The sequence below is a fragment of the Streptomyces sp. NBC_00247 genome (assembly GCF_036188265.1).
In the GTDB taxonomy this organism is placed as follows: Bacteria; Actinomycetota; Actinomycetes; order Streptomycetales; family Streptomycetaceae; genus Streptomyces.
This window is the reverse complement of the sequence record NZ_CP108093.1, coordinates 7,173,831-7,229,718: the sequence shown is the minus strand read 5'-3', so window position 1 is coordinate 7,229,718 and position 55,888 is coordinate 7,173,831. Positions and strand designations below refer to the sequence as shown.

Here is a 55,888-nt window from a genome sequence, read left to right as displayed (position 1 = left end):
TCCACCTCGCGCAGGACGAGGCCGGCGAGCGCCTTGGGTCCGCGTGCCTTCGGCCAGTGGTCGGCTCGCTGGCGGAGCTCGGCGGCGACGGCGCGGGCGGTGAACTCGACGCTACGCAGACTCATGGATGCGCTCATCAGGGAATTGACTGCTGGGCCAGCACGGCGCGACACGGGCTGTATCACCGGTGGCGGCCAGGACGGTACCGGTCGAGAACCGGTTTGAGCCCATCCTCCATGGCCCCTCGGGCAACTCCGCCCAATATCCTGCGTGCTTTGAAGAGCACGAAATGTGAGGCCCAGTCGGCGTCGAAGTACACAGCGCCCTTCAATGTGAGCTCGGCCGAAGGCTCGCTGTCGGGATAGGGCGGCAGGACGGGCGGTGCCCAAACAGGCTGTCCCGGTCGCGCTGCGTCTTCCCGGGGTGGTGCCGCCTGGGCTCGGAACGTCTCGTACGCCTCGCGACTGGTTACCAGAAGAACGAGCCGTGTCGCGGGGAGCAGCCGTGTCGCCTCGCTGAATTCCCACAGGAGTCCTGGGCCCTGTCCCACCGCCATCACCACGAGCCGCGCACGCCCCATCAAGTCCCTGACGGTGTCCTGCCAGTCGTCGATCGGCAGATACAGCCGCCGGGCACCGACCAGAGGGAGTCTCTCCCCGGGGCGGCCCACCGCGACCATCGGTGCCACCGACTTCAGTGCCTGTGCCAGTTGCTCCTCCTCGGTCAGTGAGGACAGGCTCAGGTCCGACATCACGGCGCCCGGCCCGGGGGCGGGGCGTCGGGTCTCCTCCAGCGCCGTCCGCCGGACGTCGTCCTCGAAGGACCTCAGGTAGAGCGTGAACGAGTTTCTGCGGAGTTCTCCAGGGGACTCGATTATCTCCGCAAGGTGCTGCCGTCCAAGGACGGCGAGACGACGCGCGCCGAACATCAAGGTCTGGGCGGAGACCACGACAAGGGGAACGAGTAGGTCGAAGTCCCACCAGGGCACCGGCAAGTCGTCCCCCCATCCGACGACCGCGTTGAACGCCATGATCGGCAGGAAAAGCCGCAGCCGGATGAAACCCTGCCCACCCCCAGGACGTCGCAGCACCACGGCGCGTACCGCCCCGAACGCCGTGGCACCGGCCACGATCACAGCCGCGGCAACGACCGTCGCGTACCACAAGGGGTCCCGCAGGCCGAACGCATCGGCGACCACCTCGGGCGGGAGCCCACCTGAGAGGGTCTCAGGCCGGGAGGCCTGCCAGTGGGTGACCCCTTCCACCGCCGACCAGACTCCCCCAGAGCCCATTAGTAGCGCGGCAGCCAGGAGAAGCACCCCTCGGGCACGAGACTGTCGGGGTAAGGCAGGGCTTAAGTCCCCGGTATCCGCTTCGTCCGCCGCTATCTCGGCGGTCACCACGCGGCGTTTATCTTGGTTCTTCCTCATTGCTTCCCCCCGTCCGGAGCTGCCCAAAGTCTCCCCCCGGGCTGCCGACCGTTCTCATGCCATCGTGCCGAATCGACAGGACATAGGTAATTGGATTGAGGAACCGCGACAGGACTTCGAGAGGAGACCAGGGAGGCCCCGGCGCAGCACGCGCACGCAAAGGCCCTGTGAAGGTCCCCAGGGCCGGACGAGTTCGTACGCGGATGGACGCCCGGTCCCACGCCCGGATCTGCGAGAGCAGCGCGCCGAGCGGGCCCGGGACGCGGTTCCAGGACGGGTGTCCGCGCCGTCGCCAGCTACCTGTTGCGCATCGCCGACACGACCGCAACCACACCGCGCGGGCCCGCTGCCTCCGGCGCGCAGGTACTCGGACGCCTTCGGCGGCCGGCCTTTCCCGCCCGGAAGGAGGCTCCGGTGGGCGAGTCGGCGGCGACCCCGGTGGCGGAGCGGTTCCCGTGGGCCCTGGCCGCGCCCGGCGAACGGCACTGGCCGGACCGGGAGTTCCTGGACGTGGCGCTGAGCGCGACGCGGAACGTCAAGGGTACATCGAGCGCCTGGAGGCGTTCGTGGTGGAGCACCGCGGTCGTCCGGAGGAGATGCTGCGCACGCACGGGCCGGGCAGGCATCCGGCGTCGCACGGCCGGTGCGCGCTGATCGGACAGCCCGAGACCCTGGGCGGTGAACGGCACCGTTCCGCCGACGCTCGCCCGACGGGTGCCCGTGTCCCGGCGCGGTCCGGTCCCCGTCGCACCGACGTTGGCGGCCGCGGACCGGGCGGTGTTCTTCGACCGGCTGCGGGACACGACCGAGGCAGCGACCCGCCAAGGCGAGAGCGAGGTGCTGCTGCACCGCCCGGCGCTCTACCTCGCCTCCTCGGACCAGGGACCGGAAGCGGCCGCATGGACCGCGCACGCCCTGCACCGGCGGTGCGACGTGCCGGCCAGGCGGGGCTGTGCGTGTCCCAGACGGCACGGATCAGATCAGACCGACGTGAATTCCAGCGTGCCAAGGGGAAGGTAGAGGCTGGAGACCGTCCCGAGGCCGAGGGTGCACAGGGTGATGTCGATGGACGGTCCGGTGTAGTTGACCAGGACGGTGTCCCCGGCGAACACCCCGGCGGTGACGACTCCGGTGGCGGTGACGGTGTAGACCCCACCAGCCGCGACCCTGGTGTAGTTGGTGCTCACAGTGCTGGTCTGCCCGGTGTTCCAGGTGATCGTGTACGTGAACGTACCGGGCCCGAGCAGGTCAGCGCAGCTGGTCGTCGTCGTCACGGACGCGCTGCGTGTCCCTGAGGTGATCGCCGGCTGCGACAGGGAGACACATGGGCCGTAGAGAGCGGTCGTCGAGACGGTCACGGTCTGCGGCGCGAGGGTGAGCGCGGGGCTGTAGCTGTTGAGGACGCTCGTCGGCGGAGTGCACGTCATGTCCAGCACACCCGCACTGGCCGGTGCGGTCAGGAAGGCGACCGAGCCGACCCACATGACTAATGTCGCGACGGCGAGACTCAGTACACGTTTCATGTTCGGCTCCAGTGCTCGGTCGCCTACGCCATCAGTCCCTTGCATGACGCCAGGGGGCGGCGGGTTTCTGTGATCTCATGCTTTGCTGGACGAGAGTCTGCGCAAGGGGGCGCGCCCCCAGCGTCGCGTGCATCTACCGTGCGCTTGCCGAGCAGAAGAGGCAAGAGGCGTATCCCAAGTCCGCCGGCCGAGCGCAGCCGACGTCGCCCACCGCCAACAGCGCGAGCGCAGCCCCGCTACGTGGCCAGTTCTGCCGGGCGGGTGGCGGCAGCTGTACGGACACCACTGTGACGAGTGGCTGGCTGTCCGCGTTCGCGCTGCTGGCGTCGCTTCTCTTCGACGTTGAGGAGCCGGCTGGTCGACAGCTCACACGGGAACCTTTCGACGATCGCTGTTCCTCGAGGTGTATGAAGCCGCACAGGTGCGGAACGGCCTGTGGTCGGTTCCGCAGGCGTGCCTATCGCTCTGTTCGGCAGCCTGTGGCGTGACCATCCCGGGAATGGGGGGCGCATTGAGGTGTGCGTTACTGCCTCGCGCGCCGGTTTCGAGCGCCTCCGCTTCGCCTCGTGGGTCACGACGGTGTCCGCTGTGCTCAACCATCACCAAGTGCCTTGCGATTGCGGGGGCTGCGGCGAAGAGTGTGCTTGCTCTCTTCGGGTGGCTCTGCTGCCCCCACTGGACGCTGAGCCGGCTTCGCACGGCACGCGTCACCGCCGCGGCACGCCTCAACGGAGCCGCGGCAATCAGTTACCCGCACACGCCGCCTGGACGGCGCAGAACCGACTCCGGCATGCCGCAGAGCGCTTCGGCATGGCCCGGGGCCCGCCCGGCGGGACCGGGAAAGAGTCGGGCCGCACGCCCAGGCGAGCAGCGAACGCGAGGCCCTGGGTCCCGCGCCATCACCAAGGAATCTTCATGCGCAACTTCATCCAGGGAGCGGTCGCCCTGCCGGCCCGGCCTCCTCATGTCCTGCCCCCTGAAGGAACTTTCGGGACGCCCGGACCAAACCGCCCCAGCGGCCCCGTGAGCCTGACGGTGCCATGAGTCGGTCGAGCTTTGGCTTCGGCCCGGTACCTCGAACCAGTCCTGACCACGCCGCGCGGGGCCCGCCCCGGCGCACCGCAGCGCACCGGCGGGCCCCGCTGACGCACCCGACACGTTCACCCGTCTGCGCCCACACCTGCAGGCGCGGTGACAGAACGAAAGACCCACAACCACTGGAACCGAGGAGAATCTCCATGCACAGAAACACCCGAGGCCGCTCGCCGCGAGCGCGGCTGGCCGCTTGCGCGGCGGCCGCTCTTCTGGGCCTGGCCGGTTCAGTCGCACTGCCGGCCGCCACGGCGCACGCGACCCCCGTCGACATCACCTGCCTGACGGGAACCCGGAACACCGTGTACACCCCGCCTCTCACGTACACACCCGGCCCCACATCCCTGCAGATCACGGACCACTTCAGCTGTGTGTCCCTGCTCAGCGGGGTAAGCAGCGGTTCGGGCAGCCACACGGTCAACCTGCCGTCCACGTCCTGCCTGGCGTCGGTACAGAGCCCGCTCAGCTCGAACACAGCGACTTACCACTGGAACAACGGAACGTCCAGCACCATCTTCTTCGCCAGCAGCACCGCGGTCAGGGCCGTCGACGGGACGGTCACCGTCACCAGCATCGGTGCGGTGACATCCGGCCTCGGTCTGGGGCAGACGGCCACCAGGGTCACCGTCGAGCCCAACCTCAACCTCACCGCCTGCCTCACCGGCGGCCTGAGCGAAACGAACAGTGTCCTCAACACCCTGATCATCGCGCCGGTCTGAGAACCGCGTCGCCGTCGGGCCCCACCTGCGCACCGCCCCGGTCCAGCGCAGGGGCGGTGGCGGTCGCCCAGCGTGTCCAGCACTGTGCCGAAGGGCCTCCAGACCGGGCACGACCTCCATCCACGCTCCGTCCTTCGCCTGAAGGAGGCCACCATGCAGCACCTCCTCGACACTCTCAGACCGTTGTCCCCACGCAGCCGTACGGCCACGGCCCGCGGCAAGGCCCGCAAACCCGTGATCAGCCTGCTGTTCGTCTGCGCCGCGCTGCTGGCCTCACTCGGCCTGTCGGCGCCCGTCGCCTCAGCTACCCCCGCGTCCGTGTCGGCCCTGATCGACTGCCCCGGATACGCCACCCAGCAGTTCTCACCCGGCCTCAAACTCCTCCCCCAACATGTGTCCTTCCACGCCGAAGGCCCGTTCGGCCCCTGCGTGAGCACCTCCCCCGACCACGCCTTCGCCGACTACGAAGCCGACGGCCAGGCCCTGCTGTCGTGCACGGTGAGCCTGCCCGTCACCGGCGTATCCGGCACCATCCACTGGAAGAACGCCTCGGGCACCCCCACCGGCACCTCACACTTCGAGGGCGGCATCTCGCTGACCCAGCGGCCCACCGGCCAGAACGTCGTCATCGTGCTCGCCACCATCACCTCCGGCGACTTCGCCGGAGACCAGATCCTCTACGAGATCGTCCTGCTCAACACCGACCTCCTCGCCTGCCTCACCACCGGCATCACCCAAGTCGCCGGACCCGCCAACCTCTCCGTCCTGCCCATCTGACCACCCGTCCACCTCCGCATGGGCCGGGCCCCCGCGAGTCGCCTCACGGCGAGGGCCCGGCCCACGGCCGATCGCTCCTGCCCACGGCTACCGGCTGACCCGCGTTACCCGACTTCGGCCTCAGGACGCTCCCGCCCACAACGGGGCCATCCGAGCTCCGGCAGAAGCCCCCATCCACTGGGCATGCGCCCGAGTCCACCGCCGCTCACACACGTGGAACGGGAAAGCTGCTGCCCACCGACGACGCCGCGCAGCGCCGCGTTCGTGAAGCCGGGAGCAGGCCGTGGAGCCTGACACAGCTCCGCGATCGTGCCGAAGGGTCAAGAGGCTGGGAGCTGGAGATCCGAGGAGCTATTGTCAAATCCTGTGGATGACCGGACAGCCCGATTGCCGGTCGATCAAGCAAGCGGCTTGCGGTAGCGGACGTATTCGTTCTGCCGCCGGAACCCCACGCTCTCGTAGAGGTCGTAGGACCGATGTGGATTTGCCGTGCCCGTGAACAGCCGGGCGGTCGTTGCACCCTGTTCGCGAAGGCTTTGCAGCCCGTCCAGCAGCAGGGCCCGGCCGATTCCGAGGCGTCGCTGGTCCGTCCGAATACTCAGCTCTTCCACCTCGCCCACGGTGTGGTCGTGACGGCGGATGGAGCAGAGGGCGACGCCGACCATGTCCTGCCCGTTCCAGGCAGCCCTCCAGCATGCCGGGTCGGCGGTGTCGACGAAGTCCTGGAACGGCCATCTCTGAGTGAAGCCGCTGTCCGCGTACGAATCGACGACCGTCCTCCAGGCTGCACCGTAGTGGCGTGTCCCGATCGGCCCCGTCCGTATCCCGGTCGGCAGTTCGTCGCCCGGCTCGGGCATCTGCTGCAGATCGCCCAGCTCCAGCTCGACCAGACTGAAGACACGTCGGTAGCCGGCTGCACGCAGAAGTGCCGTGGCATCCTGCTCGGAGGTCGTGGCGTTCGCGCCGATCACTGCCGTCCGCGCCGTTCCATGCTGTTTGACGAGCTGGCGGATCCGCTCTTCGGCCCAGCTCAGCATGGCTGACCCGATGCCCTGGCCGCGATGCTCGGGCAAGAGGTAGCCGCGGTGCAGGTACAGCCACGTATCGTCCCGCTCCTGCCACCACCGGATCGTCGAGTAGCCGACGACGCTCCCGTCGCACACCACCAGGATCTGGTTCTTGGACGGCTCCTCCAACTTGGCAGAAGCCTCCGCGATCTCGGCCGCTGTCGGGAGCCCTTCCACAACCGAATGGGCATCGACCCGGTCCCGTTCAGCACACCCCCGCCGCACCGCGGCCATGGCGCCGTGGTCTTCGTCGCCGCGATACGGCCGGAACCCGAAGCCGACCGGAAGGTCCTGTCCTGTGGTGCCATCCAACATGACCGGATGATCTCGAACTTCGAGGCAGGCCCGCCACCCTATTCACGCCGCGGTCGTCTGCGGCCGTTCAACGAGCAGGCCGCGTTCGAAACGGGCCCCGGCGCGGACGAGGGCAACGAGGTGGGGTGCATTCACTGCTCGCCAGCGGGCCTGGGCGGCCTCGGCCGCGCAGGGCGGGCAGCCCGCTCCGGGGCCGGACACGGTCGCCGGGCCAGCGCGGCGACACCGGCGAGGGAGCCCGCCGCCGCGCCCACGCCTCCGATCCGGGTCACCGGCACCAGGGACCCGGGCCAGAGGTGCACGATGGACGCACCGACCACGGCCGCCAGGAGCAGCAGCACCAGGACGAGGAGCCGCCTGGGGTGTAGCCGGCTTCGGCCAACGGCGTACGAGAGAGCGGCCGTACAGGGGGCTCTGAGCGGTGGCCAGGCGTGTCGGCAGGCTGAGGGACGGCGGGCCCGCATCGTGGAGGGAGCCGCCGCGACCGAGCGGCGGCACTCGAAGCGCGGAGAGCTCAATGTTGAAGCTGAGAAGCACAGTGGTTCTGGCCGCGGCCGCGGGCGCCCTGATGTTCGCCGGTGCCGGCACGGCCGGCGCGGACGCCGGAGCACAGGGCGCCGCCTTCGGCTCGCCGGGCGTGCTGTCCGGCAACGTCGTCCAGATCCCCATCCACATCCCCATCAACGCGTGCGGGAACTCCCTCAACATCATCGGCCTGCTGAACCCCACCTTCGGGAACACCTGCGTCAACGGCGGCGGCTACGACCGCGGTTACGGCGGCCACGACGAGAAGCAGAACGGCCACGAGGGCCACATGGACGACTACAGCAAGTAGGACCCCCTGGCTTCGCCGGGCCCAGGTACTCGGGGGCCCCGATCAGGTGGTGCCAGCCGTACGCACCTGCCCGGGGCCGCAGTGACCCGCACCCTCTGCCCCGAAAATCCATCCACAGCTGAGCTCGTCCGCGCCGGTGCCGACAGGATCTCTCGTCGGCACCGGCGCGGACGAGCTCAGTCTGGTTCAACGGCGTTGCGACCGGTTGGTACCTGAGCCGACGAGCGAGGTCGATGGTGGTGTTGGTCGGGCAGCCGGATGATCGATGGTGCCGGTTGGGTACCGTACAACACTCCGCCTGCCCCGGCCGAGCGAAGCAACCAGCACAGCGGCGCGCCGCCACTGCGCAACGGCAGCTGAGGCGGATCGTCTGATGAACGGCACCCGGGGTGAGCTCCTGGCTGACCGTCGGACCGGGCTCCTGGGTGAAGCCGTCACGCCGCCCACCCGGGAGCCCGTACAACCCCTTCGCAGCGGGCTGGACCGCTCCCGTCGGGATGCGCGCCACGTGTCGACGAGCGGCGGATGGGGTGCGGTGGTGACCACGGGCACCACCGCCCGTCCCTCCCGCTCTCACCTGCGCATGCCACCCTGGTGAAGGCGGCGCCACTCGGACACGTGGAGTCGGCCGCGCGGCCCGTCTGCCATGAGCGGTCGGCCTGAAAGAGCGGTGGGTGCTGCGAGGCCGGGGGCGGCCCCGCAGCACCCAGTTTTACGTCAGAGTGACAACGTGCGCTTCCTCCGTCGTCGCCTCTCGCCAAAGGCGGTCAGAGTAAAGATCGCTGCGATCGCGACGGCGAATGGCAGGGAACCGAGAGCGTCGGTGGTGGCGAGGATCTCCACGAGATAGAAGAGCATTCCCATGACCAATCCGGTACAGATTGGATGCCTTGCGGCCCATTTACGCGTGTGGACACGCGGGTCCGAGAACACTCGTCATACCTCTCCGTCAGTGAAAGTGGGGCCAGTGGTGGAAGGGACTACGGCCTCCTCGCCACCATGTGCGGACACCTCGGACAGCGGCCCTCGCACCGCGGTAGTACTTCCTGCTGTTTCCGGCGCCGTGTCCCGACGACCCGCCCCGGGCTCCGCGCCAGCAACTGCCCCAGGACTCCGGTGCACCCGTCCCGGATCTGGACGAGGAGAGTAGCGGTGTCGTGACGATATTTTAGGTGCCTCTGGTGTGAATCTACCTCTATGGCTTCGACACCGAAGGTTGCTCAGTCGCCCGTTGTCCGACAGCAGAGCGAGATCCGGGAGCGGCTCCCGTTCTCCGACGCGCAGGATTTCGAGGACGCCAGGCGGGGCCTCATCGCGCGCAAGGTGCCCGGTGCCGTCACCGACGCCTCCGGTACCGTCGTGTGGGACAACGACACGTACGCGTTTCTCCAGGGTGAGGCACCCGACACGGTGAACCCGAGCCTGTGGCGGCAGTCCCAGCTGGTCGCCGAACAGGGCCTGTTCGAGGTAGTCGAAGGCATCTATCAGGTGCGTGGTCTCGATCTGTCGAACATCACGTTCGTCGAGGGAGCCATCGGCGTCCTCGTCATCGACCCGCTGATCTCCACCGAGACCGCCGCCGCGGCTCTGGCCCTCTACCGCGAGCACCGCGGCGAGCGCCCGGTGACCGGCGTCCTGTACACGCACTCGCACGTCGACCACTTCGGCGGCGTGAAAGGCGTCACCACGCAGGAGGACGTCGACGCAGGCCGGTGCCCCGTGGTCGCGCCGGAGGGTTTCACCGAGCACGCCGTGGCGGAGAACGTGTACGCGGGCACCGCCATGGGGCGCCGGGCCGCCTACATGTACGGGGCCGCGCTCGCCCGCGGACCGCAGGGCGCCGTCGGCGCCGGGCTCGGGCAGACCACCTCCACCGGCACCGTCACCCTGATCGCGCCGACCCTGACCGTCACCCGGACGGGGCAGGAGGAGACCGTCGACGGCGTCAGGATGGTGTTCCAGATGGCGCCCAACACCGAGGCGCCCGCCGAACTGCTCATCCACTTCCCGGACTTCAGGGCGCTGTGCACGGCCGAGGACGCCACCCACACGCTGCACAACATGCTCACCCTGCGCGGCGCCGTGGTCCGGGACCCGCACGCCTGGTCCCATGCGCTGACCGCGACCATCGATCTCTTCGGCGAGACGACGGACGTCGCGTTCGCCTCCCACCACTGGCCCACCTGGGGCCAAGAACGGGTAACAGCCTTCCTGAGCGCCCAGCGCGACCTGTACGGCTACCTCCACGACCAGTCACTGCGCCTGATCAACAAGGGCTGGACGGGCATCGAGATCGCCGAACACCTCCCCCTGCCGCCGGCTCTGGAGAGTGCCTGGAGCGCCCATGGTTACTACGGTTCGGTCAGCCACAACCTCAAGGCCGTCTACCAGCGCTACATGGGCTGGTTCGACGGCAACCCCGCACACCTGTGGCAGCACCCGCCGGTCGAAGCCGGGAAACGCTACGTCCAGTTCATGGGCGGCGCCGACACCGTCGTGGACAAGGCGCGCGCGTCGTTCGACGCGGGTGACTACCGCTGGGCGGCCGAAGTCCTCAGCCACGTCGTCTTCGCCGACCCCCAGCACACCGCCGCCCGCGACCTGCTCGCCGACACCTTCGAGCAACTCGGCTACGGCGCGGAGAACGGCACCTGGCGCAACTTCTACCTGTCCGGCACCACCGAACTACGCCAAGGCCAGTTCGGCACCCCCACGGTCACCGCGTCACCCGACGTCATCGCCCACCTCACCCCGACCATGCTCTTCGATGCCATCGCCATCCAGATCAACGGCCCCAAGGCCTGGGACGAAAAGCTCACCATCGACGTCCACCTCACTGACGCCAACGAGCGCTACCGCCTGACCCTGTCCAACGGCGTCCTCAGCTACAGCAACGCCCACCACAAGACAGCCGCCGACGTCACCCTCACCAGCACCGTCAGCGCCCTGTCCCACCTGACCGTCACCGGCCTCACACCCGAAGGCCTCGACCGAGCCGGCGTCCAGATCCAAGGCGACGCCTCGGCGCTCCACCGCCTCACCGCCGTACTCGACCCCGGCGACCCGGACTTCCCCATCGTCACCCCCTGACCCACCCCACACTGGTCGAGCGCCAAACGCGACCAGAAAAGCTCACAGCTGACCGACCACTCCGGCATCCCACTGGTCACCGAGCCCGCAGCCACCATCCGCGACCACGCCCGTCAGGCCCATTTCCCGATCCGCCGCGCTCAGCGGCACCGCTGCCAAGAGTCGAGCGGCCGAACGCGCCGCGTGGGCCGCGCAGGCTCTGCACCGGCGGCGTGACGTGCCGGCCCGGCGGGGCTGGTCGCCGCACTGGGCGGAGGCCCGGTCCACCGCCGCCGCGCTCGCCCGGCTCGGGGACCCGCAGCCGCTGCTGGACTTCATCGACCGCGCCTTGGCCGACGACGACGTCGCGGGGGCCGCGAACCTGTACTACTGGGCGCTGTGGCTCGGGGCTCTGGCGTTGCCGCAGCCGGACGACGCCTTCATGCGGGATAGGGACTTGTCGGGCTGGGATCCGGTGACGCTGCTGCGGGGTTTGGTGGGCGGGCTGCACCTCGCAGCGGGCTTCATCGACCTGTACGCGCACTCGCTGTGGGCGCTGCTGACGGCCTTCCCGTGGCTGGCGCAGGCCGCCGGGCCGCTCGCTGACGTACTGCGCGAGCAGGCTGGTCAACTCCTGGACGGGGCAGCGTTGTCGGGGGGATCCCGGCGCGAGCTCGCCCACGTCCATTACGTTTTCGACCTCGACCGCTGACACCGGAGGACCGCATGGCCGACGACACCACCCTGGGGCACCGCGAGCTTCATCTCCGAGATGGGCGTGCTCAAGCGCGTCGCGCGGACCGGCTGGTGGTTCGCCGGCAACAAGCAGCCGGAGTCCGTGGCCGAGCACTCCTTCCGAGTCGGGGTGATCGGCTCGGTCCTCGCCATGATGGAAGGCGCCGACCCGGCGCGTACAGCCCGGCGACTTCATGAAACGGGCCCCGGGGGGTGTTGATCCCCCCGGGGCCCGTGGTGTGTCCGGCTCCGGGCCGGTCAGTTCTTCCCGGCCGCCGTCGCGGAGAGCCAGTCGGCGGCTTCGGCGTCGGTCATGAGCAGGACCTGTGTCGGGTGGGCGGTGTCTTCCTGGACGACGTGGGCACGGCTCGGCTGCGTGCTGCTCTTCGGGGCGGGACCGGCTATCGGGGCCAGGCGCTGCCAGGTGTCGGCCGTGAACCGGGTCAGGATCACGGTGGCGAACAGCTCGTGGGCCGCCGCTTTGAGGACGCTGGTGTGGGGTGTGCCGTCGAGGATGACGTGGACGCGGACGGTGCGTCCGGTCCACAGGGCTTCGTCGAGTGCGGTGACGGCCGGGGACGTCGTGGGGTCGTCGTGCTGGCGGAACGTCTCCCAGTACCGGGCGAGCCGGTGCGGCGTGCCGTTGGCGCTGTCGATCGCGACGATCAGCCGCGGGGCGTCGGCGAGTTCGTGGTCGGGAAGATGGTTGCGGCGCTGGAGTTCGTCGGTGAGGTGGACCAGGGCGTCGTGGATGCCGGCGGTGCTGCCGCGGTGGGTCACCGTCGACAGGCCCCTCGCCCACAGGTGGGAGATCCGCTTGAGGTCGAGGACCAGGGCGTGGGCGTCCTGGTGCAGAACTACGCGGTGAGGGAGCGCAGGACGGTGGTGCTGTCGCCGCCGGTGGCGGTGCAGACCGGGACGTGCGGGGATTCGGCGTCCAGGTCGACGGCGAGGGTCAGAAGGGTGGCCAGGACTCCAGGGCGGCGTTGGCCATGCTCTGGAGTTCGTCGCGACCGATACCGCTTGCGGCCTGCACGGCGATACCGAAGGCCAGGGTGCTGACATACCGGCCCAGGAGCCCGGCGTCGGCCGCGGGGGGCAGGTCGCCCTCGTCGACGGCCTGCTGGAACCGCTCACACAGACGGCTGCAACCGTCGTCGCGCCAAGCGGCGAGGAGGTCTCGGACGCTGCTGCCGGAGGCGCTGGTGACCAGAGCGCCCTGCACCCCCAGGCACCCGTGGGGTCGGGCCGGCCGCGTGGTGGTGCGCACGACGCCACTCAACATGGCGGTCGCGACGCCACGTGCGGTCGGTTCTTCCAAAGCCCGGGTCAGGTAGGCGCTCGGGCCCTCGGTGTAGCGCTCCAGGGCCTTGCGGAACAGTTCCTCCTTGTTGCCGAAGGCCGTGTACATGCTGGTGGTGGAGATCCCCATCGCCTTGGTCAAGCCGGTCAGACTGGCGCCCTCGTAGCCGTGCTCCCAGAAGAAAAGCATGGCCCGTTCGAGCGCTGCCTCGGTGTCGAATGCTCGGGGCCGGCCGATCGGGCCGCTCTGTTTGGTCGCCACGTCACCCACTCTACCCCTTCCGGAGTGATCGATGCGGAATCTTCCGCATCGATCACTCCGGAAGTGCTATGGTCCCGAATATCGCATCGATCGATGCGGAATTGAGCGGTCGCCCCACATGCGACAGCTCACACCGACGCCAGGCCGGGCGACGGCCGTCGCCCCACCGGAAGTTGAGGGAAGGACTATGACCGTAATCAGCATCATCGGCGCGGGCGAGGTCGGCAGCACGCTCGCGCGTGCGGCGATCGGGCAGGGCTACGAGGTCGTCATCGCCAATTCTCGCGACCCACAGACCCTGGCCCGGCTCATCGCCCGACTCGGCCCCTCGGCGCACGCCGCGACCGCCACCGATGCCGCCGCCGCGGCCGATTTCGCCATCGTGGCGGCGCCTCTCAAGCTGGCCAACGACATGCCCGTGGAGCAACTCGCGGGAAAAATAGTGCTGGACACGAACAACTACATGCCCTGGCGCGACGGCCACTTCCCCGTCATCGACTCGGGCAAGAAGACCGTGCACGAAGTGCGCCAGGAGCAGCTCCCCACCTCCAAGGTGGCGAAAGCGTTCACACACATCCAGGCTCCACGGTTCTTCGCCTCGGGCAGCCCGGCAGGCACGCCCGGACGCCACGCGCTATCGGCCTCGAGCGACTTTCCCGAGGCTGTGGAGCTGGTGACGCGCCTGTACGACGAGTTCGGTTTCGATACCGTCAACAACAGCCCGTTGAGCGAGTCCTGGCGCAGCGGCCCTGGCCAGCCGGCCTGGAACGCGCACCTGCACCAGACGCGTGAAGAACTGGCCGCCCATCTCGCCCAGGCGCGCCCGATCGTCATCGTCTGACCTGACCCGGCCACTGCGCGGCGGCGCCGGGCCGCACCCCCAAGAACCCCCTCTGTGTCGATTCGGCACGGGAGCCGTCTACATTCCGTAGTGATTGATGCGGAAACCGAGAGGAAACGATCACCGTGGGACCACTTGCAGGAAAGACCGCCCTCGTCACCGGCGGCGGCACCGGTATCGGCCTGGCCAGCGCCAAGCGGCTGGCCGCGGAAGGTGCGCACGTGTTCATCACCGGCAGACGCAGGGCCGAGCTCGACGCGGCAGTCGAAGCGATCGGCTCGACGATGTCCACGGCGGTGGCGGGCGACATCTCGAATCTGGCCGACCTGGATCGCCTCTACGAGGTGATCCGCAACCGGGGCAAGGGACTTGACGTGCTGTTCGCGAACGCATCCGTCGCCGAGTTCGTGCCGCTGGCGGACATCACCGAAGAGCACTTCGACACCCACTTCGGCATCAATGTCCGCGGCACGCTGTTCACCGTCCAGAAGGCTCTGCCGGTCCTCACCGACGGTGCCTCGGTCATCCTCAACGGGTCCACCAACGCGGACTCCGGTGCGCCGGCGTTCGGTGTGTACGCGGCGTCCAAGGCGGCCACTCGATCGTTTGCCAGGACCTGGGCCAACGAGCTCAAGGAGCGCGGTATCCGGGTCAACAGCATCGCCCCGGGACCGACCGAGACGCCCGGGCTGTCAGGGCTGCAGGCCGACGGAGAGCACGCCGCGGAGTTCAAGCAGTACCTGGCCAGTCAGGTGCCGTTGGGGAGGCTGGCGCGCCCTGATGAGATCGCTGCCGCCGTTCTCTTCCTCGCCTCCGACCAGAGCAGTTTCATCACCGGTTCGAACCTGTACGTCGACGGTGGCCTGAACCAGATCTGAGGCCGGCAGAAAGGTTTCCGGCGCAAGCGGCCGGGCCCAGGGCGTCGCTGACGGGACCAGGCGAGCAGCAAGCCGCGAGAGCGCCCCCGCCGCTCTCGTCCGCGGACCATCTCGGCTGGACCCTGCAGCGTGTCGTCGTCAGCGGATGCCCGCTTCGGCGCGTGCGTAGAACGCGCCGAGCTCATGGGGATTCTTGGTGTAGACGTCGATCTTGCGCACCGTGCCGCCTTCGACCTGGTGGATCTCGACCATGGTCAGCGGGAACTCCTCGCCGGTGGCGTGGGCCGTGAGCGTTCCGGTGAGCGTTCCGACGACGCCGGCCGCGCCCTCGAACACTTCGGCATCGGTGATGGCGACGTCGGCGTAGCCCATCATCGCGCCGAGGACCGACTGCACGAACACCTCGCGGCCCTGGTGCACGCCGCCGTAGGGGAGCTGGAGCGGCTCGTCGACGATCACGTCGGGGGCGAGCCTGGCCAGGAGACCCGGCACGTCACCCTTGCTCAGCGCGTCGTACAACCCTCGCACCACATCCGAGGGCTTCTCCGTCGGCGTCTCGATCTGGTCGCTCATCTTGTGTGCCCTTCAGTCTTGGCCAGGTACTCGAGCCCTGATGCGGAACTCGGTACCGGAAAGGTCGGCCAGCCGGGGCGCGTACGTCGTGCCGCCGGCTGGGCCCCGGTGACCGGGACAGGCACCATGCAACGGGAGACGGCCGGGAGAAGGGAGTTCCCGCCGTCAGGGGTACTGGCAGGGCCCCCCACCCGTCGCGCGGCCTGCCTACCCTGTCCTCATGGACAACCGGGACGCAGTCAGCGCATTTCTCCGCTCCCGACGCGAGAGGATCACCCCCGAGCAGGCGGGGCTGCCGGTGTACGGTCAGCGGCGGGTGCCCGGCCTGCGCAGGGGTGAGGTCGCGGCGCTCGCCGGGGTGAGCGTCGAGTACTACACGCGCCTGGAGCGCGGCAACCTCAAGGGCGTCTCCGACAGTGTGCTGGACGCCCTCGCCCAGGCCCTGCGGCTCGACGACACCGAGCGCATGTACCTGTACGACCTCGCCCGCGCCGCGGGACCGGCGCCCAGGGCGCGGGCCCGGCAGCGGGAGGTTCGGCCGGCGGTGCGGCCGAGCGTGGCGCGGATCGTCGAGGGGATGCCGGAGCTGCCGGCGTTCGTGATGAACAACCGCCTCGACACGCTGGCCGCCAACTCGCTGGGCCGGTCCCTGTACTCGCAGATGTATGCCGACTCGACCTGCGGGGCGAACGTCGCCCGGTTCGCGTTCCTCGAACCCGCAGCCAGGCGGTTCTACGCCGACTGGGAGCGTATGGCCCGCTTCGCCGTGGGCGCGCTACGGATCGAGGCGGGGAAGAACCCCTACGACCGGGAGCTGTCGAACCTGATCGGTGAACTGTCCACCCGCAGCGACGACTTCCGCGTGATGTGGGGGTCCCACGACGTGCATGTCTTCCGCGAGAGCACCAAGCGGCTGAACCATCCGCTCGTCGGCGTCCTGGAACTCGACCAGGAAACCCTGAGTCTGCCGGACGAAACCGGTCTGAGCGTGGTCGTTTACAGCGCACCCCCCGGAACCGCCGCCGAGGACAGCCTGAAGCTGCTCGCCAGCTGGTCCGCCACGACCGGACAGGACCAGCACACGGAATCCGCGAGCGAACCGTCGGACCGGCACCTCTGACGCGCGGCACCGGCCTACCGAAGGTGCTGACGAACGAGGCGGTACTCCGAAGGCGCGCCGGGACGACGGTTCGAGGTCACCGTGCGTACAACCGGTCCAATGCCATCTGACTCTCGTCGTCCGCGGCGCGGCAGATCATCAACCGCTGGTCCGGATCTTGGAGGGGCGTCAGCACTTCGAAGTGCACGGCGATCACACCGGCGCCCGGGTGCCGCATCACCTTGTGTCCGCGGCCGTTGACGTTCACGTCTCGTTCGGCCCACAATCGCGCGAATTCCTTGTTGCGGATGCTGCATTCGGTGATGAGGTCGGTCAATGCCTGGTCCTCCGGGTGCGCGGCCCACGCTGCGCGCAGGTGGGCGATTCCCTCCCGCACGACGCGTTCGCGGTCGACATAGAGCTCGCATACTTCCGGGTGTGCCAGGCACAGCCACATAGCGTTGCGCTGTACCGGCGGCAGGGTGTCGAAATCAAGCAGCAGCTTCGCCATTTCCCTGTTCCAGGCCAGGATGTCGTAGCGGTGGTTCATCAGCATGGCCGGCAGCGGCGACAGGTCCGCGACCAGCCCGGCCAGCGGCGGCGCCGCTGCGGTGGCGGGCTCACCGGCGTTGCGGGGGCGCTGCTGGGTCAGGTTGAAGAGGTAGGCGCGTTCATCGGGGGCCAGCCGCAGCGCCCGGGACAACGCCTCCACCACACTTGCCGAGGGCCGCAGCCCGCGGGCCTGTTCCAGACGCACGATGTAGTCGATGCTGACCCCCGCCAGTTCGGCGACCTCTTCGCGGCGCAGTCCCGGGGTCCGCCGCGACTGCCGGCGCGAGGGCAAGCCGAAGTCGTCCGGATCCAGGCGCTCTCGCCGGGTCCGCAGGAACGCGGCCAGCTCCTGTGTCGTGTCCACAGCGGGAGTCATCATGCTCGGTCCAACCGCCAGGGTAGGACTCGTGTTCCCAGGAACTTCTCTCCCTTACCCGCGGCGCACGGCGGTCGGAGCCTGGTACCCGACGACGGACCACAAGCACAGGAGGACACGATGTCGCTCACCCTCGACAGCTACCGGCTGCTGGGCCGCTCCGGGCTGCGGGTCTCACCGCTGGCGCTGGGCGCGGCGACCTTCGGCACCGAGTGGGGCTGGGGCGCCGAGCAGGACGAGGCGCGCAAGTTGTTCGACCATTACGTCGAGCGCGGCGGCAACTTCATCGACACCGCCAACACCTACACCGACGGCAGCTCCGAGCGCCTGCTGGGCGAATTCACCCGGGACGACCGCGAAAGCCTGGTGCTGGCGACGAAATACACCACGCTGCGCCGGCCCGGCGACCCGAATTCCGGGGGCCCCCACCGCAAGAGCCTTTTCGCTTCGGTGGAAGCCAGTCTGCGACAGCTGAATACGGACTACATCGATCTGCTCTACCTGCACGTGTGGGATTTCACGACACCGGTCGAGGAGATCCTGCGCGGTTTGGACGATCTGGTCCGGCAGGGCAAGGTCCTGTACGTGGCGATCTCCAACGCCCCGGCCTGGCAGGTGTCGCGCATGCAGGCGATCGCCGACCTCCGCGGCTGGTCGCCGCTGGTCGCCCTGCAGATCGAATACAACCTGATCGAGCGCACCGGTGAACGCGACCTGATCCCCATGGCACGCGAGATGGGACTGGCAGTGGTGCCGTACTCGCCACTGGCGGGCGGAGTGCTCACCGGTAAGTACAGCCGCGACGATCTGGCCGCGACGAACGCCGCGGTCGACGACGGCACCCGTAAGAACTTCAACATCGCCAACGGCGGGCTCACCGCGGGCAATCTGGATATCGCTGATGTCGTGAAGGAGGTCGCCACCGAGCTGGGCCGCACGACCGCACAGGTCGGGCTGGCCTGGACCCTGCAGAACCCGGACGTGACGACATCGCTCGTCGGCGCCCGCACTCTGTCGCAACTGGAGGACAATCTGGGCGCCCTGGAGGTCGACTTCACCGCTTCCCAACTGGCCCGCCTTGAAGAGGCCAGCGCGATCGAACTCGGCTTCCCGCACGAGATACTCGCCAGTGACAGGATGCGCACGGTGACCCAGGGCGACCTGAAGGTCGAACCCCGCCGCTGATATCCCGGTCCCGGGCCCCGGGGGCAGCACCACTCCCCCGGGGTGATCATCGGCTGACCTCTGCCGCGGATGTGGGTCTCGGCGCTGACCACGCCCCACCTCATCGCGTACGACGGAGCCGCGGTCCACAGGGAGATCAGGTCGGTCCTTCCCCTGCGCTGTCGCGCCAGGTTGACTCGAGTCGGGCAATGGCCCCTGGAGGCCTGCCGTCTATGACAGCCGCTCGCTGAGCCGACCGACACCGGCGCCGCTCTCAAGCCGGCCGCTCAGTCCTGACATCACGCCGGTCAGCGTTCGGCGTGATGCCCGGCGCTCCGGATTCCGCTGCGGACAGTCTCTCCGGTGCCATGCCCTCCGGGGCGCCCAGCTCCTGGCTCCCTACGACGGACAGCAGTTCCAGCCGCTCGGCTCCCGGGCTCCCGGTCGGGGCGGTGAACCACAGCAGTCGTTGCCGTCCGTCCTCGCTGAGGAGGTTGTAGCAGTCGAGTTCGATGACGCCGAGCATGGGGTGGACGATCCTCTTGTGGTCCATGCGGCGCACCGCGACGTCGTGGGTGTCCCAGAGGGCTGCGAACTCCTGGCTGCGGCGACGCAGCGCGGCGACCATTTTGGTGACCTCCGTGTCCCTGCCGCGCCGGGCGGCCGCTGCTTGGAGGTCGGCTACGAACACCCGGGAGTGGCGCGGGTGGTCATCGGGCGGGTAGATCTCGCGCGTCTGCGGGTCGGTGAACCAGCGGTACACGAAGCTCGCCGCCGGGCCGCGGTGTGCCGGGGATGTGCCGAGCAGGGTCCGGGCCAGGTCGTTCTCCACCAGGGTTTCGTGCAGGTCGGTGATGACGCGCGCGGGGGTGTTGGACAGCCGGTCCAGGAGTCCGAGGAGCGCGGGCTGCACGTGTGCCGATGGTCCGTGTACCGATGGGGGGATCGGTCGTTCGGCCAGGTGGAACAGGTGGTCGCGCTCGTCGCCGTTCAGGCGCAGGGCCCGGGCGAGGGCGGCCAGGGTCTGGGCCGAGGGCTGCACGCGGTTCTTTGCGCTGCCGCGTTCCAGCTCGGTGTAGTAGTCGGCTGACAGCCCGGCCAGCTGCGCGACTTCCTCGCGGCGCAGCCCGGGGACGCGCCGGCGCGGGCCTTGGGGGAGACCGACTTCGGCGGGGCGGATGCGGTCGCGGCGGGTCCTGAGGAAGGCGCCGAGTTCTGGAAGGTTCACCCCTCCATGGTCGCTCGTACGCCGGAGCGCAGCCAGGGGGTGGCATCCCCTGGGTAGACGCAGCCCTGGCTAGGAATGGGGAACCGGCCGATCGTGGAGGACGCCGCAGGGCAACGGCAAGGCCGCGGCCCCACCCCCATCCACCACAGGAGCCGGCTCTATGCCTACCCCCACTTCTCTCGACGGGGCCGCTGCCCCGGCCCAGACTTCCTCCTCACCCCGTGTCGCGATCGTCACCGGTGGCTCGCGCGGCATCGGCCGCCGGACCGTCGGTCGGCTGGCCGCCGACGGGTACGCCGTCGTGGTCGGCTACGCAGGCAGCCAGGACGGGGCCGTAGCCGCAGTGAAGGAGGCCGTCGGCAGCGGTGGCCGGGCGATCGCCGTGCGCGCGGACGTCGCCGACGCACCCGCGGTCGCGGCCTTGTTCGACGCGGCCGAAGCAGAGTTCGGCGGCGTCGACGTCGTCGTGCACGCGGCCGGGCGGATGCACCTGGCGCCGATCGCCGAACTGGACCTGGCCGTCCTGGACGACCTGCACCGCACGAACATCCGCGGCGCGTTCGTCGTCGTCCAGCAAGCCGCCCGGCGGGTGCGTCCCGGCGGCGCGATCGTGACGTTCTCGACGTCGGTCGTGGGGTTGGCCTTCCCGGGCTATGGCGCGTACGCCGCCGGCAAGAGCGCGGTCGAGGCGCTGACGCTGATCCTGGCCCGGGAACTGCGGGGCCGGAACGTCACCGCCAACACCGTCGCGCCCGGCCCCACGGCCACCGACCTGTTCCTGGACGGCAAGGACGAGGAAACCATCGCCCGCCTGGCCGCCCAGCCCCCGCTGGAGCGCCTCGGCACCCCGGCCGACATCGCCGAGGTCGTCGCCTTCCTGGCCTCCCCGGCCGGCCACTGGATCAACGGTCAGGTCATCCGCGCCAACGGCGGAATCATCTGAACCGCCCGCAGCCACCACGTCGATCAACGAAAGGCCAAGTCGTGAAGACGACGACAGTGGGAAGGTCATCTTCGTCACCGGGGCCTCCAGCGGCATCGGAGCACTGTCCGTGGGTGCTCTGGCCCTCGCCGGTCACACCGTGTACGCAGGCATCCGCCAGATCGCGACCCGCAACGCGACCGCGGCAGCCGACCTCGCGCGCTACGGCACCGACCACCAGGTCGACGTGCACGCCGTCGAGTTGGACGTCACCTCCCAGGATTCCGCCGACGCCGCAGTCGACCGGATCACCGCCGAGCGCGGTCGGCCGGATGCGGTCGTGCACAACGCCGGGCACATGGTCCTGGGCACCGCCGAGGCGTTCACAGCCGAGCAGTTCGCAGACCTGTACGACGTGAACGTCCTGGGCACGCAGCGCGCCAACCGCGCCGCCCTGCACGGTGCGTGAGCAGGGCTCTGGGCTGCTGGTGTGGATCGGCAGCTCCAGCACCCGCGGCGGCTGCCCCCCGTTCCTGGCCCCCGCACTTCGCCGCCAAGGCCGCGATGGACGCCCTGGCCGTCAGCTACGCCGCCGAGGTGCTCCCGTTCTGCATCGACACCACCATCGTGGTGCCCGGTGCATTCGCCACCGGCACCAGCCACTTCGCCAACGCAGGCACCCCAGCCGACGTCGCCCGTGCGGAATCCTACGACCAGCGCCATACCCCCTCATGAGCGATCTGGGCAAGCGCCTGGCCGCGCTCATCCCTTCGGACACCGATGTGACCGAGGTCGCCGAAGCCGTCGCGCGACTGGTCGCGATGAAACACCCACTCGGCCGCTGCACACCCACATAGACCCCAGCCGGGACGGCAGCGAAGTCGTCTCCGCGGTCGCCGATCGCCTCCGCGCCGACTTCTTCCGCCGCATCGGACTGGACAGCCTGCTCACCGCAGGCAGCTCCCTGTAACGCCCCACCGGCAGAAGGAACAACCAGCCATGCCTTTCGCGAACTTCAAGGTCCCCGAGAAGACCCTCACCCCGAAGCAGAAGGAGCAGATCGTCACCCGCACCACCGAGCTGTACGTCGAGCTCTACGGCGAGCGCGCCCGCAACAACACCATGGTGCTGGTCGAAGAGGTCGCCGACGGCGGCTGGGGCATCTCCGGCAACGTCCTGACCCTCGCCATGCTCGACGAGGCGACACCGACCGACACCCACGCCGCCTGACCGCACGGGCCCTTCATCGTGTCCCCGCACCCGATCGGCGGCGTCCGCCGGGTGCGGGGACGGGGCACGGAAGCAGTCAGCCCCAGGTCCAGCCGTCCATGTCCGGGGGTTCCGCGATGTTGCCGGCACGCCGGGTGGAGGTTCTGCCACACCCCACCCCGCTCGGGCCCGGATCGAGCGAGGCGGACCCGTCGGCGGCGAAGAGCAGCGGGCGCAGATCGATCTCCCGACCACCGGGGTCGGTGACCACGAACCGCACCGCTCGCCCCTCCACAGTCCCGGCGAATCCAGCTTGGGAAAAGGCCGCGATCACCCCTGGCTCCTGGTCATTGCGGTGCGCCAGGTCCAGGTCGCGGTGCTTGCGGATCGGCTCACCGACGAGGGCATTGATGCCCCGGCCGCCACCGATCCAGATGTCCGTCGTCGGCGGCCTGCCGGTTCGCGACCCGTTCGGCGTCGTTGTGCGGGTCCGGGTACGGGTCATTGACGCTGGCCGTGGGTGGCTCCGCATCAGTATTCGAGGTCGAGGTAATCGATGTCGTTGATTTCCACGTCCGACAGTCCCAGAGCCCGGGCACCACCGTCCTGGAAATACACTTCCTTGAATCCTTCGGCGATGATGTCGCGCATCTGCTGGTCGCTGGATCCTGTGTCGCGGGCGTCGAAGAGGCGCTGGGCGTAGGCCGCGGGGAGCTTGACGGTGAGGCGGCGGAACCGGCCGTCGTCGGTCGATCCGGCGGACGACTTGTAGCCGAACCGGGCGCGGGTTTCCACGGTGATACCGGTGGCGGCGGCCTGCTTCTGCCGGCGTTTGCGGACCTGGGGCTGCCACCGGGCTCGTACGGCGTCGTCGATTTTGGAGGCGACGTCGGCGCGGGGGTGCTTGCGGGCCCCGCGCCGGTAGCGGTTGACGGAGTCGGCGGTGACGCCGAGTTCCGCCGCGACGGCCTTGGCGCTGCCCAGCCGGCGCAGCAGGTAGCGGATCTGGCCCTTGAGGGTCTTGGGCGGCTGGCGGGTGAAGTGCTCGCGGTCGGCGCGCTCGATCGCGTCGTCGATCTCGCCCACGGCTCTACTCTCCTTCGTCCAGGACGGCGTCGCCGCCCTTGATGTGGCGGGCCGGGTTGAGGCCCTTCTCCATCAGGTCGACGGCCCAGACCATCTCCTGGACGCCTTCGAGCTTCGCGAGGCCCGGGGTGGGGCCGAGGCGGAAGGCGCCGGGCTGCGGCTTCCCGGAGGCCGCGTAGGGGAGGAAGTCGAGCGGGCTGGCGCTGGGGGTCGGGTAGACGACGCAGTCGGACAGCACCGCGAGCGGGTACATGCCGGTCATCTTCGCCATGTTCGCGAGCTTGCGGTGCATGTTGACCCGGGACTTCGCGATGACGGCGGCCCGGATGTCGGGGCGCCAGGTCGGGCGCATCATGGCCGGCCATGGCTCGCCGTCCCTGTGTCCCTTGCCTTGCGGGTTCTCGAACAGCTTGCCGATGCCGCCCTTCACCGCTCCCTTGATCCCGGCGAGCACAGCGGTCAGCACCGGGTCGACCCGTTTGTGCCGCTCCATCGCCGCGAGGAACTCGGCGTCGGTGAGGTCCTTGGTGACGCCCATGCCGGCGAGGGTGTCCAGGTACGCGGTCTTGAGCCGGTCGTGCCACGGGTCCAGGTACGCGCCGGTCTCCCGTCGCAGGTACGCCTCCAGTGGTTCGACGTTGTAGCCGAGCTCCTGGGCGTAGGCGACGGTGTGCGTCTGGTACCAGGCCGGTCCCGTCGGGCGTTCGCCGGTCGGGGTGAACGGCGAGGGCAGGCGCGGGTCGATGTCCACGTGGGACAGGTCAACCAGCCACGACCCGGGGATCTTCGGGTTGAACGTCGGGCCGACGAAGTGGACGGGTTCCGACAGGCCGACCGTGAGCCGGGCCGCGGCCGCGAGGAACGCGGTGTTCAGGTCGAGGCCCACCGCGTACGGGAGCAGGCACTCGTCGTACGTGAGGGTCTCCACCGGCCGGACCCACTGGTACGCCTCCTCCTTGAGGAAGCCGCCCTTCCACCCGATGCGGTGGACGGCCGGGTGCTCGACCTGGCCCTCCGGCGGCGCCGGGTCCATCGGCTTTGTCCCCAGCGACCCGGGGTTGGGGCCGGACACCCAGTTGCCGGTCTCCTCGTCCCGCACGGCCTTCGTCGGCGGGCGCAGCGCGGTCATCAGTTCCAGGCCGGAGACGGCGGTGCTGCCGCGCGGGGTGATGACCCGCTGGGCGAAAAGCCCGAGGACCTGGGCGATGTCGGCCGGCTCCATGTCGGCCACTCCGGGCCAGGACCGGGTGTCGAGGGCGTCCCAGGGCAGGATCGCGAGCTGCACGCACTGCCGGTCGCGGCCCTGCGCCGTGCGGTAGATCCGAGCCCAGGGGCCGAAGCCGCGCTTCGTGAGCTGCCACTTCGCCTTCAGGACCTGCTTGACGACCGGGTGGCCCTCTTCCAGGCGCAGCCCGCGGCGGTCCTCCAGGCGCTCGGGCAGCCCGAACTTCACCGCGGCCCCGGCGGTGAGCACGATCAGCGGGTCGGAGTCCTTGCCGTTGCGGTGCAGCTTCGGCGCGCCGAGGCCGGACTCGCGAAGCGTCCACTCCACGAGCTCCACGATCGTGGTCGCCGGGCAGTGGAGCACCAGGTCGTCGAGGCCGTACGCGGAGCCGTGCTCGTCCAGCACCGCGAGCGGCCCGTTCGGAAAGCGCGGGTCCATCGCGGGCTTCGCGGCTGCGGCCTTCTTCGCGGCAGGGCGGTGCGACGAGGTCGCCGGACGGGCAGCCGGTCGCTCCGGTGCGGCCGAGGCGGCCGAGGCGGCGGGCGCCGGGGCCGGCGCGACGGTCTCCGGCTCGGGCGCCTCGGGCACGGCCGCGGCGGTGAACGTCTCCGGCACCGGCTGAGCCTGCGGCGCGACGGCCGGGGCGGCAGCGGCGGGGATGGCGAGGACGGGGTACTTCGCCGCCCACCCGTTCAGCAGCCGCTGGTACGCCTCCAGACGCGGCGACTTCGGCTCGGAACGGCCGTTCTCGTAGTTCTTGATGGACTGCGTCGACGTCTTCAGCGCGACCGCGAGCCGGGCCTGCGTGATACCTGCAGCCTCACGCAGCCGGGCCCGCTCCGCCGGAGGCGGCAGCTGCGGCTCCTCCGCCAGCAGCGCGTCCACCGACGCGAACAACTCTTCCTCGGATGCCATGGGGGATCTCCTTCCAGCACCCACCCTATCCTGATTACCCCTCAAGTTATCCATTTTCTAGACCCTTTTTTTAACTCGAAAAGACGACTGGATCGAGTGCTTCGCCTGTCGGATCTCATACCTTCACAGGGGCGCGCACCTGCACCAGCTGTGGAAACGGCGTACGAGGCTTACAGGAACAGCCCGTGGTACGCCACTGCCCGACGCGCCCCGCCCTCCGGGCTTCCAGGGCGCGCCGTCCCCTCACTTCCCGTGGCGTCGTGCGACCAGGGCCGGCGGCCCTCGCGAGCGCTCCGGTCGGCCCGCCGCGCAGCGGCCGCGCGGCCCCCTGCCTCAACGCCCACGCCCAGCCAGCCCCCGCCACGGGCACGGCGGGAGAAGCAGGGGAAGCCCGAGCCCGGGCCCGGAGGCCTGCGGTCCCGTTGCAGGACCGCGAAAAACATAACCGTGAGAGTTCTCCTGCGGCCCGGGATGGGTTGCTGCCGGGCTCGGCGCCGATGATCCGGCATGACTCGAAACATAACTGGCGCCCCGTCAGGGGCTGTCGTCTCCCGAGATGTCTGCCGGACATCGGCGCCGACCTGGCCGACCCGTTGACTTGATCAGCAGCTTGTCCGCCTTGCGGCGTGACTCATCTCAGTTCCGCCACGCGGTGACTCCATCCAGGCCGACGCCGACCACAGTCGTCCGCCCGTCAAGGAGAACAACCGAGTGGCCATCCTCGCAGAACGGGTCGACGGCGTCACCGGCGTCGATACCCGCGGGGACGCCCTCGCAGCAGCGGCTGTCAGCCCCATCGGAGCAGTCCTGGCCAGCACCGACCCCCCGGCAAATGCCTGCGGATACCGCCGTCCGCTGGACTTCGGCCGCGAGCGCGTCCCAGGACGCCGCTGCTGGGCTCTGGAGGGCATCGGCAGCTACGGCGCCGGTCTGGAGTCCTTCCTCAGCCAGGCCGGCGGGCACGTCGTCGAGGTATGTCGGCCCAAACGGGCCGCCGACCGGGGCGGACGAAAGACCGACATGCCCGGGGACCCGCCGGCCCTGGCCGTAGGCGAGCTGCTCACCGTCGTACAGCTGGGTGCGGGCGCCCTCCGAGCTGACCGGAGCCGGGAACCCCTCGGTCTGCAGGGCTTGAGGCGGGTGTACTGGTCAATGCCTACGGCGTGCTGCGCGGCGAGGTCCGCCAGGGTGCGCACGCGGTGTCGGCGGCCTGCTCTGATCACGAGGGTTGCTCCTGCAGGACTCGCTGTGCCGAGAAAACCGTACTTCTCGTAGCCGGGGCGGTGCGCGGCTACGGTACCTGCGGGCCGCCTTCGGGTGGGCTGAGTTCCGGCCGGCACCCGTGCCACCCGCCCCTGGGGCGGACTGAGGGTGCCGGCCGCCTTCCTTCCGGGGGGGCGGTTGGTCGTAGCATGGGGGCACTCGGAGTAAAAGCCCGTGCGCCCTGCTGTCCATCGACACCTGTCGATGGAGCAGAGCCACGCGCTCGTACGCGGTGCCGGACGGACCGCCACTTCTTCCCCTCGAAGGAGTGCGCAGTGAATGTCCGACGTACGGGAACGGTCGACCAGATCGACAGCCCTCTCCCACCCTCCCGTTCGCCTCGTTCCCTGCGGGAAGCATGGACAGCCCTCGCCGGGCTGTCAGCGGTGTTCCTGTTCGAGATGCTCGACAACTCGATCCTCAACGTCGCACTGCCGACCATCGGCCGCCGGCTCTCGGCCTCGACGGCAGAGTTGCAGTGGATCACAGGCGTGTACGCCGTCGTCTTCGGCGGACTGATGCTGGCCTTCGGCGCGCTGGCCGACCGGGTCGGCCGCCGCAAGATCATGCTGGTCGGGCTGGTGCTGCTGGGTGCGGCGAGCCTGGCGACCGCTTTCGCCGGCACGGCGGAGCAGCTCATCGCGGTCCGCGCGGCAATGGGTGTCGCGGCTGCGATGACGACGCCTGGCTCCCTCGCCCTGGCGTTCGGGCTGTTCGACGAGGACGCGCTCCGCGTCCGTGCGACGACGCTGATCTCGACCGTGGGTCTGGTCGGACTCGCGATCGGGCCCACGGTCGGCGGCTTCGTGCTCGCGTTCGCTCCGTGGCAGGCGCTGCTGCTGGTGAACGTGCCGATCGCCGCGCTCGCCTTCCTCGGCATCCGGCGCGGCATCCCCGCCGACCGGAAGGACGAGCTGCACCGCGACCCCGTCGACGGGCCCGGTGCCCTGTTCGGCACGGTTGCGATCGTGTCCGCACTGGCCGCACCGACGCTGTTCGTCGACGCGGGCGCCGCATCGCTTCTGCCCTGGCTGACCACGGCAGTATCCGTCGTGATGGCCGTGCTGTTCGTCGTCCGCGCGCGCCGCACCCGCTATCCGCTGCTCGACCTCGCACTCGTCGCCCGCCCGCTCGTGTCCAGCGGGCTGGCGTTCAAGGGCGCATCGGGCCTCGCGGTCGCCGGCCTCGGATACCTCGTGACCCTCCAGCTCCAGCTCGACTGGGGCTGGACGCCAGCTCAAGCGGCCCTGGGAATGCTGCCCCAGGTCGTCGTCCTCATCGCCGGCGGTGCTCTCATCGGGCCGCTGCTCAAGCGTGCGGGCTTCGACAAAGCCGCCTGGCTCGGCGCCGGATCCGTCGTGTGCGGGCTCGCCGTCTACGCACTGCTGGGCCGCTTCGGGTACGCGTGGGTCGCCTTCGCGCTCGTGCTCGTCGCCGCCGGGATGCGCGTGGTGGGTGTCGTCGCCGGTACCAACGTGATGCGTGGCCTACCGGCCGACCGCACCACCATCGGAGCGGCTCTGATCGACACCTCCGGCGAAGTCGCCACGGGAATCGGCATCGCCGTCAGCGGGACCATCCTTGCAGCGCTCTTCACCGGCGACATCGCCACGTCGAACTGGAGCGCTGACCAGACCGCGGAGTTCGGCGCCGCTGTCACCCTGGCCGGCCTCCTGCTCACGGCCGTGGCTGCGGCAGTGGTTGGCTGGGGCATCGCCCGCGCACGTCGCGGCATGGACACCACGACACAATCACCCGCACCCGATCCGGACGGCGAGAGGAAGGAAGCAGCCGGCGGGCGACGGAACCCGTAGTTCGCGGCGGCGTGCGGTACTGGCCTGGATGGCGATAGCCCTCCCTCAAGCCGGTCCGCAGGGGCCGCCAGACCCCGGAGGTCGGCACCCCGCGCGCTGCGCGGAACAAGTCGGGCCCCCCTGGTTCGGACAGGGGGCGGCGCGGTGTGGTGGCGTGTCAGGGCCATCAGCCGACCTTTCCGACGAGGTACTCCCCTGCTGTCTTGGCGTCGCCGGTCTTGAGCTTCAGTTCGGCCACGCCGCGTCCCTCGGTGAACACCTGCCACAATTCCCCGATGACGTGCAGCTCGTCGGTGTGCTTGAGCGCCACGACCTCCAGTCCGGCCTGGTGGGCCTTGTAGGCCCGGCCGCAGTGCAGGGTGTACGCCTGCGAGTGGATGAGGTGCGTCCAGTCCGGGCGGACCCTCTCCCGGTTGTGGATCGACTCCCCCAAGGTCGACGACACCTAAACCCTCGGCGTGCTCGAACAGGCGCTGCGGGGCTCGTACGGACGGCGCACGCCCGCTTTTGCCCTCCTGGTCGTCGACGAGGCCCACCGCACGTCCGGTGACGCCACGAAGGCGTGGGCGGCCGTCCACGACCGGGTCCGCATCCCGGTACAGCGCCGTCTGTACACGGACGACACCGAACTGCACGGGCCCGTCCTCCACGAAACCGGCCTCATGGAGAACGTGGAGCGGGGCATCCTCGCGCGGTTCGAGATCGACGTGCTGGAGACCCGCGACCCCTCACCGCTCAGCGAGACCACGACCGCGACCACGACCGCGACCGACGAGGAACGGCGCGGGCGCCAGCTCGCCGCGCTCCAGGCCTCCCTGCTCAAGCACGCGGACGGGTCCGGCACCCGCTCCTCCATGACGTTCCACAGACGGACACGCGACCGTCTTCGCCGACACGAAGATGCCCGACGACGGCGACGCAGCCCTCTATTGGGCTGGGCTCCTGGGCCGGCGAGCAACACCGCGCCTTCCGGGCCGGGACCCTCAAGCCGTGGCGGGTCGAGCTGCTGAACGAACTCGGCATGGTCTGGACCGTCGCGGACGCCGGATTCTGGAGAAACCTCACCGCCGCCCGTACCTACCACGCCACGACCGGCACCCTCGCCGCCCCGAGAGCCACAGTGGTCGAGGGGGTCGCGGTGCGCCAGTGGCTCGCCAACCTCCGCAAGTCCGGCGGCCTCGGCACCGACGCGGACCGCGCCACCGAACGGCGCCGGGCACTGGACGCGACCGACCCGGACTGGTGCCCGCCCTGGCCGATCGACTGGCAGCGCCACTACGCCGCCACCCGCACCCTCCTCGCCGAGAAAGCCAACCCCGCCGACATCCCGCCCGGCGTCAGCGTCCACGACTGCGACGTCGGACCTGGGTCACCACCCAACGGAAGCCCCACGCCTGGGCAACGCTGACGAACCAGCAGCGTGAACGACTGAAACACCTCGGCATCCACCCCCACCCCGCCCCGGCGCCCACCACCGCCCCCCGAAGACGCCAACCACCCGGGTAAACGCGTTCGACACAGGCCTCGCCGCCCTCGCCCAGTACCAAGCCCGGGAAGAACACCTGAAAAAGGACGCACCGACCGGAGGACCTGTGGAACCCCAACTGACATCCGAGGAGGCGTGGCTCGTGCACTTCGCACGCCTCGCCGCCCGTGAGAACCCCCTCGCCCCTCTCCTCCTGAACCACGGCCGGCACCTCACCCCGACCCCGTGGCCCGGCGGTGGGCACCCCCGGGGAGCTCGGCCGGTGCTTCATCGAGGCCGCTTCCTACGCCTGGGCGGACGGCGGTCTCGCCTGGTGCGCGGGACCGGCCGGAACCGCGCAGGACCCGACCTGGCCACGGCCGGGGCAGGCCTACCTCGACCTGCCCGTCCGAGCGAACGCCGTACAGGACCTCATGTGCGCGGTGTACGGGCCGCTCCTCGACGGAGCCCGGGGCCCCTCTCCCCCACGGCCTCCGGGTGCATCAGGGACCCTGAACTCCACGGCACCAGCAGTCGCCTGCTGCGGCGGACGCCGACCCACCACGACAGAGTCGGCCGACACTCCCGAGTCCGGCGCCCAACCCCGCAGGTGACAACGCGACTGTCCTCTCTCAGGCCAGGCCCGCCCCGAGGGCGCGGCGCACGGCGTCGGCGCGGTCCTTGATGTCCGCTTTGGCGAAGAGGTTGTTGATGTGCGTCTTCACCGTGGCCTCGCTGATGAAGAGCTTCTCGGCGATGGCACGGTTGGGCAGGCCCTGGCCGATCAGGGTGAGGACCTCGCGCTCGCGCGGGGTGATGTCGAGGGGCAGCGGCTGTGCGGAGGCCGGGGGCTTGGTGCGGACCGTCTGCAGAAGGCGGTTCTGGACTTCGCGGTCGAGGACGGACTGCCCGGCGGCGGCGGCGCGAATGGCGCGGGTGATGTCCTGGCGTCCCGCGTTCTTGGTGAGGTAGCCGATGGCCCCGGCGCTCAGCGCGGCCAGGATGGAGTCGTCGTCGGCGAACGTGGTCAGGATGACCACGGCGACCTCGGGGTGCTCCTCGGTGAGCCGCCGGGTCGCCTCGGTGCCGTCCATCACCGGCATCCGCAGGTCCATCAGGACCACGTCGACCGGGCCTGCGGCGACTGCGGCGAGTACTTCGGCGCCGTCGGCGGCCGTGGCGACGACGGCGATGTCCTCGGCCATACCGAGGACCGCGGCCAGCGGCTCCCGTACGGCAGCCTGGTCGTCGGCCACGACCACACGCAGCCGCTGAGAATTTCGCGTCGGTTCACTCATCCCGGTAGCACTGCCTCCACTTGCCAGCCGCCTTCGTCCGGTCCTTCGGTGACCGGGCCCGCAGTGATCGTGCCACCCAGCAGGGCGGCCCGCTCCCGCATGCCGATCAGCCCCATTCCGCTGCCGACGCCCGCGCGCACCGCACGGGTGGCCGCGCTGTTACGGATCCTCAGTGTCGTCGATGCGGCCTCGAACGTCAGCTCCACGTGCACCTCGCCGCCGGGCGCGTGCCGGACGGCGTTGGTCAGCGACTCCTGTGCGATCCGCAGCAGGTTCTGCGTGACCTGGGACGGTACGTCGCGCTCGGTGCCGGTGAGGGTGAGGGCGTCTCGGTGGCCGGAAGAGTCGAGCATCGCGGTCAGGCTGCCCACCAGCGGCAGGGAGTCCTCCCGGAGCGCGTGCACGGTCCACTGGGCCTGCTTCAGACTCTCCTTGACCATGCTGTGCGCCTTCTGGTTCGCCTCGCGGATCTTCTCCAGGTCACCGGTCGCGATCAGGGCGTCCGCCAGTTCCAGCTGCATGTTGATGCCCGCGAGGGAGTGGGCCAGGACGTCGTGCACGTCGCGGGCGATCCGCCCCCGCTCGGTGAGAACGGCGGCCTGGGCCTCGGCGCGCGCAGCCCGCTCGGCGGACTCCGCGGCCTCGATCACCGCCTGGACGGCGCGCCGGCGGCTGCGGTTGATGATGCCGAGGACCACCGGGGTGCCGGTGGCCAGACCGACCGCCCAGGGCAGCAGGTGGTGGCCGGGGCCGATGCGCAAGTACAGGACCCCGCCGCACAGCAGGCTGCAGAACGCCGCGAGGGCCACGGCCGGCTTGAGCGGCAGCCGGTATCCGGCGTGGCCGACGAGGAAGAACGCGAAGAGGTAGCTCGATCCGTCCCGGCTGACGGCCATCAGGGCGGCCGCGGCGACGATGCCGAGGATCAGCCGGACCAGGGTGACGCGGGGCGGGACCCTGTGCTCGGGCAGGTGCCGGGCGAGGAGAGCGACGGAGTTGACGACGATGAGCACGGCGACCACGAGGCTCCGGCCGCTGAGCCCGATCGGCCGCACCGTGATGAACGCGGAACCGATGGCGCAGATGGTCAGGACCCAGCCCACGCGAGGATCGTGACCTCCGAAAGTCAGGACGCCGGGCGCCCGGTACGAGGCCGAGCCCGTACCGGGCACGCTCTGCTCCGCAGGGGCGCTCTGCTTCTCCGGGACGCTCTGCGCTTCGTGCACGGCGTGACCATAGTCCACGGTCAGACCGTACGGTCGAGAGAGGGCGCCGGGTGAGTCGATGCGATCGTCTGCGGCGCCTTCCTGCCGTGCACCATCCGGCTCCGGATGAAGATCGTCGCGAGTCGCGTGACGACCTCGGTGAGTGCCATCAGGACGAAGGCCGCGACCCAGGCCTGGTCGGAGGTGATGTGGTGGGCGATGCTGAACCGCGCGACGTTGTCGGCACCGCCGTGCGAGACCCAGAACTGAAAGCCCATCCGGGCGCCCATGCCGAGAACCCAGAGGATCGCGGAGACCGCGCCGGCCTTGATCAGCAGGTGCTCGCCCGCAACCCGGATTCGGGTGTAGACGCCGCCCGCGATGCCGAGCGTCGCGCCGACGGCCATGAGCGCGCCGACCAGCACCAGGTCGTTGCCCGCGGTAGGCACGCTGTCGAGGTACGTGTGCGCCACGAAGGCCACGATCCCCAGCGGGATCAGGAAGGTCTTGAGGTCGAGACGGCCTTCCCGCAGCTGCCGGAAGACGATCAGGACGAGGGCGGTGTCGGTGATCCACTCGGTCGTTGTCATGCCCTCAAGGCTGCTGGCGCGGGGTCTCTCGCACCTGGACCCATGGGTGGAACAACGGGTGGAGATCGTCGTCCCGCACTTCTCCACCCTCCTCCACCCCACCTGCCCGCGCCTCTGCGCCGTACCGCTTGGCAAGGTCTGGGGACGGTCGGCCCCGGTAGCGTCGAAGTACAGGTTGAAAAACCAGGGACCGCTCCGCTGTACCGACCCATGAGGTTGGGGACGCGGCCGGCGGGTGGTTGGCCCTTGAGCGCGGTGTGTCCGCGGTGGTGATTGTAGGCGTGCAGCCACTGCGGGTAGCCGTCTCGTCGCTCGGCCTCGGTTCGGTAGAGCTTTGCGTAGGCCCATTAGTCCAGCAGGGTCCGGTTGAAACGCTCCGCCTTCCCGTTCGTCCGCAGTCGGTAGGGGCGGGCGCGTTTGCGTGAAATACCTTGCGCTGCAAGGGAGTTGCGCCAGAGGTGTGACTTGTGGCAGGAGCCGTTGTCCGTCAGGCCCCGCTGGCCGGTGACTCCGGCGGCGGCGAAGTAGGCATGGGCCCGTTGCCAGAAGCCGACAGCGGTTTCCTTCTTCTCGTCGGCGAGGATTTCGCTGTAAGCGAGGCGGGAGTGATCGTCGACGGCGTTGTGCAGGAAGTTCATGCCGGCGTTGGTCCGGTTCTTGCGGCCCGCCTGCCGACCGCAGGGCCTTGTGGCCGCCGCCGTCGGGGATGTTGCCGCCTTTCTTGATGTCGACGTGGACGAGGTCGCCGGGGGCGGCGTGCTCGTAGCGTCGGATCACCCGGCCGGTGGCGCGGTCGCGGTGGGTCAGGCGGGCCGGCTTGTAGCGGGTCAGGACGCGGTGGACGGTGGCCGGGTTCAGTCCGAGCAGGTAGGCGATGCGGGCCGGGCCCCAGCGCCGCAGCACACGGATCTTGATGATCCGCCGCTCGGTGCGCGTCGGTGTCCGGCCGGGGCTGTGGTGGGGCCGGGAGGAGCGGTCGCTCATCCCGGCTTCGCCCTGCTCGCGGTAGCGGGCGGCCCACCGCTGAGCGGTGGTGGGCGAGACCCGGAAACGTTCGGCGGACCGCCGCAGCGGCCACCCGTCGTCCACGACGCAGCGGGCCAGACGCAGACGTCCGGTCTCGGTCAGGGGTGCATCACGGTGGGGCATGAGGGCCTTCTGGTCGTTCGTGTAGATGTCGCCATCCACACCGAACCCAGAAGGCCCTCACTCGTTCAAGATCACCCCACCGTGAAACCTGTCACCCACCTCCGTGGACAGAACACCTAGTACCACTTCTTCGTGCACGCCCAACTGCCGCCGACGCCGTCGTAGTGCTCCACACAAGGGCGGGTGGCGAGGCCGGCGTTCACCATCGTGGTGTAAGCCGCGTAATTCGGAGACGCGTTGAACACATACGGGTTGCCATTCCTGACTTCCAGCTTGCCCCTCCAGTTGGCGTTCGCAGCGGATCCGAACCGCGCCCACACGGCGTTGCACTTCTTCGAGTACCGCATCTGAACGGCCGGCCCGCCGCCGTCCGACCGGGCTACCGCCCCTGCGGGGGTGACGGCGTCCTTGTCACATCCGGTCGCGTGAGGGTTCTTGCCGTTGCAGGTTGCCCCTTTGCAGGCGGGTGCTGCCACGGCTTGTTCGAAAGCCTCGGCGGGAGCAGTCACGCCCAGCACGAGGAGAGCGAGGGCGCCCGCCAGGAGACGTGGAAACCGGTGCGTAGCCAAGGAGACCCCTTTCGTGCGCTGCGGTGGACACAGCACGTCGCGATTGAGTTCACGCGAAAGGTGATAGCCGGCGCGTATGCCGTATAGACCGAGGCGGGGTGTTGATCACCGCAAAGAGTGGACTCTGCCCAGGATCGCGGCGTGAGGTTGACCTGATAGAGAGGCGTCGGGTTGACGGCAGGCCAGCGCATTCCAACTGGTCGTGATCTTCACGCCAGAGCCCTACGGCTGTTCGAGGCAGCTTCCCGACGGTTCGCCCTTGCGCGTGACGAGTCGGCCCGTCGCGCATCCATGAGCAGAAGACCATGATGCCGACGGGACACCACCAGAGCCTTGGCCACGGCCTGTCGGCGGCGGGGCAAGTCCTGTGGCCCACCCGGGTCAGAACCGGTTCCGCGACGACGTCCCACAGCCGTTCCAGGACATCGAGGATCTCGCGCTGGGCCGTGATCCGGCGCTGAGGATCGGTCCCGGGGTCTGCTGCACGCAGGTGAGCCGCGCGCAGTCGGTTCGCCTGGTCGTACGCCTCGCTCGAGTCAGTCTTGGCAGGGGCACGACCTGGACTGGTGGATCCGTCTCTGCGGTCAGGCCCGAGAGCGTCGCAGCGGGTACTACTGATGTTGATGAGGCCGACAGGGCCGTCCTGGGCCTGGCACGCCAGGCGGTCGGCGGTCGGCGGTCGGCGGTCGGCGGTCGGCGGTCGGCGGTCGGCGCGTACAGGAAATCACCGAACCCAAGACGTCGTCCGATCTGCCCGACCAGATTTGGTCGATGCGGACGAAGCCGACGACGAGCACGGGGACAGGCTCAGGCACTCCCCGAGGTTGAGCCGGCCTTCGACGTTCTGGTCCCGCCGGGCGAGGAGCCGGGAGCGGACTGATCCCTCGGATCAGGCGACTTCGGTTCCGCGCTCGATGACCTGAGTCGGTTCTTCAGCCGGTAGCCGGCTCGGCCGGCTGCACCGGGTTCGCGTCAGCGGCGCCGCTGGTCGGCTCGCAGTTCGAAGTCTCCGTAGCTGTTGTCGACCGGGTTCACCGTGACGCCCGGGGCGACGATCTCGTCGATGGCGTCGAGGATGTCGGCGGACAAGGTGACATCTGCGGCAGGGAGGAACGTCTCCAGCTGCTCCATGGTGCGTGGTCCGATGATCGCCGAGGTGACGCCGGGATGGTTGATGACGAACGCGACGGCGAGTTCGATGAGGGAGAGGCCTGCCTTCTCCGCGAGGACGGCAAGCTGTTCGACGGCCTCCAGCTTGCGCAGGTTCGCGGGGGTGCCCATGTCGAAGCGGGCTTGGGGGCGGGCGGCGGAAGCCGGTCCCCCGGTCGCGTGCTCGCGGTAGCGGCCCGAGAGCCAGCCGCCGGAGAGCGGGCTGTAGGTGAGGGTGCCCATGCTGTGGCGGCGCACGGTGGGCAGTACGTCCTCCTCGATGCCGCGGACGAGGATGGAGTACGGCGGCTGCTCGGTGACGAACCGCTCCAGGTTCCGCTCGCGCGCGGTCCACTGGGCTTCGACGATCTGCGAGCCGCAGTAGGAGGAGGAGCCGATGTAGCGGACCTTGCCCTGACGGACGAGGTCGGTGAGGGCGCCGAGAGTCTCGGCGACGTCGGTGTCCGGGCTGGGGCGGTGGACCTGGTAGAGGTCGATGTGGTCCGTGCCGAGCCGCCGCAGGGAGTTCTCGACCTCGCGGATGATCCAGCGCCGGGAGCCGCCCCGCTGGTTGGGGTCGTCCGCGTCCATGGGCATGAAGAACTTGGTGGCCAGGAAGACGTCCTCGCGGCGGCCATGGAGCGCCTTGCCGACGATCTCCTCCGAGACGCCGGCGGAGTACACGTCCGCGGTGTCGACGAAGTTGATCCCCGCGTCGAGCGCCCGGTGAATGATGCGGATCGCATCGGCCTCGTCCTCGTTGCCCCAGGGGCCGAACATCATCGCGCCCAGGCACAGCGGGCTGACCTGGACGCCGGTACGGCCCAGCGGTCGGTAGCGCATGTAGTGCTCCTCTTGCGTGTGAGGGGTTAGTCATTGCTGGAGGGGGCGGCCCTGCCTGTGGTCGTCCAGCTGGCGAGCACGTCCAGGGCCTCTCGTTCCGGGGAGTCCGGCTCGGGTGTGTAGAAGTTGAGGCGCAGTCCCGGGTCGGAGGGCAGTTCCATGGCCTCGTAGGGCAGAGCGAGGTCGCCGACGAGTGGGTGGTGGAGGTTCTTCACACCGGAGCGGTGGAACTTCACGTCGTGGCGTGCCCATTTGCGGGCGAAGTCGTCGCTGCGGGTGGTGAGTTCTCCGATCAGGTCGGTGAGGGCCTTGTCGTGCGGCGCGCGGCCCGTCTCGGTGCGCAAAAAGGCGACGGCATCGTCGGCGCCCTTGTCCCAGTCGACCCAGAAGTCCTGGCCGGCAGGGTCGAGAAACATGAAGCGGGCGCTGTTGACCGGCCCGCGTTGCGCGAACAGCGGCGAGTCGAACAGCGGCGCGTACAGCGCCCGGCCCAGGGTGTTGGCGGCCATGACGTCGAAGCGGGCGTTGCGGACGAACGCCGGCACGCCGGTCATCGAGTCGAGCAGGCGCACGACCGTCGGCCGGACGCGCGACGAGGTCACTGCCGCTCGCCTGCCGGACGGGGTCGCGGATCGGGCGAGGTCGTACAGGTGGGTGCGTTCGGCCTCGTTGAGCTGTAGGGCGTGTGCGAGGGCTTCGAGGACCGAGTCCGAGGCGCCGGCGAGGTTGCCGCGCTCCAGGCGGACGTAGTAGTCCACGCTCATGCCTGCCAGCATGGCCACCTCTTCGCGGCGCAGGCCCGCGACCCGGCGGTTGCCGCCGTAGACCGGCAGCCCGGCCTGCTCGGGGGTGATCCTGGCCCGCCGGGTGCTGAGGAACTCCCGCACCTCGGCGGTGACGTCCTTCTTGGTGTGGTCGGTCATGCTCGATTCCTGATGTTCTTGACTGTCACGCCCTCGGCGGAGGCCCCCGGCGCGAGCCGCCACGGAGGGGGCTCGTCCCGGGGCGTCGCCCGGACGCCGACCGGCACAGGGTCCCGGGGACAGGGGCCCGGCCCGGGCGGGCCGGTCACGTCGACCTCCAGTGCGGGGGCACGGCAGCTCCTCCCGGTCGGCCTGCGCGGTGTGCCGGCTCCTCCACGGTAGGTCGGACGGGACAGGCCTGCGAGGTACTGCCAGTACCTGGAAGAGCAGTGACTCCCACTGGCCCTCCGATGTGCCGTTACCTGGAAGAAGCCGCAGACTGGCGACCCGGAATCGGGCCGCACCCCCGATCGACGCGAGGAAGACCGTGCGTACAGCAGCCACCCACGACACCCGCGGCGCCCCCGCCGGGCCGGTCGCCGACTCGATGCGACCGGGCGTGACGAGAGGCGAGGGAAGCGGCGCACCGCGTCGGCCGGTGCGCCTGGAGCAACGTTCCTCCCGGGGCCCGGCACACGCGACACTGATCCTCGCGATCATCTGCACCAGCTACTTCATGGTCATCCTGGACAATTCGATCGTCTTCACCGGGCTGCCGCAGATCCGCTCCGCCATGGGATTCTCCGAAACCGGCCTGTCCTGGATCACCAACGCCTACGTGCTGGTCTTCGGCGGGTTGCTCCTTCTGGGAGCACGCGCCGGTGATCTCGTCGGCCACCGTAGGGTCTTCCTGCACGCACTGGTGGTCTTCTCGCTGGCCTCGCTCCTGGTGGGCGCCGCCCAGAGCGCCTGGTGGCTGATCGCGGCCCGGGCGCTGCAGGGTGTCGGCGCCGCGGTTCTGGCCCCGTCCGCGCTCTCCCTCCTGACGCGCACCTTCGCGGAAGGCAAGGCCCGCAACCGGGCGATGACCGCCTACAGCGCTGTCGCGGGTCTGGGCGCGGCCCTGGGCCTGGTCGTCGGTGGTCTGGTCGCGGACCTGGTCTCGTGGCGGGCGGGATTCTTCCTGAACGTTCCCGTCGGCATCGTGATGATGGTGCTGGCGCTACGGTTCCTGCCCGAGACCGAACGCCGCGGCGGCCGGTTCGACGTGGCCGGGGCGCTGCTGGCGACGCTGGGCTCGACGGCGCTGGTGCTGGGCATCGTCGACGCGGCCGACCACGGCTGGACGGCGCCGGCGACCCTGTTGCCCCTTCTGACGGGTGGGGTGCTGCTGAGGGTGTTCGTCGGGGTGGAGCGGCGGGCCGTGCAGCCGATCGTGCCGCTGCGGCTGTTCGCGAGCCGGGAGCGGACCGGCGCCTACGTCACCCGGATGCTCTACATGGGCGCGATGATGGGGTTCTTCTTCTTCACCGCGCAGTTCGTGCAGAGTGTCTACGGCTGGACGCCTCTGCGGGCCGGTCTGTCCTTTCTGCCCATGACACTGGTCAATTTCGTTTTCGCGGTCAGGGTGCCCCGCCTGCTGGAGCGGTTCGGCAGGCCCCGGGTCCTCGCCTCGGGGGTCGTGCTGACGACCGTGGGCATGGCCTGGCTGAGCCGGCTGGACCTGCACACGCCCTACCTGACGGGTGTGGCCCTGCCCATGGTGATCATCGGTGCCGGTCAGGGGCTGGCGTTGGCGCCGATGACCTCCAGCGGAGTCGACGGCGTCGCGCCCGAGGACGCGGGGGCCGGCTCCGGTGTGGTCAACACCGTGCACCAGATCGGCAGCGCGCTGGCCCTGAGCCTGTTGACCGCCGTCGCCGCCACCGTCTCCACCGGTCACGGGGCCGCCGACATCGCGGCCCGCTCCGGCGTGGCGCTGACCGGCTCCGCCGTCCTGCTCGCCCTGGCTGTCGCCATCGTTCTCACCCTCATCGTGCCCACCCGGGCCACCCGCACCGAAAGGTCCCTGTGATGCAGACCCTCACCCTCAACAACGGCGTCGAGATGCCCGCCCTCGGACTGGGCGTCTTCCAGACCCCGCCCGACGAGACGATCGCCGCGGTCACGGCCGCGCTGGAGCTGGGCTACCGGCACATCGACACTGCCGCCGCCTACGGCAACGAACGCGAGGTCGGCCAGGCCCTGCGGAACTCCGGCGTCCCGCGCGACGAGGTCTTCGTCGAGACCAAGATCTGGATCAGCGACTACGGCTACGAGGAGACCCTGCACGGCTTCGACAAGAGCGCCGCCAAGCTCGGCCTCGACCGGATCGACCTGCTCATCCTGCACCAGGCCCTGCCGTCCGAGTTCGACCGGACCCTCGCCGCCTACCGAGCCCTGGAGAAGCTGCTGGCCGACGGCAAGGTCCGCGCCATCGGCGTCAGCAACTTCATGACCGACCACCTGACCAGGCTGCTCGACGCCACCGATGTGGTCCCGGCCATCAACCAGCTGGAGATCCACCCCTACTTCCAGCAGCGCGCCGTCCTCGACTTCGGCGACGCGCACGGCATCCTCGGCCAGGCGTGGTCTCCCATCGGCGGCATCACCTTCTATCCGGGCTACGGCGAGCACCGTCGAAGCGTCCTTCAGGATCCCGCGGTCACCCGGATCGCGGAGGCCCACGGCAAGAGCCCGGCCCAGGTGCTCCTGCGCTGGGGACTCCAGCAGGGCCGCTCGGTCATCCCTAAGTCCACCAAGCGCAACCGCATCGCCGAGAACATCGACGTCTTCGACTTCGACCTCGCCGCGGACGAGCTGGCCGCGCTGGACCTGCTGGAGACCGGCCGACGCGGCGGCCCGGAGCCCGAGGTCGTCACCCTCGCCGACTTCGGCCGCGCCATCCCCGAAGCCTGACCTGCCCCTGTACGGCCGGCGAAGGGACCGCGGTCCCTCCGCCGGCCACGCCGCCAGCACCCGCGAGCGCGACGAGGTCGCCGAGACGATCATCCAGGTACTGCTGCCCCGTCCGCGGCGGGCGGGACCGCGGAGGTCTTCTCGCTGACCGCCGAGCCCTTACCGACTGGCCGGGCGCGTTACTCGCAGCCGCAGCCGTACCGTCCCTGCGGTCTGGACGGCGCCCGCGACGGGCCCGGGCCGCGGCCGGAGGCAGAGGCCCGGGCGGGTCGCGCCGACGCCCCCTTACCACCCGACTTCTGACATCTGACATCTGACATCCGAGGAGACACTCATGAAGGCAGCCATCTTCCGAGGCGAGAAGCACATCGAGCTCGGCGAACGCCCCGACCCCGCCGTCCAGAAGGCGACCGACGCCGTCGTCCGCGTCGTGCGGGGCTGCGTCTGCGGCTCCGACCTCTGGTACTACCGCGGCATCAACTCCCACAAGGTGGGCAGCATCGGCCACGAGTACGTCGGCGTCGTCGAAGCGGTCGGCGAAGACGTGCGCGACCTGGCGGTCGGCGACTTCGTCATCGCCCCCTTCACCTACAACGACGGCACCTGCCCCGCCTGCCGAGCCGGCTTCGAGTCCAACTGCGCGCACGGAGGAGCCTTCGGCGACGGCGACACCGACGGCGGCCAGGGCGAGAAGGTCCGCGCACCCTTCGCCGACGCCACCCTCGTCAAGGTCCCCGCCCCGGCCGAGGGGTTCACCGACGCCCAGCTCGCCTCCTTCACCGCACTCTCCGATGTCATGTGCACCGGCTACCACGCCGCCGTGAGCGCGGGCGTGAAGCCGGGCGACACCGTCGCCGTCGTCGGTGACGGCGCGGTCGGCCTCTCCGCCGTACTGGCCGCCAAGCTCCTCGGCGCCGACCGGATCATCGCTCTGAGCCGTCACGCCGACCGGCAGGCCGTCGCGAAGGAGTTCGGCGCCACCGACATCGTCGCCGAGCGCGGTGACGACGCCGTCACGGCCGTCCTCGCCCTCACGGACGGCGACGGCGTCGACGCCGCGCTGGAATGCGTCGGCACCGACCAGTCCATCGAGACGGCCGCCGGCATCGTGCGTGCCGGCGGCATGATCGGCGCCGTCGGGGTCCCGCTCTACGAGAAGTTCGCGTACAAGACTCTCTTCTGGAAGAACGTCGGCATCAAGGGCGGCGTCGCCCCCGCCCGCCACTACATACCCGAACTGCTGCGGCACGTCCTGGACGGAACGATCAACCCCGGACGCGTCTTCGACTTCTCCACCGACCTCCACCACGTCGCCGATGCCTACGCCGCCATGGACGAGCGCCGCGCGATCAAGTCACTCCTCACCGTCAGCCGGCCGTGAGCAGGTGGAGCCGCACCCTTCCGACGTGGTAGTGCGTCGTCGAAGGACACGTGGACCGGATCGAGCTGTCGAAGCGCCAGACGCTCGGCCGGGCCGGGTTCGATCTCCTGCGCGAACGCGTCCTGCTCCACTCGTGAGCCCCAGGTCAGACCGCGTGTTCAAGGAGCCCGAAGTCCTCCGGGAACCTTTGCAGGAACTCGCGCCGCGTCGGGTCGGGCTCGGCTTCAGCCATGGTCCCCAGGAGATCGATGAACTCGCTCCGCTGACCACGCGACAACTTGCTGAACAGGTGGCCGACGCCCTCCAGGACCCTGACCGCGTCGTCCGGATCCATCTGCTCGTCTTCGCAGTCCTCGATGAACCCCAGGACGTCGACCAAAGTCTCGGCCAGGGCATGGGTCAGAGACGAGTACACGGGCATCAGGCGGACTCCCGGCGGTCACGGCAGCAAGGTTCGGCCATCCCATCACACCCCACTGGCATCACACGCAGTCAGACCTCCACGGAAGGTGGGCCAGAACTTGAGACACAGCGGGGCGAGCGACGCGCGATGTGTCGCTCGTCGTGCCCGCGGATCTCACCGCCCGGCGCGTGGCCGGGTAAGTCCGGCTCCCACCTCGGTCAGCGTCCGGTCGAGGAGGTGGAGGGCTCGGGCGCGTGTGGGTACTCCGCGCGCGGTTCCCGTCCAGTACGTCGGTGAGTTCCTCTGTGACCGTGAGAGTCCGGTCCTCGTCCTGGGCGGCCAGCACGAGGACCGACCGCACGCAATCGCCGATGTCGGTGCCCTGGGATCACGGGGAGCATGTCTCCGCCGGCCCACAGATGCACCTGATGGGGCAGCCAGGGGCGCGGCGGATCGACCGGGTTCCAGCCTTCGAGACCACCGAGGGCGATCGTTCTCTCTCGCTCTTCGCTAATCCGGACGTATGAGCCCGGGGACACGACGCAGCACGTCGGAAGCGCGAGCACGGCTGCTCAGCACGGCGACCAGGATCTTCTACACCGAAGGCATCCACTCCGTGGGCATCGACCGGATCGTCGCGGAGGGGCAGGTCACCCGCGCCACGATGTACCGCCACTTCACCGGTAAGGAAGACCTCGTCCTCGCCTACCTCCAGCAGGCCGACCGGGATCTCCGGGCGCAGGCCGAGGCGGGCGAGCGGTCCGGGGCCGACAAGGTCCGGGCGGTCTGCCGGACCATCACCGCGGGGATTCTCTCCCCGGGCTTCCGCGGGTGCGCCTTCCTCAACGCGCCGGCTTCCCCCCAGCCGCCGCGCCCGGCGTGCCTGCCCGGGTTTCGGGCCTCCGGACGTGCCGGTCCGGCGTGACGGTTTTCCTGCCCCGGGAAGAGAGGGCCCCGGACCACCGTTCCCCGGCGACTGGTCGCGTCGAAGGTGTCGGCAGGATGTCCCCATGGAACCGAACAGCCAGGTCATCGTCGCCTTGGATCACGACAACCGCGCGACCGCCGATGCTGTCGTCGAGCAGTTGGGCGACGCGTGCCGTTTCTACAAGATCGGTCTGGAACTGCTCACCGCGGCAGGGCCGGACATCGTCAAAGACCTTGTCGCACAGGGCAAGGAAGTCTTCCTGGACCTCAAGCTCTTCGAGATCCCGAACTCGGTTGCCGGAGCAGTCCGTGCCGCGGGGGCAATGGGCGTGTCCCTGGTCACCGTGCACGGCATGGGCGGCAGCAGCATCATGGCCGCCGCAGTCGATGCCGCCCGCGACTTCCCCGGGCTGCGCATCCTCGCCCTGACCGTGGTCACCAGCATGACCGACGCGGATCTTGCCGACATCGGTGTCGCCGACACGGTGGACGAGCAGGTGCTCCGGCTCGCCCGTCTGGCACGGAAGGCCGGATGTCACGGCGTGACCGCCTCGCCGCAGGACGTCGCGGCCCTGCGTCGCATCCTGGGATCGGATGCCCTGATCGTCACACCGGGCATCGTGCTGCCCGGTGAATCCTCGGCCGAGCACGCACGTCACGGGACACCGGGTGCGGCTCTCACCGCTGGGGCGTCGCACGTCGTGGTCGGTCGATCAGTCACTCGTGCCGCTGACCCGGCGGCCGCGTTCCGGCTGGTCCAGGCGCCTCCGGCAGCGTAACCGACCGGCCCGACCAGGGGGTCGGGCCGGCCGGGAGAGGGGACGGCCGCCCGCCGCGGCTTTGCCCCGGATCGACTTGTCCCGAGTCGGGGCGAGTTGTCATCGTCAGGCAGGCGTCGTCCGGTCACTCACCTGGACGGCGTGGCTCGTCCGGTCATACACGTCAGCCGCACACCGACTGGGTGGCCGTCCGGAGTGTCTGGCGATGGAGCACGTCCAGGCGCTCCCGCACCGCGCTCGAGCCGGTGGCCAGTGCCAGCTGCACCGTGCAGGCGACGGGCCGGTCGCGCAGTCCCTCCGTGTTCTTGAGTTCCTGGAGCAGATCCGTGGTCAGCTGGTCGAGCTGCGCGCGGATGGGTCCGAGGTCGGGGCGCGTCGTGGGTGCTTCCTCGGGATGGGCGGTCCAGCGGGCGAACAGGCCCTGCTGCACGACCTTGCTCGCGGTGATCTGGTCCTGGAAGAAGGCCACCGCCGCCTGCGGGTTCACCCCGGCGGCCTCGGCCTGCGTCCGGACCTGCTCCAGCACCTGGGCCTCACGCACGGGGTCCTCGATGGGCGAGTCGGTACCGAACTTGGAAGCGGCCACGTCATCGCCGACGCGGATGCGCTGGATGACGAGGTCCGTCAGCGGACCGAGCGGCTTGGCCGTACGTTCCGCACTCCTGACGGGTCCGGCGGTGGCGGGGAATCCCGCGGCCGTGACCTGAGGAACGGCCAGCACGGTCGCGGCGCCCAGGAAGCCGGTGATCGCGGCGTAGCGGGTCATGTCGCGTCGCAGGTTCAAGGGTCCGCCTCGGTTCTCGATGTAGGTGGACAGGTAGCTGGAGACGTAGGCGGTGTCGCTGGTCAGCCCCTGGAGGGGATTCGCGATGGCTCGCACCGGATAGCCGTCCTTGCGCAGCCGCTCGATCACCGAGGACCAGCTGGAGGAATCCGCCCGTGCACCATGGACCAGGACCAGCGTCGGCTTCGCGGAAGAGGGTGCGGCGGAAGGACTCTTGCCGGTCGCCGCGGCCGCACCTGGAGCGGTGATGGCACCGAGCAGCGCCAGAGCGCCGACTCAGGGGGCAGCTCTGGGCTTTACTTGTCCCCGTCTGATGGAACGAGCGACGGGAGCACAGCGGATGGGCCGGACACGCACGTACGAATGGGAAGACCCCGCGGTCTCGGCCGGCGCCGTGGGCACGGCGAGCGGACTGGAGATCCTGCGCGATCTCGTGGCCGGGCGCCTCCCCAGCCCGCCGATCAGCCGGATGATGGGCTTCCGCATCACAGAAGTGGACGCCGGGCGGGTGGTGTTCACCCTGGAGCCGGGCGAGGAGCACTACAACCCGATCGGCAGTGTCCACGGCGGTGTGTACGCGACCCTGCTCGACTCGGCGGCCGGCTGCGCCGTCCATTCGGTACTGCCCGCCGGGGTGGGCTACACCTCTCTCGATCTCAACGTGAGGTTCCTGCGGACGATCACCGCGGACACCGGCACGGTGCGGGCGGTCGGCACGGTCCTCAAGAGCGGCCGCACCACCTGCCTCGCGCAGGCCGAGCTGTTCGACGGGGCGGACCGTCTCATCGCGCACGCGACCAGCACGTGCCTCGTCGTCCCTCTGCCCGCCCGGTAGGCCTGGTGGCGGCACCGGGCGCCGAGGCCTTGGACCAGGGCGCGAGGCAGGGGACGGCCGCGGCGTGGCGGGAGCGCGGGTGGACCACGGCGGCGGTTTCGGGAGGCATGCGGCAGAAGGCCGGGGGCGGGAACTCCCTGCTCGGGCCAGGGCCGTCGACGGGCCGCCCGTCGGCGTCGCCGCCTCAGAGTTTGCTGCCACCGGTGGCGTCGATGTACTGACCCGTGATCCACCGGGAGTCGTCGGACGCCAGGAACGCGACGATGTCGGCGATGTCCTCGGGGCGGCCGATCCGGTCGAAGGCGGAGAGCGCGGCGATCGCGCTCCGCGCCTCCTCGGTGGCGCGCCGGGAGGAGTTCATCTCCGTCTCGACGAATCCGGGCGCCACGGCGTTCACCGTGATGCCACGGGGGCCCAGTTCCTCCGCCAGGGTGCGGGTCAGCGAGTCGACCGCTCCCTTGCTCATCGAGTACGCGAGGGTGCGCGGCAGGGCCCTTCTGCTCGCGGCGGAGGAGATGTTGACGATGCGTCCGCCGTCCCCCATCCGCTTCAGGGCTTCCTGGATGACGAAGAGCGGCGCGCGGGTGTTGACGGCGATCAGCCGGTCGAAGTCCTCGGCGCGCAGATCCGCGATGCGCGAGGAGATGCTGACGGCGGCGTTGTTGACGAGGATGTCGAGCTCCGGGCCGGCCCCCTGCCCGCGGGCGCCGGCGTCGAAGGCGGCGAACAGGGCTCCGACGTCTCCGTCGACGCCGAGTTCGGCGCGCACCGGGAAGCAGCGGCCGCCGTCGTCCCGGATGGCGGCGACGGTCCGCTCGGCTGCCTCCTCGTTGCTCGCGTAGTGGACGGCGACGAGTGCGCCGTCCGCGGCGAGGCGCCTGGCGATCCCGCGTCCGATGCCGCGACTCGCACCGGTCACCAGCGCCGTCCTGCCCCTGAGCGATCCCATGGTGTGCCCTGCTCCGTTCACCCGACGGCCGGTCGGCCGGTCCGGGAACCGTACAGGCAGCCGTCCACCGAGCGCTCGCGCAGGGGTGCGGCCGCTCGGGCGGAACGCGCGGACCCGCCACCGGCGCGTGCCGGAACCGTCCTCGCCCCGAGGGTCCCGGCCCCTTCCAAGCCGTCGCGGCCAGGAGGGTCAGCGCCCACGAGCGGGGGTAACATACCGGCGCGCCTGTTTTCGCGCCCGCCCTCCTCCGAGACGCGCCGCGCGCGGCAGGGGGGACCGGGCGAACGGACCGAAGGAGTCGGCCTTGGCGCAGCAGGAGCGGGCCATCAGAACGCGCTACACCGTGCTGGAAGCCGCTGCGGTGGTGTTCGCGTCGAACGGGTACGAGGCGTCCACCATCAGCGAGATCATGTCCCTGGCCGGAGTCACCAAGGGGGCCCTGTACTTCCACTTCTCCGGCAAGGAGGCGCTGGCGCACGCGGTGCTCCAGCACGCCGTCATCATCAAGCCGGAGAACCCGGTGAAGATGCAGGCCATCGTGGATCTGGGACTTCTCCTGGCGTACCGGCTGCCCCGGGAGCCGTTACTCCAGGGGGCGGCGCGGCTGGCCGCCGACCAGAACGCGCGGCCGTTCTTCGGCGGACCGTGGCCGCAGTGGCGGGACGTCATCGCCAACCTGCTGACCGAAGGGCGTTGCCAGGGCGAGGTGTTCGAGCACATCGACCCTCTGGAGACCGCGAACGTGCTGGTGGGGGCGTTCACCGGGTTACAGCTCGTCTCCACCACCGTGGACCGGCCGGACAGTCTGCTCCTCCTCGCCTCCGATCTCTACCGTCTGGTCCTGCCCGGCATCGCCGTGCCCGGGGTGCTGCGGGTGCTCTCCACCGATCCGGACCGCGCCCACCATGTGTTCGACGTGCTGGGGCGGCCCAGCTGGGGCCTTCCGGTGACGTTCGATAGCGTTCCCGGTGCCTCGTTCCCGGCGCTGTCGGGGCAGGTGGACGCTTCTGTTCCCCCGTCGAAACGGTGACACGCATGCACGCGATCCAAGTCCGCAGTACCGGCGGCCCCGAGGTTCTGGAGTACGTCGAGGTGCCCGATCCCGCCGCGGCGGAGGGGCGGTTGCTGCTCGACGTCGAAGCGGCCGGCGTGAACTTCGTGGACACCCTGGTCACCGACGGTACGTACCCCGCCCCGAGCGGCCATCCGTTCGTTCCCGGTACGGAGGTCGTCGCGCGCACCGAGGACGGCCGGCGGGTCCTGGCGAAGGTGCGGTCCGGATACGCGGAGCGGGTGAGCGCCGATCCCGCCACCGTGGTCGGCCTTCCCGAGGAACTCGACGCCGGGCAGGCGCTGTCGCTGCTGACCCAGGGGCTCACCGCCTGGCACCTGCTGAAGTCGGCGGCCCGGCTGATGCCCGGTGAGAGCGTGGTGGTGCACGCCGCCGCCGGAGGCGTGGGCAATCTGGCGGTCCAGCTGGCGCGGGAGTTCGGCGCGGGACGGGTGGTGGCGGTGGCGTCGACGCCCGAGAAGCGTGCAGCCGCTCTGGAGGCGGGGGCCGACGAGGCGGTGGAGTACCCGCTCGCCGGGAAGGCGGACATCGTGCTGGACGCCTCCGGGGGCGCGTACTTCGACCAGGGGCTCGCCTCGCTGGCGGAGCACGGCAGGATCGTCACCTACGGCAACGCCTCCAGGTCCGCTCCGGCGCCGCTGGACACGGGCCGGCTCCTGATGCTGAACGCGTCGGTGACCGGGTTCCAGCTGGGCAGGTCGCTGTCCCGTCCGGGCGCCTTCTCGACGGCGCTCGGTGAGCTTCTCGACCTGACCGTCAAAGGCCGGCTGAAGCCCCTTTCCGGCGGTGTCCGTCCGCTGGCCGAGGCCCGGCGGGCGCACGAGGACCTGCTCGCACGGCGCACCATGGGCAAGCTGGTCCTGCGGCCCTGAGCGGCTGCCGGGCGCCGAGGTGACCGCTGAACCGCCGTGGACGCGGCCCCCGGTGCGCGGGGGCCGGGGGCGTACGCCGGGCCGACCCCGCGCGAGGGCGCTCCGGCCCGGCCGCGCCACGGACATTCACGCCATTTCCTGTCTGCCCGAGCATCACATGTCGGCCGTTTTTGATTGCTTCGTCGCAAGGGGAGAAGACACGCCCCCGGGGGAGGCAGGATGACCCCGTGATGGGCAACCCACCCGCCGTCACGACCAGTTTCATCGGCAGAAGCGGTGAGCTGGACCTGACCGAGCGGGCACTGGACGAACACCGGCTGGTCACTCTCACGGGCCCCGGCGGCATAGGCAAGAGCCGGCTCGCGCTCCATGTGGCGGACCGAATAGCCGCTCGCTACGCGGGCGGCGTGTGCTGGGCCGATCTCTCGCACCTGCACGGCGACGCGTCACTGACGACCGCCGTATGCGACGCGGTCGGTCTGCTGGACCACAGCCGGCGCCGCCCCGTGGAAGCGCTCAGCGAATGGCTCGCGGACCAGCGGCTGCTGCTCGTCCTGGACTGTTGCGAACGGGTTCTGACGGCCTGCCGTGATCTGGTGGAACGGCTGCTCGCCGCGGCGCCGGGGCTGAGTGTGCTCGCCACCAGCCGGGAACCCCTGGACGTCGCGGGCGAGTACGCGGTGGACGTACCGCCTCTGGCCACCGGGAGCGACGCTCAACGCCTTTTCCGCGAACGGGCCGCGCTCACCGCCCCGGCCCGGCGGCTCGACGCGCCGGGGGCGGCGGCCGCCGTGGTCGAGATCTGCCGGCACCTCGAAGGCATCCCGCTGGCCGTCGAACTCGCTGCTGCCCGGCTGCGGGAGTCGGAAGCGGAGGAGCTCCTGGAACTGCTCGGTTCGCGGCTCGACACACTCGTGGACGACACGACCTGGCCCAGGCGTCACCGGGCGCTGCGCACGACGGTCGGCTGGAGCCACGAACTCTGCACGCCGCTCGAACGGCTGCTGTGGGCCCGGCTCTCCGTCTTCCACGGAGGGATCCGGCTGACGGACGCACAGGTGGTCTGCTCCGGCGGGCCGCTCACCACGGACGAGGTGGCACGTGGCCTGGAGAGACTCGCCGCGCAGTCGGTGCTCCAGCGGGACGGCGCCGGCTACCGCATGCTCGACACGCTGCGCGAGTACGGTGCCATGTGGCTGAGGGAACTGGCGGAGGACGGGGTGCTCGCCGACCGGCACGCCGTGCATTTCGCCGATGTCGCGGACCAGTCGCACCGAGGGTGGCTGAGCACCCGTCAGCTCGCGCGCTACCGGCGGATGGACGAGAGCCACACGGACCTGTCGGCCGCTCTGGACCACCTCCTGGTGGCCTCCCCCGCCTTGGCTCTGCGCATGGCGGGGCAGGCCGGACTGTTCTGGAGCTGCTGCGGTCACCTTCACCAGGCGCGTTCGTACCTGGAACGGGTACTCGCCCTGCACCCGGGCGGCGGCAGGGACAGGACCCGGGCCCTGTGGGCCCTCGGCGTCACCCTCACCCTCCAAGGGGACCACGGGACGGCGTCGGAGGTCGGGGAGGAGTGTGCCCGTTCCGCGCGGGAGGACGCGGATGCCGAATCGATCCTTTCCGCCGCGCACACGGTGAGCTTCAACCACCTCATGGCGGGCCGGCCGCAGGCGGCGCTGGCGGTGAGCGACGGCGCGCTGCGGGAGCTGCCGGTGGAACCCGCCGCCGCTCCGTCCGTCCTCCGCTGCCGGGTGATACGGCTCTTCGCGTTGACGGCCCTGGGCAGGCTCGACGAGGCGTACGAGGACGCCGTCGGGCTCCAGCTGATCAGTCTGGAGTACGGGGACCGCTGGGCGCGCGGCTACGCGGACCACCAGCTGGCGCTCATACACATGATGCACGGCCGGCCGCAGGACGCGGAGGCCCATGCCCGCGCCATGCTCGCCAGCAAGCATCAGCTCCGGGACAGTCTGGGGATCGCGCTCGCTCTCGATCTGCTCGCCGGCGCCATCGCCGCCCAGGGCGACGGTGTGGGCGCGGCACGCACCCTGGGGACGGGGCAGACCTTCTGGCGGATGGTCGGCCACCCCCACCGCGGCACTCCGGAGCTGGGAGCGATCCGCGACCGGTGGGAACTCCTCGCACGCGAGGCGGCCGGCCACTCGGCGTACGAGACGGCCTACGACCGGGCGCTCAAGGACACCGCGGAGCACGGACTGGCCCACGCGTTGCGCCCCGAGCGACACCAGGCGTGACGTGTCCGGCGCCCCCGGGCGCCCGGCGGCGCGGGCGCCGGGAGCCCCTCACCCGGCGCACGGGCGACCGGGCACGACTGCCCGAGAAGCAGCGATTCGGTGGCGCGCCAGGCGGCACACCACCGAATCGGAGGTAACGCTCGGAGTATCAGTTTCCTTCGGTCTCCTCGGTCACTTCACCGACGATCGTTCCCTTGGCCGCGTCGATTTCGAAGTCGGTCTGGTTCCAGGAGGAGTCCACGACGTCCACCTGCCAGACGAGGACGTCGTCGTCGTTCTCCTCCAGCCCGATGGAGGTGACCCAGCCCTTCTGCTTGTCGGTGGCCACCTTCGCCGCCTGCTCCGGTGTCTGGGTGGCCTTGCCGATCATGTCGGCGAGCCGGCTCTTGTCGTCGGCGTCCTGGTTGTCGTCCTCGGTGGTGTCCAGGACCTTCCCGGTGACGGCGTTGATCCGGACGGTGTGCGCGGTGCCGTCCTTCTCCGCGACTTCCGCGACCCACTCGGGGTCACTGGCGCTGCCGGTAGGGCTCGGGCTGCCCGTCGGGCTGGGGCTGCCGGTCGGACTGGGGCTGTTCGTCGGGCTCGGGCTGCCGGTCGGACTCGGGCTGCCACTGGCGTTGTCGTCGTCGTCGAGGCCGCCGAGCTCCAAGTCGACCAGCTTGCTGCCCGAGACCGCGCCCACCGCGGCCTTGGCCGCCTTGTCGAAGGTGATCTTCGTGGCGTCGAGCACGTCCTTCCGCTTCCGCTGCTCCTGGCTCAGCTCGGTCGGGGACGGGCTGCCGGAGGGGGACGGGCTGGTGGTCGCCTGGTGCGGCACGACCTTCGCGGCCTCCGAAGTCGCCGACGCCGAGACGGAGTCACCGTCCGTTCCGCAGCCCGTCACCATCGCCGAGGCGACGACGGCGCACACGACGGCGCCGACCGCACGGAGCGTGCGGGCACGCGAGAAGACACGGTTCGTCTGTGGGGGATCAAGTCTCATGTGCGCATGCCTAGCCCGGTCGGCGAGCAGTCATGGGGTGCCTCTCCGACGAGTCACCCGATCGACAGGACCGCTCCGCCCGTTGGGCCCGTGTCCGGCGCACCCACGTCCCGGCCCCGGCGCGGGGACACGGCCGTCCTGGCGACGTACCAACCCTTCCCTTGACCGGGCGCGGAGCGTCAGGCTGAGAAACAATGGAATCCAAGGGGTCCGGCGTCCGTCGTGCCCGATCGGGAGGCCCACATGGACTATCCGGAACGTTTCGAACTCATCTTCCAGACGCTCGGTGCGGAGGACGATGTCGTCGTCGTCCGGATGACCGGGCGCGCCGGGGCAGGGGGGCATCCCGTGTACGAGGACGAGACCGGCATCGTCCGCGCCGAGATCAGTGCCAGGGGCGAGGTGCGGATGCTGGCCAGCGGTGGCCACCAGGTGCCCGGCGCGCCTCTGCTGGCGCGTCCCCTGGAAGGCCCGGAGGCTCCTGCCGGGGAGTGAGTACGCGTCCCGGCGACGGACAGGCGCGCGAGACGACTCGAACAGGGATCGGCTCGATGACGGCTCGGTAGGGTACGGGCATGAGCGATACGTGGGACGCGGCCGCCCCGGGGGTTCTTCGTCTGCCCTCGGGGCGCCTCGTCCGGGGCCGCGGCCTGCGTCGGCCGCTGCCCGCGGGGCCGGTGCCCCAGTTCTCCGTACGTCTGCTGGGCCGTGAGCCCGAGCCGGTGGCGTGGGAGTCACGATGGTTGCGCTGGCCCGACTTCCGGCTCCCGGCCGACCGCGCGGCGGCCCGCCGACTGCTGGACGAGGTGTGGACCAGGGCCGCCACCGAACGGGTCGAGGTGGCCTGCGCGGGTGGCCGGGGGCGTACGGGGACGGCCTTGGCGTGCCTGGCGGTGCTGGACGGAGTGCTCCCGCGCGACGCCGTCGCCTTCGTCCGGGAGCACTACCACCCTGGAGCGGTGGAGACTCCGTGGCAGCGGCGTTACGTACTGCGCTTCGGCGGCTGCGGGTAACCGGTCTTCGCGCCGTTCCCCTGCCCGGCTGCCCTCCGCCGCCCGTCGGACGCCGCCCTTCAGACCCCGCCTGCCAGGCACCGTCGGGCCCGCCGGAGACCATCGCTCACTCGATGCCCGGCTGGTCGAAGGTCGCCGGCACCGGCAGGGTCGCCCAACGGCCCAGCGGCCAGGCGACCACGACAGCCCGACCGACCACCTCGTCCTCGGGGACCATGCCGCCGTTCTTGTCGTGCTGGTGGTAGCGGGAGTCGGCGGAAGCCTGGCGGTGGTCGCCCATCACCCAGATCTTCCCTTCGGGGACGGTCACCTTGAACTCGCCGTCTCCGCCCGGGCTGCACGCGGTGTTGCCCGGATAGACGTACGGCTCGACGAGTGCCTTCCCGTTGAGCCGGAGCGGGCCGGTCCCGGAGCACTCGACGGTGTCTCCGCCGACTCCGATCACCCGCTTGATCAGATCCTTCTCCTGGGCCGAGGGCATCAGCCCCACGAAGGTCAGCGCTTGCTGCACGACGTTGGGCTCCTGGGCCGCGACGCCCGTGAGCCAGCCGTCGGGGTCGTGGAAGACCACGACCTCCCCGCGCTCGGGCTCCGAGCCGAACCAGGGAGTGAGCTTGTCGACGAGAACCCGGTCGCCCTTCTGCAGGGTGTTCTGCATGGATTCGGAGGGGATGGAGAACGCCTGGACCAGGAACGTCTTGACGAGCAGGGCGAGGCAGAGTGCCACGGCGACCAGCAGCGGGATCTCCACCCACAGAGGGCGCTGCTTCTTCGGCACGGCCCGCCTTCTCGGCTTCCTTTGCAAGACGTCCGCCCCTGTCATCGCACCGCTCCTCGACCCTGCTCACACTCCGTACCTGCTCGATACGGTCGCGTGAGCAACTCTAGGGGGTGCCCGGTGCGACTTCGCCACTACGCGATCGACGGTGGCGCCGGGGTGGGTGCGCCCTGCGGTGGGGGGACCATCGCTCCCGCGCCCGCGCGCACGGCCTCGACGACGCGCTGATGGAAGGTGCGGCTCTCCTCTTCGGAGAAGCACGGTACAGGGCTGCCCGCCATGGTGAACCAATCGGAGGATCCGCTGAACTGGACGGCCACGGCCGCCTGCTCGTCCGACCACGTCGTGTGCACGGTCAGATCCCCGGTCACGATGCCCACCTCGGCGGTGCTCACTCCGCCGGCTCCCGCGAAGACGCCACTGGTTGTCCACGATGCCCAGTTCATGACGTCTCGCCTTTCGACAATGCCAAGCCTGCCTACTGGCTACTTTCGAGTATGGCACTGCGGCTCCAAGCTCGCACCGGTGTACGAAGCGGGAAGCGCACACGGCTCTGACCTGGTCTTTACGCACCCGGAGCAATCGATCATCCTCGTCACCTCCGCCCGAGCGCCCCACGCACGAAGGCAGCCTGGCCGGCGTGCTGGAGGTCGTCGGCCACCACACTGACGAGCCGGACGCCGAGGGTCACCGGCGGGGACCATGCCTCGTCGACGATGCGGTCCAGCGCCTTGCCGGTGAGTCCGCCGACGAAGGCCAGGGTCCGTTCGTGGACGGCGTCGTGGTAGCCGAGCAGCAGATCGGCGGAGGCGACCCGCACGGCGCCGACTTCCTCGCTGGTATGCCCGTAACCGGTCGCGGCACGGTCGAAAGGGAGGCCGAACCGGTCGGCCCAGCCGTCGGTGTACCAGACCTGCTCTCTTCCCGAAGCGTCCGCGACATGGTCGTCCTGGACCCGGGTCAGGTGCCACACGAGCCAGGCGATGGAGTTGGCCCCGCCGTCGGTCCGGGCGTTGAGCTCACCGGCGGAGAGCCCTTCGGCCGCCGCGTGCACCGCTTCCCGTACCCGGCCGAAAGCGTCGGTCAGCAGATCGGATGTGTTCATCCGTCCACTCTGGCAAGAGGGCCGCCGGAGCGCACCACGACCGGGTGACAGCCCTGGAGCATCGAACGGAAATACGAGGATGGTCGTGGCGGTCCACCGGTTGACGACGGACAGGCGTCACCGGGCCGGGTGGTGGGGTGTCCGATCGCCTCGGACGTTCGGCGGGCGGCGCCGCCGGCCGCCCTCGGTCCGCACCGGAGTTGTCCCACAGGCCGGCGCGCGCCCACGGGACGACGCCCGCCCTAGGCGGTCCGGCGCCGTGACCAGCGCGCGAACAGGCCCTGTCGTCCGCGGGGTCGGCTCGTGAACGCCGTCGCCGGCACACCCGACGCGCCGAGGCGCGACATGAGCAGAGCTTCCTGCCGCGCCGTGACGGCGATCATCAGAGCCGTGCCCGTGTCGCTCGCGCTGAAAATCTGCCGGCCCTGACGCCACCCCTCCGCGTGAATCGTGAAGGGGGCCAAGGCCAGGAGCACGTCGAACTGCGCGTCGTCGCGAACGTCGACGTCGATTCCCATCCCGTGATCGCCCTTCGCGGACCGGACACCCCCGGCTACCCGGTGCTCGGCCATCGACGACGCGCGCTCGTACGCCGGCACCACTTCGGGCGGCCACGGGGCATCGCTGTAGGCATCGAAGTGAGCGGTCTCGATGTCGTCCCGCAGGGCACGGAGCGCCTCACGGTGGGCGCTCACCACGTACTCCTCCTCCAGACCGTCCTGGAGGAGGAGTTCTCTACGTGGTTCATCAACGTCACTGGTCACGCCGTTGAGCATCCCACGCGCCGATTCGGTCCGTTCGGAGAGCTCCGCCGCGGGGACCGGCCGGCGCCCCTCAGGAACCTGCGGGAGCGGCGAAGGTCACGGTGACCTTCGTGAACCCGAGTGAGGTGAGCAGGCCCTTGAGCATGTTCGCGGTGTTCTTCTCGGCCCGTGCGGTGAGGCCGCTCTCCTTCGCCGCCTCACCGATGTGCTGGGCGGCGAGCTTGTTGACCGCCTGCTCACTGCCGGGGTTGTCGGAGAAGAAGTCGCCCAGGCGGTCCAGCAGACCGCGTTGCTTGGAGACCGAGTAGGAGCGGTCCGGGTCGAGGGCGGGCTTGCCGAGGACCGCGTGCGGCAGGGTGAGCGTGGCCTCCGTACGGTCCTCGTCGACGACGACCCCGTCCTTCGCGACCTTGCCGAGGTCGACGGAGGCGCCGACGGTGCCCGCGCCCACGTACAGGGTGCGCGTCCCCCGGATCGCGTCCGGGAGGAACTTGGCGTCCTTCTCCAGGTCGACGACGACCTGGAAGTTGCCGGAGGCCGCCTCGTACGCGCTCATGTCCTGGATCGACTTGAGCACGGCGGGGCCCGAGCGGTCGTTGGTGCGCTCGCCGAAGATGTCGCCCAGACCCGGAATGAGGCTGAGGCGGGTGCCGGCGAAGAGGAGGACCAGGGCCACGGCGCAGATGCCGAGGGCCTTGGCCCATCCCCGCTTCTTCGCGGCCGGGCGGGCGGCGGGCCCGTCGCCGC

Annotated in this window: 52 protein-coding genes and 5 pseudogenes (2 of these 57 only partly in view); 27 read left to right on the top strand and 30 right to left on the bottom strand. The window is 70.1% G+C overall.

The annotated features are described in order from the left end of the window. From OHT52_RS30885 to OHT52_RS30875, 3 genes are all read right to left on the bottom strand, one after another. Nucleotides 1-125 carry the 5' portion of a hypothetical protein gene (locus OHT52_RS30885; RefSeq protein WP_328723476.1) on the bottom strand. 145 nt of this gene lie to the left of the window's left edge, so 125 of the gene's 270 nt are visible here — the first part of the coding sequence; its start codon is at nt 123-125; its stop codon lies off the left edge, out of view. Nucleotides 126-181: 56 nt separating this feature from the next. After that, nucleotides 182-1,429, bottom strand: coding sequence for a hypothetical protein (locus OHT52_RS30880; protein WP_328723475.1), 1,248 nt, complete (start codon nt 1,427-1,429; stop codon nt 182-184). A 980-nt stretch (nt 1,430-2,409) separates the two neighbouring features. Beyond that, the gene (locus tag OHT52_RS30875; protein WP_328723474.1) at nt 2,410-2,952 is read right to left on the bottom strand and encodes a hypothetical protein; all 543 of its coding nucleotides are present in this window, start codon (nt 2,950-2,952) and stop codon (nt 2,410-2,412) included. Between the two features lie 1,238 nt (nt 2,953-4,190). On the opposite strand from OHT52_RS30875, the gene OHT52_RS30870 reads away from it, so the two are divergent. Together OHT52_RS30870 and OHT52_RS30865 are read left to right on the top strand one after the other, a co-directional pair. Further along, nucleotides 4,191-4,763 carry a hypothetical protein gene (locus OHT52_RS30870; RefSeq protein ID WP_328723473.1) on the top strand — a complete coding sequence of 191 codons (573 nt, stop codon included), beginning with the start codon at nt 4,191-4,193 and terminating at the stop codon, nt 4,761-4,763. Nucleotides 4,764-4,916: 153 nt separating this feature from the next. After that, entirely contained in the window at nt 4,917-5,540 is a 624-nt protein-coding gene (locus OHT52_RS30865) for a hypothetical protein (RefSeq protein ID WP_328723472.1), read from the top strand. Nucleotides 5,541-5,938: 398 nt separating this feature from the next. Here the strand turns inward: OHT52_RS30865 and OHT52_RS30860 are convergent, their stop codons facing one another. Together OHT52_RS30860 and OHT52_RS31585 are read right to left on the bottom strand one after the other, a co-directional pair. Next, complete coding sequence (locus OHT52_RS30860; RefSeq protein WP_328723471.1) at nt 5,939-6,922, bottom strand: GNAT family N-acetyltransferase; 984 nt, start codon at nt 6,920-6,922, stop codon at nt 5,939-5,941. Nucleotides 6,923-6,964: 42 nt separating this feature from the next. After that, nucleotides 6,965-7,117 (bottom strand): annotated as a pseudogene (locus tag OHT52_RS31585) (IS256 family transposase); the annotation flags it as partial. 322 nt (nt 7,118-7,439) lie between these two features. Here OHT52_RS31585 and OHT52_RS30855 point away from each other — a divergent pair. The 4 genes and pseudogenes from OHT52_RS30855 to OHT52_RS30840 form a co-directional block, all read left to right on the top strand. Beyond that, nucleotides 7,440-7,757: a chaplin gene (locus tag OHT52_RS30855; protein WP_328723470.1), complete on the top strand. Its 318-nt coding sequence runs from the start codon at nt 7,440-7,442 to the stop codon at nt 7,755-7,757. 1,197 nt (nt 7,758-8,954) lie between these two features. Continuing rightward, nucleotides 8,955-10,847, top strand: coding sequence for an alkyl/aryl-sulfatase (locus OHT52_RS30850; RefSeq protein ID WP_328723469.1), 1,893 nt, complete (start codon nt 8,955-8,957; stop codon nt 10,845-10,847). Between the two features lie 217 nt (nt 10,848-11,064). Next, a complete protein-coding gene (locus tag OHT52_RS30845) occupies nt 11,065-11,538 on the top strand; it encodes a hypothetical protein (protein WP_328723468.1) in 474 nt (157 codons plus the stop codon). 14 nt (nt 11,539-11,552) lie between these two features. Continuing rightward, nucleotides 11,553-11,745 (top strand): annotated as a pseudogene (locus tag OHT52_RS30840) (HD domain-containing protein); the annotation flags it as partial. 74 nt (nt 11,746-11,819) lie between these two features. On the opposite strand, the gene OHT52_RS30835 reads toward OHT52_RS30840, so the two are convergent. Next, nucleotides 11,820-12,341: a hypothetical protein gene (locus OHT52_RS30835; protein WP_328723467.1), complete on the bottom strand. Its 522-nt coding sequence runs from the start codon at nt 12,339-12,341 to the stop codon at nt 11,820-11,822. Between the two features lie 175 nt (nt 12,342-12,516). Next, complete coding sequence (locus OHT52_RS30830; RefSeq protein ID WP_328723466.1) at nt 12,517-13,125, bottom strand: TetR/AcrR family transcriptional regulator; 609 nt, start codon at nt 13,123-13,125, stop codon at nt 12,517-12,519. A 187-nt stretch (nt 13,126-13,312) separates the two neighbouring features. Here OHT52_RS30830 and OHT52_RS30825 point away from each other — a divergent pair, with 187 nt between their 5' ends. Further along, nucleotides 13,313-13,966 carry an NADPH-dependent F420 reductase gene (locus tag OHT52_RS30825; protein WP_328723465.1) on the top strand — a complete coding sequence of 218 codons (654 nt, stop codon included), beginning with the start codon at nt 13,313-13,315 and terminating at the stop codon, nt 13,964-13,966. 125 nt (nt 13,967-14,091) lie between these two features. Next, entirely contained in the window at nt 14,092-14,844 is a 753-nt protein-coding gene (locus tag OHT52_RS30820) for an SDR family NAD(P)-dependent oxidoreductase (protein WP_328723464.1), read from the top strand. 138 nt (nt 14,845-14,982) lie between these two features. Here OHT52_RS30820 and OHT52_RS30815 read toward each other — a convergent pair whose 3' ends face one another. Beyond that, nucleotides 14,983-15,417 (bottom strand): nuclear transport factor 2 family protein, encoded by a 435-nt coding sequence (locus OHT52_RS30815; RefSeq protein WP_328723463.1) that lies wholly within the window; start codon nt 15,415-15,417, stop codon nt 14,983-14,985. 220 nt (nt 15,418-15,637) lie between these two features. On the opposite strand from OHT52_RS30815, the gene OHT52_RS30810 reads away from it, so the two are divergent. Continuing rightward, nucleotides 15,638-16,537, top strand: coding sequence for a helix-turn-helix transcriptional regulator (locus OHT52_RS30810; RefSeq protein WP_328723462.1), 900 nt, complete (start codon nt 15,638-15,640; stop codon nt 16,535-16,537). Nucleotides 16,538-16,613: 76 nt separating this feature from the next. Here the strand turns inward: OHT52_RS30810 and OHT52_RS30805 are convergent, their stop codons facing one another. Then, nucleotides 16,614-17,432: a helix-turn-helix transcriptional regulator gene (locus tag OHT52_RS30805; protein WP_328723461.1), complete on the bottom strand. Its 819-nt coding sequence runs from the start codon at nt 17,430-17,432 to the stop codon at nt 16,614-16,616. Between the two features lie 132 nt (nt 17,433-17,564). On the opposite strand from OHT52_RS30805, the gene OHT52_RS30800 reads away from it, so the two are divergent. After that, nucleotides 17,565-18,629 (top strand): aldo/keto reductase, encoded by a 1,065-nt coding sequence (locus OHT52_RS30800; RefSeq protein ID WP_328723460.1) that lies wholly within the window; start codon nt 17,565-17,567, stop codon nt 18,627-18,629. A gap of 253 nt (nt 18,630-18,882) precedes the next feature. On the opposite strand, the gene OHT52_RS30795 is transcribed toward OHT52_RS30800, so the two are convergent. After that, nucleotides 18,883-19,836, bottom strand: coding sequence for a helix-turn-helix transcriptional regulator (locus tag OHT52_RS30795; RefSeq protein ID WP_328723459.1), 954 nt, complete (start codon nt 19,834-19,836; stop codon nt 18,883-18,885). Nucleotides 19,837-19,996: 160 nt separating this feature from the next. Here OHT52_RS30795 and OHT52_RS30790 point away from each other — a divergent pair, with 160 nt between their 5' ends. The 3 genes and pseudogenes from OHT52_RS30790 (at nt 19,997) to OHT52_RS30780 (ending at nt 21,988) form a co-directional block, all read left to right on the top strand. Then, nucleotides 19,997-20,779, top strand: coding sequence for an SDR family oxidoreductase (locus OHT52_RS30790; protein WP_328723458.1), 783 nt, complete (start codon nt 19,997-19,999; stop codon nt 20,777-20,779). 22 nt (nt 20,780-20,801) lie between these two features. After that, a pseudogene (locus OHT52_RS30785) lies at nt 20,802-21,728 on the top strand (SDR family NAD(P)-dependent oxidoreductase). Nucleotides 21,729-21,757: 29 nt separating this feature from the next. Then, complete coding sequence (locus OHT52_RS30780; RefSeq protein ID WP_328723457.1) at nt 21,758-21,988, top strand: tautomerase family protein; 231 nt, start codon at nt 21,758-21,760, stop codon at nt 21,986-21,988. Nucleotides 21,989-22,064: 76 nt separating this feature from the next. On the opposite strand, the gene OHT52_RS30775 is transcribed toward OHT52_RS30780, so the two are convergent. Genes OHT52_RS30775 through tap form a run of 3 tightly spaced genes read right to left on the bottom strand, consistent with a single transcriptional unit; the run spans nt 22,065 to nt 25,193 of the window. After that, nucleotides 22,065-22,472 (bottom strand): nucleotidyltransferase domain-containing protein, encoded by a 408-nt coding sequence (locus OHT52_RS30775; RefSeq protein WP_328723456.1) that lies wholly within the window; start codon nt 22,470-22,472, stop codon nt 22,065-22,067. 26 nt (nt 22,473-22,498) lie between these two features. Then, on the bottom strand, nt 22,499-23,053 hold the full coding sequence (gene tpg, locus OHT52_RS30770) for a telomere-protecting terminal protein Tpg (protein ID WP_328723455.1): 555 nt from the start codon (nt 23,051-23,053) through the stop codon (nt 22,499-22,501). 4 nt (nt 23,054-23,057) lie between these two features. Further along, nucleotides 23,058-25,193, bottom strand: coding sequence for a telomere-associated protein Tap (gene tap, locus OHT52_RS30765; RefSeq protein WP_328723454.1), 2,136 nt, complete (start codon nt 25,191-25,193; stop codon nt 23,058-23,060). A 1,538-nt stretch (nt 25,194-26,731) separates the two neighbouring features. Here tap and OHT52_RS30760 point away from each other — a divergent pair. Next, on the top strand, nt 26,732-28,270 hold the full coding sequence (locus tag OHT52_RS30760; RefSeq protein ID WP_328723453.1) for an MFS transporter: 1,539 nt from the start codon (nt 26,732-26,734) through the stop codon (nt 28,268-28,270). A 166-nt stretch (nt 28,271-28,436) separates the two neighbouring features. Here OHT52_RS30760 and OHT52_RS30755 read toward each other — a convergent pair whose 3' ends face one another. Next, nucleotides 28,437-28,715: a hypothetical protein gene (locus OHT52_RS30755; protein WP_328723452.1), complete on the bottom strand. Its 279-nt coding sequence runs from the start codon at nt 28,713-28,715 to the stop codon at nt 28,437-28,439. A 13-nt stretch (nt 28,716-28,728) separates the two neighbouring features. On the opposite strand from OHT52_RS30755, the gene OHT52_RS30750 reads away from it, so the two are divergent. After that, entirely contained in the window at nt 28,729-29,280 is a 552-nt protein-coding gene (locus OHT52_RS30750; RefSeq protein ID WP_328723451.1) for a hypothetical protein, read from the top strand. Nucleotides 29,281-29,291: 11 nt separating this feature from the next. Then, a complete protein-coding gene (locus OHT52_RS30745) occupies nt 29,292-29,678 on the top strand; it encodes a helicase associated domain-containing protein (protein ID WP_328723450.1) in 387 nt (128 codons plus the stop codon). 689 nt (nt 29,679-30,367) lie between these two features. On the opposite strand, the gene OHT52_RS30740 is transcribed toward OHT52_RS30745, so the two are convergent. From OHT52_RS30740 to OHT52_RS30710, 7 genes and pseudogenes are all read right to left on the bottom strand, one after another. Beyond that, nucleotides 30,368-31,033 (bottom strand): response regulator transcription factor, encoded by a 666-nt coding sequence (locus tag OHT52_RS30740; protein ID WP_328723449.1) that lies wholly within the window; start codon nt 31,031-31,033, stop codon nt 30,368-30,370. Then, nucleotides 31,030-32,136 carry a sensor histidine kinase gene (locus OHT52_RS30735; protein WP_328723991.1) on the bottom strand — a complete coding sequence of 369 codons (1,107 nt, stop codon included), beginning with the start codon at nt 32,134-32,136 and terminating at the stop codon, nt 31,030-31,032. Before OHT52_RS30735 ends, OHT52_RS30740 begins: the two co-directional genes overlap by 4 nt. A 143-nt stretch (nt 32,137-32,279) precedes the next feature. Continuing rightward, entirely contained in the window at nt 32,280-32,828 is a 549-nt protein-coding gene (locus OHT52_RS30730; protein WP_328723448.1) for a hypothetical protein, read from the bottom strand. A 197-nt stretch (nt 32,829-33,025) separates the two neighbouring features. Then, a pseudogene (locus OHT52_RS30725) lies at nt 33,026-33,977 on the bottom strand (IS481 family transposase); the annotation flags it as partial. Nucleotides 33,978-34,093: 116 nt separating this feature from the next. Further along, a complete protein-coding gene (locus OHT52_RS30720) occupies nt 34,094-34,495 on the bottom strand; it encodes a DUF2690 domain-containing protein (RefSeq protein WP_328723447.1) in 402 nt (133 codons plus the stop codon). Between the two features lie 1,023 nt (nt 34,496-35,518). Continuing rightward, nucleotides 35,519-36,538, bottom strand: coding sequence for an aldo/keto reductase (locus OHT52_RS30715; protein ID WP_328723446.1), 1,020 nt, complete (start codon nt 36,536-36,538; stop codon nt 35,519-35,521). A 26-nt stretch (nt 36,539-36,564) separates the two neighbouring features. After that, nucleotides 36,565-37,461: a helix-turn-helix transcriptional regulator gene (locus OHT52_RS30710; RefSeq protein ID WP_328723445.1), complete on the bottom strand. Its 897-nt coding sequence runs from the start codon at nt 37,459-37,461 to the stop codon at nt 36,565-36,567. Nucleotides 37,462-37,828: 367 nt separating this feature from the next. Here OHT52_RS30710 and OHT52_RS30705 point away from each other — a divergent pair, with 367 nt between their 5' ends. From OHT52_RS30705 to OHT52_RS30695, 3 genes are all read left to right on the top strand, one after another. Then, entirely contained in the window at nt 37,829-39,355 is a 1,527-nt protein-coding gene (locus OHT52_RS30705) for an MFS transporter (protein WP_328723444.1), read from the top strand. Further along, entirely contained in the window at nt 39,355-40,239 is an 885-nt protein-coding gene (locus OHT52_RS30700; RefSeq protein ID WP_328723443.1) for an aldo/keto reductase, read from the top strand. The genes OHT52_RS30705 and OHT52_RS30700 overlap by 1 nt, the downstream gene beginning before the upstream one ends. 334 nt (nt 40,240-40,573) lie before the next feature. Then, complete coding sequence (locus tag OHT52_RS30695) at nt 40,574-41,620, top strand: zinc-binding dehydrogenase (protein ID WP_328723442.1); 1,047 nt, start codon at nt 40,574-40,576, stop codon at nt 41,618-41,620. Nucleotides 41,621-41,765: 145 nt separating this feature from the next. Here OHT52_RS30695 and OHT52_RS30690 read toward each other — a convergent pair whose 3' ends face one another. Continuing rightward, the gene (locus tag OHT52_RS30690) at nt 41,766-42,041 is read right to left on the bottom strand and encodes a hypothetical protein (RefSeq protein ID WP_328723441.1); all 276 of its coding nucleotides are present in this window, start codon (nt 42,039-42,041) and stop codon (nt 41,766-41,768) included. Between the two features lie 505 nt (nt 42,042-42,546). On the opposite strand from OHT52_RS30690, the pseudogene OHT52_RS30685 reads away from it, so the two are divergent. Together OHT52_RS30685 and pyrF are read left to right on the top strand one after the other, a co-directional pair. Continuing rightward, nucleotides 42,547-42,900: pseudogene (locus OHT52_RS30685) on the top strand (TetR/AcrR family transcriptional regulator); the annotation flags it as partial. 133 nt (nt 42,901-43,033) lie between these two features. Further along, nucleotides 43,034-43,729 carry an orotidine-5'-phosphate decarboxylase gene (gene pyrF, locus OHT52_RS30680; RefSeq protein ID WP_328723440.1) on the top strand — a complete coding sequence of 232 codons (696 nt, stop codon included), beginning with the start codon at nt 43,034-43,036 and terminating at the stop codon, nt 43,727-43,729. 163 nt (nt 43,730-43,892) lie between these two features. Here the strand turns inward: pyrF and OHT52_RS30675 are convergent, their stop codons facing one another. After that, complete coding sequence (locus OHT52_RS30675) at nt 43,893-44,642, bottom strand: chorismate mutase (protein ID WP_328723439.1); 750 nt, start codon at nt 44,640-44,642, stop codon at nt 43,893-43,895. Between the two features lie 211 nt (nt 44,643-44,853). On the opposite strand from OHT52_RS30675, the gene OHT52_RS30670 reads away from it, so the two are divergent. Further along, nucleotides 44,854-45,348, top strand: a complete 495-nt coding sequence (locus OHT52_RS30670; RefSeq protein ID WP_328723438.1) for a PaaI family thioesterase — start codon at nt 44,854-44,856, stop codon at nt 45,346-45,348. A 184-nt stretch (nt 45,349-45,532) separates the two neighbouring features. Here the strand turns inward: OHT52_RS30670 and OHT52_RS30665 are convergent, their stop codons facing one another. Continuing rightward, a complete protein-coding gene (locus tag OHT52_RS30665) occupies nt 45,533-46,297 on the bottom strand; it encodes an SDR family oxidoreductase (RefSeq protein ID WP_328723437.1) in 765 nt (254 codons plus the stop codon). Nucleotides 46,298-46,601: 304 nt separating this feature from the next. Between OHT52_RS30665 and OHT52_RS30660 the strand changes: the two genes are divergently transcribed. The 3 genes from OHT52_RS30660 (at nt 46,602) to OHT52_RS30650 (ending at nt 50,499) form a co-directional block, all read left to right on the top strand. Continuing rightward, entirely contained in the window at nt 46,602-47,327 is a 726-nt protein-coding gene (locus OHT52_RS30660; RefSeq protein WP_328723436.1) for a ScbR family autoregulator-binding transcription factor, read from the top strand. 5 nt (nt 47,328-47,332) lie between these two features. After that, the gene (locus tag OHT52_RS30655; protein ID WP_328723435.1) at nt 47,333-48,241 is read left to right on the top strand and encodes a quinone oxidoreductase family protein; all 909 of its coding nucleotides are present in this window, start codon (nt 47,333-47,335) and stop codon (nt 48,239-48,241) included. 230 nt (nt 48,242-48,471) lie between these two features. After that, nucleotides 48,472-50,499, top strand: a complete 2,028-nt coding sequence (locus OHT52_RS30650) for an ATP-binding protein (RefSeq protein ID WP_328723434.1) — start codon at nt 48,472-48,474, stop codon at nt 50,497-50,499. A 148-nt stretch (nt 50,500-50,647) separates the two neighbouring features. Here the strand turns inward: OHT52_RS30650 and OHT52_RS30645 are convergent, their stop codons facing one another. Beyond that, a complete protein-coding gene (locus tag OHT52_RS30645; protein WP_328723433.1) occupies nt 50,648-51,481 on the bottom strand; it encodes a PepSY domain-containing protein in 834 nt (277 codons plus the stop codon). A 243-nt stretch (nt 51,482-51,724) separates the two neighbouring features. On the opposite strand from OHT52_RS30645, the gene OHT52_RS30640 reads away from it, so the two are divergent. Both OHT52_RS30640 and OHT52_RS30635 read left to right on the top strand, forming a co-directional pair. Further along, complete coding sequence (locus OHT52_RS30640) at nt 51,725-51,976, top strand: DUF6296 family protein (protein ID WP_328723432.1); 252 nt, start codon at nt 51,725-51,727, stop codon at nt 51,974-51,976. A gap of 80 nt (nt 51,977-52,056) precedes the next feature. Continuing rightward, nucleotides 52,057-52,494, top strand: coding sequence for a protein-tyrosine phosphatase family protein (locus OHT52_RS30635; RefSeq protein ID WP_328723431.1), 438 nt, complete (start codon nt 52,057-52,059; stop codon nt 52,492-52,494). A gap of 106 nt (nt 52,495-52,600) precedes the next feature. On the opposite strand, the gene lepB is transcribed toward OHT52_RS30635, so the two are convergent. From lepB to OHT52_RS30610, 5 genes are all read right to left on the bottom strand, one after another. After that, on the bottom strand, nt 52,601-53,317 hold the full coding sequence (gene lepB / locus OHT52_RS30630; RefSeq protein ID WP_328723430.1) for a signal peptidase I: 717 nt from the start codon (nt 53,315-53,317) through the stop codon (nt 52,601-52,603). Nucleotides 53,318-53,406: 89 nt separating this feature from the next. Continuing rightward, a complete protein-coding gene (locus OHT52_RS30625) occupies nt 53,407-53,718 on the bottom strand; it encodes a hypothetical protein (RefSeq protein ID WP_328723429.1) in 312 nt (103 codons plus the stop codon). A gap of 149 nt (nt 53,719-53,867) precedes the next feature. After that, complete coding sequence (locus OHT52_RS30620) at nt 53,868-54,377, bottom strand: mycothiol transferase (protein WP_328723428.1); 510 nt, start codon at nt 54,375-54,377, stop codon at nt 53,868-53,870. A gap of 242 nt (nt 54,378-54,619) precedes the next feature. Continuing rightward, the gene (locus OHT52_RS30615) at nt 54,620-55,072 is read right to left on the bottom strand and encodes a hypothetical protein (RefSeq protein ID WP_328723427.1); all 453 of its coding nucleotides are present in this window, start codon (nt 55,070-55,072) and stop codon (nt 54,620-54,622) included. A 139-nt stretch (nt 55,073-55,211) separates the two neighbouring features. Further along, nucleotides 55,212-55,888 carry the 3' portion of a DUF4230 domain-containing protein gene (locus OHT52_RS30610; RefSeq protein WP_328723426.1) on the bottom strand. It continues 40 nt past the right edge of the window, so the window shows 677 of its 717 coding nt (coding positions 41-717); its start codon lies off the right edge, out of view; its stop codon occupies nt 55,212-55,214.

What these genes read in the sequence shown, in the direction of transcription:
- OHT52_RS30710 (WP_328723445.1), bottom strand. Translation starts at nt 37,461, where the DNA reads ATGACCGACCACACCAAGAAGGACGTCACCGCCGAGGTGCGGGAGTTC.
- OHT52_RS30645 (WP_328723433.1), bottom strand. Translation starts at nt 51,481, where the DNA reads ATGAGACTTGATCCCCCACAGACGAACCGTGTCTTCTCGCGTGCCCGC.
- OHT52_RS30635 (WP_328723431.1), top strand. Translation starts at nt 52,057, where the DNA reads ATGAGCGATACGTGGGACGCGGCCGCCCCGGGGGTTCTTCGTCTGCCC.
- OHT52_RS30665 (WP_328723437.1), bottom strand. Translation starts at nt 46,297, where the DNA reads ATGGGATCGCTCAGGGGCAGGACGGCGCTGGTGACCGGTGCGAGTCGC.
- OHT52_RS30655 (WP_328723435.1), top strand. Translation starts at nt 47,333, where the DNA reads ATGCACGCGATCCAAGTCCGCAGTACCGGCGGCCCCGAGGTTCTGGAG.
- OHT52_RS30740 (WP_328723449.1), bottom strand. Translation starts at nt 31,033, where the DNA reads ATGAGTGAACCGACGCGAAATTCTCAGCGGCTGCGTGTGGTCGTGGCC.
- OHT52_RS30715 (WP_328723446.1), bottom strand. Translation starts at nt 36,538, where the DNA reads ATGCGCTACCGACCGCTGGGCCGTACCGGCGTCCAGGTCAGCCCGCTG.
- OHT52_RS30730 (WP_328723448.1), bottom strand. Translation starts at nt 32,828, where the DNA reads ATGACAACGACCGAGTGGATCACCGACACCGCCCTCGTCCTGATCGTC.
- OHT52_RS30875 (WP_328723474.1), bottom strand. Translation starts at nt 2,952, where the DNA reads ATGAAACGTGTACTGAGTCTCGCCGTCGCGACATTAGTCATGTGGGTC.
- pyrF (WP_328723440.1), top strand. Translation starts at nt 43,034, where the DNA reads ATGGAACCGAACAGCCAGGTCATCGTCGCCTTGGATCACGACAACCGC.
- OHT52_RS30700 (WP_328723443.1), top strand. Translation starts at nt 39,355, where the DNA reads ATGCAGACCCTCACCCTCAACAACGGCGTCGAGATGCCCGCCCTCGGA.
- OHT52_RS30815 (WP_328723463.1), bottom strand. Translation starts at nt 15,417, where the DNA reads ATGAGCGACCAGATCGAGACGCCGACGGAGAAGCCCTCGGATGTGGTG.
- OHT52_RS30860 (WP_328723471.1), bottom strand. Translation starts at nt 6,922, where the DNA reads ATGTTGGATGGCACCACAGGACAGGACCTTCCGGTCGGCTTCGGGTTC.
- OHT52_RS30620 (WP_328723428.1), bottom strand. Translation starts at nt 54,377, where the DNA reads ATGAACACATCCGATCTGCTGACCGACGCTTTCGGCCGGGTACGGGAA.
- lepB (WP_328723430.1), bottom strand. Translation starts at nt 53,317, where the DNA reads ATGACAGGGGCGGACGTCTTGCAAAGGAAGCCGAGAAGGCGGGCCGTG.
- OHT52_RS30690 (WP_328723441.1), bottom strand. Translation starts at nt 42,041, where the DNA reads ATGCCCGTGTACTCGTCTCTGACCCATGCCCTGGCCGAGACTTTGGTC.
- OHT52_RS30810 (WP_328723462.1), top strand. Translation starts at nt 15,638, where the DNA reads ATGGACAACCGGGACGCAGTCAGCGCATTTCTCCGCTCCCGACGCGAG.
- OHT52_RS30640 (WP_328723432.1), top strand. Translation starts at nt 51,725, where the DNA reads ATGGACTATCCGGAACGTTTCGAACTCATCTTCCAGACGCTCGGTGCG.
- OHT52_RS30775 (WP_328723456.1), bottom strand. Translation starts at nt 22,472, where the DNA reads ATGACCCGTACCCGGACCCGCACAACGACGCCGAACGGGTCGCGAACC.
- OHT52_RS30695 (WP_328723442.1), top strand. Translation starts at nt 40,574, where the DNA reads ATGAAGGCAGCCATCTTCCGAGGCGAGAAGCACATCGAGCTCGGCGAA.
- OHT52_RS30745 (WP_328723450.1), top strand. Translation starts at nt 29,292, where the DNA reads ATGGTCTGGACCGTCGCGGACGCCGGATTCTGGAGAAACCTCACCGCC.
- OHT52_RS30625 (WP_328723429.1), bottom strand. Translation starts at nt 53,718, where the DNA reads ATGAACTGGGCATCGTGGACAACCAGTGGCGTCTTCGCGGGAGCCGGC.
- OHT52_RS30780 (WP_328723457.1), top strand. Translation starts at nt 21,758, where the DNA reads ATGCCTTTCGCGAACTTCAAGGTCCCCGAGAAGACCCTCACCCCGAAG.
- OHT52_RS30650 (WP_328723434.1), top strand. Translation starts at nt 48,472, where the DNA reads ATGGGCAACCCACCCGCCGTCACGACCAGTTTCATCGGCAGAAGCGGT.
- OHT52_RS30865 (WP_328723472.1), top strand. Translation starts at nt 4,917, where the DNA reads ATGCAGCACCTCCTCGACACTCTCAGACCGTTGTCCCCACGCAGCCGT.
- OHT52_RS30850 (WP_328723469.1), top strand. Translation starts at nt 8,955, where the DNA reads ATGGCTTCGACACCGAAGGTTGCTCAGTCGCCCGTTGTCCGACAGCAG.
- OHT52_RS30800 (WP_328723460.1), top strand. Translation starts at nt 17,565, where the DNA reads ATGTCGCTCACCCTCGACAGCTACCGGCTGCTGGGCCGCTCCGGGCTG.
- OHT52_RS30670 (WP_328723438.1), top strand. Translation starts at nt 44,854, where the DNA reads ATGGGCCGGACACGCACGTACGAATGGGAAGACCCCGCGGTCTCGGCC.
- OHT52_RS30825 (WP_328723465.1), top strand. Translation starts at nt 13,313, where the DNA reads ATGACCGTAATCAGCATCATCGGCGCGGGCGAGGTCGGCAGCACGCTC.
- tap (WP_328723454.1), bottom strand. Translation starts at nt 25,193, where the DNA reads ATGGCATCCGAGGAAGAGTTGTTCGCGTCGGTGGACGCGCTGCTGGCG.
- OHT52_RS30855 (WP_328723470.1), top strand. Translation starts at nt 7,440, where the DNA reads ATGTTGAAGCTGAGAAGCACAGTGGTTCTGGCCGCGGCCGCGGGCGCC.
- OHT52_RS30870 (WP_328723473.1), top strand. Translation starts at nt 4,191, where the DNA reads ATGCACAGAAACACCCGAGGCCGCTCGCCGCGAGCGCGGCTGGCCGCT.
- OHT52_RS30880 (WP_328723475.1), bottom strand. Translation starts at nt 1,429, where the DNA reads ATGAGGAAGAACCAAGATAAACGCCGCGTGGTGACCGCCGAGATAGCG.
- OHT52_RS30790 (WP_328723458.1), top strand. Translation starts at nt 19,997, where the DNA reads ATGCCTACCCCCACTTCTCTCGACGGGGCCGCTGCCCCGGCCCAGACT.